Annotated in this window: 55 protein-coding genes (2 of these 55 running past the window's edge); 24 read left to right on the top strand and 31 right to left on the bottom strand. The window is 64.8% G+C overall.

What is annotated here, in order from left to right:
• From HTS88_RS00525 to HTS88_RS00495, 7 genes are all read left to right on the top strand, one after another.
• Positions 1–746 carry the end of a WYL domain-containing protein gene (locus HTS88_RS00525; RefSeq protein WP_174174450.1) on the top strand. The gene continues 1,234 nt to the left of window position 1, outside the view, so 746 of the gene's 1,980 nt are visible here — the last part of the coding sequence; its start codon lies off the left edge, out of view; it ends in the stop codon at positions 744–746.
• Positions 747–756: 10 nt separating this feature from the next.
• A complete protein-coding gene (locus HTS88_RS00520; protein ID WP_174174448.1) occupies positions 757–1,101 on the top strand; it encodes a hypothetical protein in 345 nt (114 codons plus the stop codon).
• Between the two features lie 32 nt (positions 1,102–1,133).
• A complete protein-coding gene (tatA, locus tag HTS88_RS00515) occupies positions 1,134–1,406 on the top strand; it encodes a Sec-independent protein translocase subunit TatA (protein WP_174174446.1) in 273 nt (90 codons plus the stop codon).
• 48 nt (positions 1,407–1,454) lie between these two features.
• Positions 1,455–2,249 carry a twin-arginine translocase subunit TatC gene (gene tatC / locus HTS88_RS00510; protein WP_174174444.1) on the top strand — a complete coding sequence of 265 codons (795 nt, stop codon included), beginning with the start codon at positions 1,455–1,457 and terminating at the stop codon, positions 2,247–2,249.
• 20 nt (positions 2,250–2,269) lie between these two features.
• Positions 2,270–5,203, top strand: coding sequence for a DEAD/DEAH box helicase (locus HTS88_RS00505; RefSeq protein WP_174174442.1), 2,934 nt, complete (start codon positions 2,270–2,272; stop codon positions 5,201–5,203).
• 53 nt (positions 5,204–5,256) lie between these two features.
• Positions 5,257–6,912, top strand: coding sequence for an amidohydrolase (locus HTS88_RS00500; protein ID WP_174174440.1), 1,656 nt, complete (start codon positions 5,257–5,259; stop codon positions 6,910–6,912).
• A gap of 94 nt (positions 6,913–7,006) precedes the next feature.
• Positions 7,007–7,750 (top strand): polyprenol monophosphomannose synthase, encoded by a 744-nt coding sequence (locus HTS88_RS00495; protein WP_174174438.1) that lies wholly within the window; start codon positions 7,007–7,009, stop codon positions 7,748–7,750.
• 111 nt (positions 7,751–7,861) lie between these two features.
• Here HTS88_RS00495 and HTS88_RS00490 read toward each other — a convergent pair whose 3' ends face one another.
• The 5 genes from HTS88_RS00490 to HTS88_RS00470 form a co-directional block, all read right to left on the bottom strand.
• Positions 7,862–8,209 carry an RNA polymerase-binding protein RbpA gene (locus tag HTS88_RS00490; RefSeq protein WP_013600997.1) on the bottom strand — a complete coding sequence of 116 codons (348 nt, stop codon included), beginning with the start codon at positions 8,207–8,209 and terminating at the stop codon, positions 7,862–7,864.
• Between the two features lie 251 nt (positions 8,210–8,460).
• A complete protein-coding gene (locus tag HTS88_RS00485; RefSeq protein WP_066275863.1) occupies positions 8,461–9,402 on the bottom strand; it encodes an SPFH domain-containing protein in 942 nt (313 codons plus the stop codon).
• Positions 9,403–9,435: 33 nt separating this feature from the next.
• Positions 9,436–9,900, bottom strand: a complete 465-nt coding sequence (locus tag HTS88_RS00480) for an NfeD family protein (protein ID WP_174174436.1) — start codon at positions 9,898–9,900, stop codon at positions 9,436–9,438.
• A gap of 124 nt (positions 9,901–10,024) precedes the next feature.
• Entirely contained in the window at positions 10,025–10,909 is an 885-nt protein-coding gene (locus HTS88_RS00475) for a putative RNA methyltransferase (protein WP_174174434.1), read from the bottom strand.
• Between the two features lie 114 nt (positions 10,910–11,023).
• Complete coding sequence (locus tag HTS88_RS00470; protein WP_174174432.1) at positions 11,024–11,698, bottom strand: peptide deformylase; 675 nt, start codon at positions 11,696–11,698, stop codon at positions 11,024–11,026.
• A 60-nt stretch (positions 11,699–11,758) separates the two neighbouring features.
• Between HTS88_RS00470 and HTS88_RS00465 the strand changes: the two genes are divergently transcribed.
• Positions 11,759–12,181 (top strand): nuclear transport factor 2 family protein, encoded by a 423-nt coding sequence (locus HTS88_RS00465; RefSeq protein WP_174174430.1) that lies wholly within the window; start codon positions 11,759–11,761, stop codon positions 12,179–12,181.
• Here HTS88_RS00465 and HTS88_RS00460 read toward each other — a convergent pair.
• The 4 genes from HTS88_RS00460 to HTS88_RS00445 form a co-directional block, all read right to left on the bottom strand.
• Complete coding sequence (locus tag HTS88_RS00460) at positions 12,178–13,353, bottom strand: FAD-dependent oxidoreductase (protein WP_174174428.1); 1,176 nt, start codon at positions 13,351–13,353, stop codon at positions 12,178–12,180. The genes HTS88_RS00465 and HTS88_RS00460 overlap by 4 nt on opposite strands.
• 1 nt (position 13,354) lies before the next feature.
• On the bottom strand, positions 13,355–14,005 hold the full coding sequence (locus tag HTS88_RS00455; protein WP_246255885.1) for a methyltransferase domain-containing protein: 651 nt from the start codon (positions 14,003–14,005) through the stop codon (positions 13,355–13,357).
• A 49-nt stretch (positions 14,006–14,054) separates the two neighbouring features.
• Positions 14,055–15,251 (bottom strand): type III polyketide synthase, encoded by a 1,197-nt coding sequence (locus HTS88_RS00450; RefSeq protein ID WP_174174424.1) that lies wholly within the window; start codon positions 15,249–15,251, stop codon positions 14,055–14,057.
• Positions 15,252–15,710: 459 nt separating this feature from the next.
• Positions 15,711–17,294 (bottom strand): alpha/beta hydrolase, encoded by a 1,584-nt coding sequence (locus HTS88_RS00445; RefSeq protein ID WP_174174421.1) that lies wholly within the window; start codon positions 17,292–17,294, stop codon positions 15,711–15,713.
• Between the two features lie 202 nt (positions 17,295–17,496).
• Here HTS88_RS00445 and HTS88_RS00440 point away from each other — a divergent pair, with 202 nt between their 5' ends.
• Positions 17,497–18,543 carry a M12 family metallopeptidase gene (locus HTS88_RS00440; RefSeq protein ID WP_251420103.1) on the top strand — a complete coding sequence of 349 codons (1,047 nt, stop codon included), beginning with the start codon at positions 17,497–17,499 and terminating at the stop codon, positions 18,541–18,543.
• A 383-nt stretch (positions 18,544–18,926) separates the two neighbouring features.
• Here the strand turns inward: HTS88_RS00440 and HTS88_RS00435 are convergent, their stop codons facing one another.
• Positions 18,927–19,718, bottom strand: coding sequence for an AfsR/SARP family transcriptional regulator (locus HTS88_RS00435; protein ID WP_174174419.1), 792 nt, complete (start codon positions 19,716–19,718; stop codon positions 18,927–18,929).
• A 446-nt stretch (positions 19,719–20,164) separates the two neighbouring features.
• On the opposite strand from HTS88_RS00435, the gene HTS88_RS00430 reads away from it, so the two are divergent.
• Complete coding sequence (locus tag HTS88_RS00430) at positions 20,165–21,520, top strand: alpha/beta fold hydrolase (protein ID WP_174174417.1); 1,356 nt, start codon at positions 20,165–20,167, stop codon at positions 21,518–21,520.
• Between the two features lie 39 nt (positions 21,521–21,559).
• Here HTS88_RS00430 and HTS88_RS00425 read toward each other — a convergent pair whose 3' ends face one another.
• Positions 21,560–21,709, bottom strand: a complete 150-nt coding sequence (locus HTS88_RS00425; RefSeq protein ID WP_174174415.1) for a hypothetical protein — start codon at positions 21,707–21,709, stop codon at positions 21,560–21,562.
• A 33-nt stretch (positions 21,710–21,742) separates the two neighbouring features.
• Positions 21,743–22,216: a VOC family protein gene (locus tag HTS88_RS00420; RefSeq protein WP_174174413.1), complete on the bottom strand. Its 474-nt coding sequence runs from the start codon at positions 22,214–22,216 to the stop codon at positions 21,743–21,745.
• Positions 22,217–22,289: 73 nt separating this feature from the next.
• Here HTS88_RS00420 and HTS88_RS00415 point away from each other — a divergent pair, with 73 nt between their 5' ends.
• Both HTS88_RS00415 and HTS88_RS00410 read left to right on the top strand, forming a co-directional pair.
• Complete coding sequence (locus tag HTS88_RS00415) at positions 22,290–22,691, top strand: DUF3054 domain-containing protein (RefSeq protein WP_174174411.1); 402 nt, start codon at positions 22,290–22,292, stop codon at positions 22,689–22,691.
• Positions 22,692–22,799: 108 nt separating this feature from the next.
• Entirely contained in the window at positions 22,800–23,081 is a 282-nt protein-coding gene (locus HTS88_RS00410) for an Lrp/AsnC family transcriptional regulator (protein WP_013601017.1), read from the top strand.
• Between the two features lie 11 nt (positions 23,082–23,092).
• On the opposite strand, the gene trpD is transcribed toward HTS88_RS00410, so the two are convergent.
• Entirely contained in the window at positions 23,093–24,148 is a 1,056-nt protein-coding gene (gene trpD, locus HTS88_RS00405; RefSeq protein WP_174174409.1) for an anthranilate phosphoribosyltransferase, read from the bottom strand.
• 149 nt (positions 24,149–24,297) lie between these two features.
• Here trpD and ctaE point away from each other — a divergent pair, with 149 nt between their 5' ends.
• The 4 genes from ctaE to qcrB all read left to right on the top strand — a co-directional run bounded on the left by ctaE (position 24,298) and on the right by qcrB (position 28,629).
• Positions 24,298–24,936 carry an aa3-type cytochrome oxidase subunit III gene (ctaE, locus tag HTS88_RS00400; RefSeq protein ID WP_216636661.1) on the top strand — a complete coding sequence of 213 codons (639 nt, stop codon included), beginning with the start codon at positions 24,298–24,300 and terminating at the stop codon, positions 24,934–24,936.
• 86 nt (positions 24,937–25,022) lie between these two features.
• Complete coding sequence (qcrC, locus tag HTS88_RS00395) at positions 25,023–25,811, top strand: cytochrome bc1 complex diheme cytochrome c subunit (protein WP_174174407.1); 789 nt, start codon at positions 25,023–25,025, stop codon at positions 25,809–25,811.
• Between the two features lie 96 nt (positions 25,812–25,907).
• Positions 25,908–26,981: a cytochrome bc1 complex Rieske iron-sulfur subunit gene (qcrA, locus tag HTS88_RS00390; RefSeq protein WP_174174405.1), complete on the top strand. Its 1,074-nt coding sequence runs from the start codon at positions 25,908–25,910 to the stop codon at positions 26,979–26,981.
• Positions 26,959–28,629, top strand: coding sequence for a cytochrome bc1 complex cytochrome b subunit (qcrB, locus tag HTS88_RS00385; RefSeq protein ID WP_174174403.1), 1,671 nt, complete (start codon positions 26,959–26,961; stop codon positions 28,627–28,629). The genes qcrA and qcrB overlap by 23 nt, the downstream gene beginning before the upstream one ends.
• 112 nt (positions 28,630–28,741) lie before the next feature.
• Here the strand turns inward: qcrB and HTS88_RS00380 are convergent, their stop codons facing one another.
• The gene (locus HTS88_RS00380) at positions 28,742–29,512 is read right to left on the bottom strand and encodes a GntR family transcriptional regulator (RefSeq protein ID WP_174174401.1); all 771 of its coding nucleotides are present in this window, start codon (positions 29,510–29,512) and stop codon (positions 28,742–28,744) included.
• 162 nt (positions 29,513–29,674) lie between these two features.
• On the opposite strand from HTS88_RS00380, the gene HTS88_RS00375 reads away from it, so the two are divergent.
• A complete protein-coding gene (locus HTS88_RS00375) occupies positions 29,675–29,968 on the top strand; it encodes an HPr family phosphocarrier protein (RefSeq protein WP_174174399.1) in 294 nt (97 codons plus the stop codon).
• An 83-nt stretch (positions 29,969–30,051) separates the two neighbouring features.
• On the opposite strand, the gene HTS88_RS00370 is transcribed toward HTS88_RS00375, so the two are convergent.
• From HTS88_RS00370 to HTS88_RS00350, 5 genes are all read right to left on the bottom strand, one after another.
• Positions 30,052–30,453, bottom strand: coding sequence for a cytochrome c oxidase subunit 4 (locus HTS88_RS00370; RefSeq protein ID WP_066275919.1), 402 nt, complete (start codon positions 30,451–30,453; stop codon positions 30,052–30,054).
• Positions 30,454–30,455: 2 nt separating this feature from the next.
• The gene (ctaD, locus tag HTS88_RS00365) at positions 30,456–32,177 is read right to left on the bottom strand and encodes an aa3-type cytochrome oxidase subunit I (RefSeq protein WP_174174397.1); all 1,722 of its coding nucleotides are present in this window, start codon (positions 32,175–32,177) and stop codon (positions 30,456–30,458) included.
• A gap of 10 nt (positions 32,178–32,187) precedes the next feature.
• On the bottom strand, positions 32,188–33,060 hold the full coding sequence (gene ctaC, locus HTS88_RS00360; protein WP_066275922.1) for an aa3-type cytochrome oxidase subunit II: 873 nt from the start codon (positions 33,058–33,060) through the stop codon (positions 32,188–32,190).
• Between the two features lie 186 nt (positions 33,061–33,246).
• Positions 33,247–33,636 (bottom strand): HesB/IscA family protein, encoded by a 390-nt coding sequence (locus tag HTS88_RS00355; protein ID WP_066275924.1) that lies wholly within the window; start codon positions 33,634–33,636, stop codon positions 33,247–33,249.
• Between the two features lie 205 nt (positions 33,637–33,841).
• Positions 33,842–35,284 carry a dipeptidase gene (locus HTS88_RS00350; RefSeq protein WP_174174395.1) on the bottom strand — a complete coding sequence of 481 codons (1,443 nt, stop codon included), beginning with the start codon at positions 35,282–35,284 and terminating at the stop codon, positions 33,842–33,844.
• 92 nt (positions 35,285–35,376) lie between these two features.
• Between HTS88_RS00350 and HTS88_RS00345 the strand changes: the two genes are divergently transcribed.
• Entirely contained in the window at positions 35,377–35,979 is a 603-nt protein-coding gene (locus tag HTS88_RS00345; protein ID WP_066275932.1) for a DUF3043 domain-containing protein, read from the top strand.
• A gap of 97 nt (positions 35,980–36,076) precedes the next feature.
• Here the strand turns inward: HTS88_RS00345 and HTS88_RS00340 are convergent, their stop codons facing one another.
• Positions 36,077–37,147: a quinone-dependent dihydroorotate dehydrogenase gene (locus HTS88_RS00340; RefSeq protein WP_174174393.1), complete on the bottom strand. Its 1,071-nt coding sequence runs from the start codon at positions 37,145–37,147 to the stop codon at positions 36,077–36,079.
• A gap of 74 nt (positions 37,148–37,221) precedes the next feature.
• On the opposite strand from HTS88_RS00340, the gene HTS88_RS00335 reads away from it, so the two are divergent.
• Positions 37,222–38,223, top strand: coding sequence for an alpha/beta hydrolase (locus HTS88_RS00335; protein WP_174174391.1), 1,002 nt, complete (start codon positions 37,222–37,224; stop codon positions 38,221–38,223).
• Positions 38,220–39,251: an alpha/beta hydrolase gene (locus tag HTS88_RS00330; protein WP_174174389.1), complete on the top strand. Its 1,032-nt coding sequence runs from the start codon at positions 38,220–38,222 to the stop codon at positions 39,249–39,251. The genes HTS88_RS00335 and HTS88_RS00330 overlap by 4 nt, the downstream gene beginning before the upstream one ends.
• A gap of 58 nt (positions 39,252–39,309) precedes the next feature.
• Here HTS88_RS00330 and HTS88_RS00325 read toward each other — a convergent pair whose 3' ends face one another.
• The 3 genes from HTS88_RS00325 to leuA form a co-directional block, all read right to left on the bottom strand.
• A complete protein-coding gene (locus HTS88_RS00325; protein ID WP_174174387.1) occupies positions 39,310–40,137 on the bottom strand; it encodes an isoprenyl transferase in 828 nt (275 codons plus the stop codon).
• A gap of 2 nt (positions 40,138–40,139) precedes the next feature.
• Positions 40,140–40,892 carry a DNA repair protein RecO gene (recO, locus tag HTS88_RS00320; RefSeq protein WP_174174385.1) on the bottom strand — a complete coding sequence of 251 codons (753 nt, stop codon included), beginning with the start codon at positions 40,890–40,892 and terminating at the stop codon, positions 40,140–40,142.
• Between the two features lie 88 nt (positions 40,893–40,980).
• Positions 40,981–42,720, bottom strand: coding sequence for a 2-isopropylmalate synthase (gene leuA / locus HTS88_RS00315; RefSeq protein ID WP_174174383.1), 1,740 nt, complete (start codon positions 42,718–42,720; stop codon positions 40,981–40,983).
• Between the two features lie 253 nt (positions 42,721–42,973).
• On the opposite strand from leuA, the gene HTS88_RS00310 reads away from it, so the two are divergent.
• Both HTS88_RS00310 and HTS88_RS00305 read left to right on the top strand, forming a co-directional pair.
• A complete protein-coding gene (locus HTS88_RS00310; protein ID WP_174174381.1) occupies positions 42,974–44,926 on the top strand; it encodes a M13-type metalloendopeptidase in 1,953 nt (650 codons plus the stop codon).
• A 412-nt stretch (positions 44,927–45,338) separates the two neighbouring features.
• The gene (locus tag HTS88_RS00305) at positions 45,339–46,784 is read left to right on the top strand and encodes a hypothetical protein (protein ID WP_246255864.1); all 1,446 of its coding nucleotides are present in this window, start codon (positions 45,339–45,341) and stop codon (positions 46,782–46,784) included.
• On the opposite strand, the gene HTS88_RS00300 is transcribed toward HTS88_RS00305, so the two are convergent.
• From HTS88_RS00300 to HTS88_RS00280, 5 genes are all read right to left on the bottom strand, one after another.
• Entirely contained in the window at positions 46,781–48,232 is a 1,452-nt protein-coding gene (locus HTS88_RS00300) for an LCP family protein (protein WP_174174770.1), read from the bottom strand. The genes HTS88_RS00305 and HTS88_RS00300 overlap by 4 nt on opposite strands.
• 216 nt (positions 48,233–48,448) lie before the next feature.
• Positions 48,449–49,408: a GTPase Era gene (gene era / locus HTS88_RS00295; RefSeq protein ID WP_174174377.1), complete on the bottom strand. Its 960-nt coding sequence runs from the start codon at positions 49,406–49,408 to the stop codon at positions 48,449–48,451.
• Positions 49,392–50,723 carry a hemolysin family protein gene (locus tag HTS88_RS00290; RefSeq protein ID WP_174174375.1) on the bottom strand — a complete coding sequence of 444 codons (1,332 nt, stop codon included), beginning with the start codon at positions 50,721–50,723 and terminating at the stop codon, positions 49,392–49,394. Before HTS88_RS00290 ends, era begins: the two co-directional genes overlap by 17 nt.
• The gene (gene ybeY / locus HTS88_RS00285) at positions 50,720–51,193 is read right to left on the bottom strand and encodes an rRNA maturation RNase YbeY (protein WP_174174373.1); all 474 of its coding nucleotides are present in this window, start codon (positions 51,191–51,193) and stop codon (positions 50,720–50,722) included. Before ybeY ends, HTS88_RS00290 begins: the two co-directional genes overlap by 4 nt.
• Entirely contained in the window at positions 51,190–52,278 is a 1,089-nt protein-coding gene (locus HTS88_RS00280; protein ID WP_066275962.1) for a PhoH family protein, read from the bottom strand. The genes ybeY and HTS88_RS00280 overlap by 4 nt, the downstream gene beginning before the upstream one ends.
• A 368-nt stretch (positions 52,279–52,646) precedes the next feature.
• Here HTS88_RS00280 and HTS88_RS00275 point away from each other — a divergent pair, with 368 nt between their 5' ends.
• The gene (locus tag HTS88_RS00275) at positions 52,647–53,594 is read left to right on the top strand and encodes a GerMN domain-containing protein (RefSeq protein WP_251420090.1); all 948 of its coding nucleotides are present in this window, start codon (positions 52,647–52,649) and stop codon (positions 53,592–53,594) included.
• A 28-nt stretch (positions 53,595–53,622) separates the two neighbouring features.
• Here HTS88_RS00275 and HTS88_RS00270 read toward each other — a convergent pair whose 3' ends face one another.
• The 3 genes from HTS88_RS00270 to hrcA all read right to left on the bottom strand — a co-directional run bounded on the left by HTS88_RS00270 (position 53,623) and on the right by hrcA (position 56,627).
• Positions 53,623–54,402 (bottom strand): 16S rRNA (uracil(1498)-N(3))-methyltransferase, encoded by a 780-nt coding sequence (locus tag HTS88_RS00270; protein ID WP_174174369.1) that lies wholly within the window; start codon positions 54,400–54,402, stop codon positions 53,623–53,625.
• 2 nt (positions 54,403–54,404) lie between these two features.
• Positions 54,405–55,532, bottom strand: a complete 1,128-nt coding sequence (gene dnaJ / locus HTS88_RS00265; protein ID WP_174174366.1) for a molecular chaperone DnaJ — start codon at positions 55,530–55,532, stop codon at positions 54,405–54,407.
• Positions 55,533–55,613: 81 nt separating this feature from the next.
• Complete coding sequence (hrcA, locus tag HTS88_RS00260) at positions 55,614–56,627, bottom strand: heat-inducible transcriptional repressor HrcA (protein ID WP_174174364.1); 1,014 nt, start codon at positions 56,625–56,627, stop codon at positions 55,614–55,616.
• Between the two features lie 175 nt (positions 56,628–56,802).
• Between hrcA and HTS88_RS00255 the strand changes: the two genes are divergently transcribed.
• Positions 56,803–57,132 carry the beginning of a DUF3097 domain-containing protein gene (locus HTS88_RS00255; RefSeq protein ID WP_174174362.1) on the top strand. It continues 519 nt past the right edge of the window, so the window shows 330 of its 849 coding nt (coding positions 1–330); it begins with the start codon at positions 56,803–56,805; the stop codon falls past the right edge of the window.

Raw genomic sequence — 57,132 nt, 5'->3', positions numbered from 1 at the left:
TTTACATCACCCAGGACCTGGACCTCACAAAACCGGTCCGCTTCACTGTGGAGGAAGCCTGTGCCCTCCTGGCGGGGCTGGAGACGCTGAACGGCCTGCCGGAAGTGGCGGAGGGCGGCGCGCTGGAATCGGTGACCCTGAAGCTGCTGGCGGCCGCGGGCGAAGAAGGCCTCCGCGCGGCATCCCTTGCCGGCCCGGAAGTGGCACCTGCCGACGCTGCCACCCACGCCACGGTCAGGCAGGCCATCGAATCCCGCTCCCAGCTCCGCCTCCGCTACCTTTCGCCCCAGCAGGACACCATCACCGAGCGGGATGTGGACCCACTCCGCCTGTATTCGCTGGACAACACCTGGTACTTCGAGGCCTACTGCCACCTGGTGCACGGACTTCGGAACTTCCGCCTGGACCGTGTCCAGGACGTGCACCCGAACGGTGCTCCCGTCTCTGCCGGCATCACGCCCGCCGAAGGAGTCCCTGCCAGGCTCTTCACCGCCAGCGACGACGACACCACCGTCACCGTCCAGCTCACGCGGCGGGGGAGGGGGCTGGCGGACGACTACTACGCTGAACGCACGGCAGAGTTGCCCGACGGCGGGATGGTGGCCGAGATCCGGTTCGGCACGACGGACTGGCTGCCGATGTTCGTGGCCCAGCATGGCGGTTCTGCCAGGATCCTGGCACCAGGTGAGCTCGCGGAGGCGTCCCGCAGGTGGTTGGCGGCATCCCTGGCCAGGTACGGCGGCTAGACTTCTCAGCATGCCTTGGTGGTCCTGGATCCTGATATGGGTGGCGCTCGTTGCGCTCTCACTGCTCTTCTATGTCCTGTTGGGCATTCGCCTGTTCCGCCAGTTCATGGCGACCGTCAAGGATTTGGGGGCCGCCGGCGAGAAGCTGGGACACCTGGGCCCCATGGATGTGCCGGACGATGCCGATCCGGCAACGCCGCCGCCGGGTGCGGCGGTTTTTGCCTCGCCCACGCTCATGCGACATGATTACGAGGCATCCAAGTCGTCCCGACGGGAAATGCGCCGCCTGCGACGAGTGCAGCGCAAGAAAGACCGGGGCCAGCCCCAGGCGCTCGGCGATCTCGACTTTACTTAGAAGTAAAATGAACTTAGACGAAAGGATTTCCCGTGGGAAGACTCTTTGATGGCCCCTGGCCCATCGTAATTATCATTGTTGTTGCTTTGCTTCTCTTTGCCGCACCGAAACTTCCGGCCATGGCACGCAGCCTTGGACAGTCCATGCGGATCATCAAGTCCGAGGTCAAGGAAATGAAGAACGACGGCAAGCCCGAGTCCACCGACCCTTCAGGCCCGGTGGAAGGAACCATCGTCAACCACCCCAAGGCGAAGCCAGGCGAGCCGACCGACGGCACTGACGTTCCGCCGTCGAACCGCGCCTGACCCCCAGTGGCACTGTCGCGGGCCCGTAAAGCCAACCCCGAGGGGCGGATGGCTCTTTGGGACCACCTCAAAGAGCTGAAAAACCGGCTGATCAAGTCGGCCATCGGCGTCGTCATTGGCGGCATCGGAGGATGGATACTTTACGATCCGCTGCTGAAAGCCCTGGCCGATCCGGTCAACCGCATCTCCCAGCAGACGGGCGGGCTTTCGGCCATCAACTTCGGGACCATCGCGTCCCCCTTCGACTTCAAACTCCAGATGTCGCTGCTGATTGGCGTGGTGATCTCCAGCCCGATCTGGATTTACCAGTTGTGGGCCTTCATCACGCCCGGACTCACGTCCAAGGAGCGCCGGTACACACTGGGGTACATGGCGGCTGCGGTCCCGCTGTTCCTTGCCGGCATCTGGGCAGGCTGGCTCGTGGTCCCGCAGGTGGTCAGGGCACTCACCCAGTTCACCCCGGACGGTTCGTCCAGCGTCATCGATGCGCGCACCTACATCGAGTTCGTCACCCGGATGGTCCTGGTGCTGGGCGTCGCCTTCCTGGTGCCGGTGGTGCTGGTGGGCATCAACATGGCCGGCATCATCTCGGGCCAGACCATCCTGAAGGCCTGGCGCATCACGGTGTTCCTGGTGTTCGTCCTTGCCGCGATTGCCGCCCCCGGGGCCGACGCCATTTCGATGTTCATGCTGGCGGGGCCGCTGCTGGTGCTGTTCTTTGCGGCAATCGGCATTTGCCTGATGAACGACAAGCGCCGGGCGCGCCGGGAGGCCAAGCGGGCAGCTGAAACAGACGCAACAGCAGACATCGCCACCCCGGGCAGTGAGCTGAAGAACCTCTAGGCGCCCGTTAGGCTTGGGGTATGTCCTCCAACACCGGGCCTTCTTCCTCTGGACCGTTCCCTCCCGGACGCACTGACTTCGAAGAGCTCTCCCCCGCAGAGCGGTACCAGGCCAGCGCCGAACGCAGGGCCGAAGCTGCGACGTACCTCGGAGCGTTCGTCCGCACACTCGACTTCGAGCTCGACGACTTCCAGCGGCAATCCTGCCGCTCCCTGCAGGAGGGCAGGGGAGTGCTGGTGGCGGCCCCCACGGGAGCCGGGAAAACGATCGTCGGGGAGTTCGCCATCTACCTCGCCCTGGAGCGTGGGCTCAAGGCGTTCTACACCACTCCGATCAAGGCCCTCAGCAACCAGAAGTTCACTGAGCTTGCCGAGAAGTACGGCGCCGGGAATGTAGGGCTGCTCACCGGCGACACAAGCATCAACGGTGACGCTCCCGTCGTCGTGATGACCACGGAAGTCCTCCGGAACATGCTGTACGCGGACTCGGCAACCCTTGACGACCTGGGCTATGTGGTGATGGATGAGGTCCACTACCTCGCCGACCGCTTCCGCGGCGCCGTCTGGGAGGAAGTCATCATCCACCTCCCCAGCGAGGTGCAGGTGGTCTCACTCAGCGCCACCGTCTCCAACGCCGAGGAGTTCGGCGCGTGGCTGGACACCGTGCGCGGCGACACCGACATCATCGTCTCCGAGCACCGGCCGGTACCCCTGTGGCAGCACGTTATGGTGGGGCGGCAGGTCATGGATCTGTTTGCCGGCGAAACCACCTTCGATGAAATCGCCCCGCCCGTGGACGGCGACGGGACGCAGCCGGTCCCGTCTGCTGACGGCACCAAGGGGCGCGGCTTCGACGTCAATCCCGACCTGCTGAAGGTGGCGCGCAGCGAAATCCAGCAGAACTTCCGCAGCCGCCAGGGAGGACCGGGCGGACGCGGCCAGCGCGGAAGGCGCGGCAACGACCGGCCCGGCCGGGGCGGGGACGAACGGGGTGTGCGCCCGGCCAGCCGGCCGCAGGTCATCGCAAGCCTTGACCGCATGGACCTGCTGCCTGCTATCACCTTCATCTTTTCCAGGGCGGGCTGTGACGCTGCGGTGGCGCAGTGCGTGGGATCCGGGCTGTGGCTCACCACAGAGAGGGAACAGGGCATCATCGCCCAGCGCGTTGATGAGGCCGGGCAGGACATTCCGCCCGATGACCTCGACGTCCTGGGCTTCTGGACCTGGCGTGACGGCCTGATCCGCGGCTTCGCAGCACACCACGCCGGCATGCTCCCCACCTTCAAGGAAGTGGTGGAGAAGCTCTTCGCTGATGGCTTGGTCAAGGCGGTTTTCGCCACGGAAACGCTGGCACTGGGCGTCAACATGCCTGCCCGTTCCGTGGTGCTCGAAAAGCTGGACAAGTTCAACGGCGAAGCCCACGTGGACATCACGGCCGGCGAGTACACTCAGCTGACCGGCCGTGCCGGCCGCCGCGGCATCGACGTGGAGGGCCACGCCGTGGTGCTGTGGCAGCCGGGAACGGATCCGACGGCGGTCGCCGGCCTTGCGTCGCGGCGCACCTACCCGCTGAACTCGAGTTTCCGGCCCACCTACAACATGAGCATCAACCTCCTGGCACAGTTTGGCCGGGCAAGGGCCCGCGAGATCCTTGAGTCCTCCTTTGCCCAGTTCCAGGCTGACCGGTCCGTGGTGGGATTGGCGCGGCAGGTGCGCAGCCGGGAGGAATCGCTTGCCGGGTACGCAAAGTCCATGACCTGCCATCTGGGTGACTTCACCGAGTACGCACGGCTGCGCAGGGAATTGTCCGACGCCGAAAACGCCGGCTCCCGCACCAAGTCCCGCGTCCGGAAATCGCTCAGTGACGACTCCCTTGCCCGGCTGTTGCCGGGTGACGTGGTGGACGTTCCCGGCGGCAGGGCACCGGGTCCGGCTATTGTGCTCAGTTCAGACCACACCAGCCGGGAGCCGCGGCCCGCCGTCCTGACGCTGGACAACCAGCTGCGCAGGATCGGGACCGACGATCTGGAGGGACCCATCGCTCCGGTGACGCGCATCCGCATTCCCAAATCCTTCAACGCCAAAGTGCCCAAGTCCCGCCGGGACCTGGCCTCCTCGGCCCGGAATGCACTGCGCGAAAACCGGCCGCCCGCGCCGGGCAATAACCGCAACAACGACTTTGGCCTCGCCACCGCACTGCCCAACCAGGAAAAGCGTATTGCGGACCTCCGCCGCGCGCTCCGTGCCCACCCATGCCATGGCTGCAGCGAACGCGAAGACCATGCCCGCTGGTCCGAGCGCTGGTGGAAGCTCCGCCGCGAGACAGACGGGCTGGTGCGGCAGATCCAGGGCAGGACCAACACCATAGCCAAGACCTTCGACCGCGTCTGTGATGTCCTTTCCACCTACGGGTACCTTGAACAGGCAGCGGACGGGCAGCTCTCCATCAGCCCTGACGGGCAGCGTCTCCGGCGGATTTATGGTGAGAAGGACCTGCTGATTTCCCAGTCGCTGCGGCTTGGCGCGTTTGACGACCTGGACGCCGTGGAGGTCGCGGCCCTCGCCAGCGTGCTGGTGTACCAGGCGAAACGCGAAGACCGCGGGCTGCGCCCACGGATGCCCAGCATTTCGCTGGAGACGTCGGTGGATATTGTCGTCCGTGAGTGGTCCGCACTTGAGGATGTTGAAGAGGACAAGAAGCTGCCGCTGACCGGCGAACCTGAACTGGGGCTTGTCTGGCCTGTGTACAAGTGGGCCAAGGGCCGGCACCTGCAGGACGTCCTCAGCGGCACGGACCTGGCCGCAGGTGACTTTGTCCGCTGGGTCAAGCAGGTTGTGGACCTGCTGGACCAGCTCGCCAAGATCCCCGGGCTGGATCCGCGCCTGGCCAGGCTCTGTGCCGAGGCCATATCCCTGATCCGCCGCGGTGTCGTGGCGTATTCCTCCGTCCTCTGACCAGCAACGCCGGCTGCCCGCCGGCGCGCCCAACGCCAGGAGCACTGCCCCGTATGTTCCAGCCTGAACCGCTGCCCGCCCAGCGCGCAAAAACAGTCCTTTACCGGAACGGCTCCGTCTACACCGCCGCCGACCCCTTTGCCACGGCAATGGTGGTGGACGGCGGCACCGTGGCCTGGGTGGGATCCGAGCAGGCAGCCACCTCCATCGCGGACAGCTCCATGGAAATCATCGATCTCCGCGGCGCCCTCGTTACCCCAGGGTTCGTGGACTCGCACATCCACCTGACGGAGACGGGTATTGCACTGGACTCCCTCCGGCTGGGCGGAATCCGGTCAGCCACGGAACTGCTCGACGCCGTGGCAGCTGCCCCCGGAGACGGCCCGGTCCTGGGCCACGGCTGGGACGAAACCGCCTGGCCCGACAGCAGCCTGCCCACCGCCGCGGAACTCGAGCGGGCATCAGCGGGACGGCCGGTGTACCTGTCCCGGGTGGACGTACACTCCGCCCTGATTTCCGGGTCACTCGCCGCTGCGGCCGGGGTCAGTCAGTTGGACGGGTTCGACGGCGGCGCCAGAGTCCGCCGGGCCGCGCACACGGCCGCCCGGCAGGCAACCCGTCGCCAGCCCGAAGAAGTGTTGAAGCGGCACCAGGCGCGGGCACTGTCCGAAGCGGCAGCCAACGGCTACGTGGCGGTGGCCGAAATGGGCGCACCGCATATCGGCGGTGCCGAGGACCTGCGGCTTGCAGGGGCCTGGAACAGCGGTGCGTCCGGAACCGCGGGGGTCCCCGAGGTCCTGCCCTACTGGGGGGAACTGGCGTCCTCGGAGGAGCATGCCCGCAGCCTCCTGGACCAGTTTGGTTTCGCGGTGCGGGGACTCGCCGGCGACCTGAACATCGACGGTTCCGTGGGCTCCCGGACGGCTGCCCTGCGGTCCGGGTACAGCGATGCTCCTGGCGAGCAGGGCCACCTTTATCTCAGCGTGGAAGAGGCCGCGGCGCATCTGGCGGCCTGCTCGCTTGCCGGAGTCCAGGGCGGTTTCCACGTGATTGGCGACGCCGGGCTGGACGCCGCGCTGGCCGCGCTGGAACTGGCCGCCAAGGAAGTCGGGGAGCAGCGGGTGCGCGCTGCCGGCCACCGCTTTGAACACGTGGAGATGGTTGACTCGGCCGCCGTCGGGGTGTTGTCCCGATATGCCGTAACGGTCAGTGCCCAGCCGTCGTTTGACGCCGCCTGGGGAGGCCCGGGAGGGCTCTATGAGACGAGGCTGGGGGAGCGCAGCCGGTCCATGAACCCGTTCGCCACCCTCTACGCAGCCGGGGTGCCCGTCTGCTTCGGCAGTGACAGCCCCGTGACGCCGCTGCGCCCCTGGTCCAGCGTGAGGGCGTGCCTGGAGCACCACAACGAGGATGAGCGGATCTCGGCCCGTGCCGCCTTCCTGGGCCACACGCGTGCGGGCTGGCGGGCGGCGAAGTACCCCGACCCGATGGCCGGCCAACTGGTCCCGGGGGCCCCCGCGAGTTTCGCTGTGTGGGAGGTTGAGGAACTGATGGTCCAGGTCGCCGACGGGCGGGTTCAGTCCTGGAGCACCGACCCGCGGGCGCGAACGCCGCTGCTGCCTGCCCTGGATACCGGCAGTGATCCGGTGTGCCTGCAGACTGTCCGCAACGGCGTCGAACTTTACGCAAGCCCGGCGCTGCGGTCCTGACCGGAGCGCTGCCGTCCTATAATTGATAGTTGCGCCCACCGCCGATCCGTTCGCAGCCGGGCGCACTGACCATTTCCCCCAGGAAAGGCCCCCTGTGCGAGTCCTCACCATCATTCCCACCTACAACGAACTGGAATCGCTGCCCAAGACCCTTGAGCGGCTTCGCGCGGCAGTTCCTGCGTCGGACGTCCTGGTGGTGGATGACAACAGCCCTGACGGCACCGGCCAGCTCGCGGACCGTTTCGCCGCTGAGGATTCCCAGGTTCATGTCCTGCACCGGAAGGGCAAGGAAGGGCTCGGAGCCGCGTACATTGCCGGCTTCAGGTGGGGCCTGGACGCCGGATATGACGTGCTGGTGGAGATGGACGCGGACGGTTCCCACCAGCCGGAGCAGCTTCCCCAGCTCCTGGAAGCCGTGGAGCAGGGCGCTGACCTTGCCATGGGTTCCCGCTGGGTTCCCGGCGGGAAGGTCGTGAACTGGCCGCTGTACCGCCAGGCCATTTCCCGGGTGGGCAGCACCTACGCCCGCCTCATGCTGGGGCTGAACATCAAAGATGTCACCGGCGGGTACCGCGCGTTCCGCAGGACAACGCTGGAGAAGCTCAACCTGGACCAGGTGGATTCCGTCGGCTACGGCTTCCAGGTGGACCTCGCCTTCCGGGTGGCCCGGATGGGACTCCGCATCGAAGAACGGCCCATCACTTTTGTTGAGCGGGAACTTGGAGCCTCCAAGATGAGCGGCAACATCGTGGTGGAGGCCATGATCAACGTCACCAAGTGGGGCCTGCAGGCACGCTGGAACACGCTGACCCGCAAGAAGGCATCCGGCCGCTCCTAGGGCTACAGCACCGCCGCCACGGCGGATGGCTCAACCAACGGAAAAGGGAGCCGCCCCGCACGAAAGTGCAGGGGCGGCTCCCTTTTCCGTCAGAGCAACAGTCCGGAACCTCTAGGCGGAGCGGCGCTCTCCGCGGCGTTCGCGCAGGATGGTCAGCCGGTCTTCGAGGATCTGCTCAAGCTCGGGCAGCGAGCGGCGTTCCAGGAGCATGTCCCAGTGGGTACGGACAGCTTTGTCGTTGCTGGTGTCGGGCCGTTCGCCATCAACCAGGAGCGCTTCCTTGCCGGTCTTGGAAACCCAGACAGGGGGAATTTCCGCTTCTGAGGAGAAGGTGACGAAGACCTGCTCGCCGTCCTCGCACCGGTACTCAACACGCTGGCGCGGAGCCGGCTCTACTCCGGACTCGGTTTCCATGCTCTGTGCACCAAGGCGCATGCCCCGCAGGCTGCGATCGCTCATGATTTCTCCCTCTGGTCGGTTCGCGGTGTACAACACCGCGCTAGCCGGTGGCGGCGAAGCGCCGCCGGACTACTGTGCTGCATCTCTAGATTCAACGCATCGCGAAGCTTTGTTGTTCCAGCGGATCTGCTCCGGCCGGACAAATACACAATTATACCGGCATCCCGGTGGAACAGCCAAAAGGAGGGACCCGCCCTGAAGCGGATCCCTCCCTCAAGGCCGGCCAGGATGCTGAATCCGGGTGCCGGGTTCTACGGTTCGGACGGCTTGGCCCCGACTTCGTCAAACAGGCCGCCTGCGGATTCAGGGGTAGTCCCGCCCAGTGCGTTGCCGATTCCCTTGAGTGCCTCGCCGACCTCGCTGGGAATGATCCACAGCTTGTTCGAGGAGCCCTCCGCCAGCTTGGGCAGTGTCTGCAGGTACTGGTAGGCCAGCAGTTTCTGGTCCGGATTGCCCTTGTGGATGGCGTCGAACACCTTCTGGATGGCCTGCGCTTCGCCGTCAGCACGGAGGATTGCCGCTTTGGCGTCACCTTCAGCCGCAAGGATCGAGGCCTGGCGCTGGCCCTCAGCGGTCAGGATGGCTGACTGCTTGGTTCCCTCGGCAGTAAGGATGGCCGCGCGCCGGTCGCGCTCGGCGCGCATCTGCTTCTCCATCGAATCCTGGATGGAGTGGGGCGGATCGATGGCCTTCAGCTCCACACGGGAAACCCGGATTCCCCACCGACCGGTGGCCTCGTCCAGGACGCCGCGGAGCTGGCCGTTGATCTGGTCGCGGGAGGTGAGTGCCTCCTCCAGGTTCAGGCCGCCAACGACGTTGCGCAGGGTAGTGGTGGTCAGTTGCTCAACGGCCTGGATGTAGTTGGCAATCTCGTACGTGGCCGCGCGCGGATCAGTTACCTGGAAGTAGACCACGGTGTCGATGGAGACCACCAGGTTGTCCTCGGTGATGACGGGCTGCGGCGGGAATGACACCACTTGCTCACGAAGATCGAGCAGAGGCAGGAGCCGGTCAACGAAAGGTATCAGGATGGTCAGTCCCGGATTAAGCGTCCTCTGATATTTGCCCAGCCGCTCAACTACTCCCGCGCGGGCCTGCGGAATGATCCGGACCGCACGGACCAGAACGATAATCACAAACACGATCAGGACCACCAGCACTATGGCGAGTGCGGCTCCTCCTGCGTTATCCATACATCTCCTTTTTCCCCAATTGATCAGGCTGTATCAGGACTTGCCGTCGGCTTCCGATGCCGCCGAGACGACGGCAGTGGCGCCGTCTATCGCGGCTACGACTACTTTTTGTCCGGCGGGAAGGACCCCCGCCGCGGAGCGCGCACTCCAGATGTCCCCGCCGATTTTCACCAGGCCGCCGTCGGACGAGACGGGCTCCATCACTACTGCCTGCTCGCCGATCAGCCGGTCTACATTGGTCCGCTGCTCGGACGGCCCCTTCTTCAGGTGGGACAGGGCCACAGGCCGGACAAACGCAATCATGAGCAGGGAAACGACGCAGAAAACCACAATCTGCAGCCAGGGGTCCGCGCCGGCGAAATCCGCCACCATGGCGGCGAGGGTACCTCCACCAAGCATGATGAAAAAAAGGTCAAGCGTGATCATCTCGATCACTGCAAAAGCGAGGAAAGCCGAGAGCCACAGTGCCCACCAGTTTTCGCCCAACCATTCAAACATCGTGCTCCCCCTTCGCTACGGGAGGCCCCATCCAGGGCCGGCCAGTAACTGTCCTTCCATCGTAGTGCTGGCGTCCGCCTTATGGGGGGCGCTGCACTTGTGTGGGGGGATAGTGGCCAAGTCGTTACGCTGGCGGGGGCTCTGCGGGTCGGAAGACAGTGAGCCGGAACCTTGCCTCGGTGTGAATGGTCCCGGGCTCGTTCTCGAGCCGGCCTGCGATGGCACTGAGGTCGAGGTGGTGCCCTGCGGGTCCCATGAAGGCAAGGTCGGCTGCTTCCTTTCGTGTCAGCGATAAGGGAAATTCGATGTCGAGGGTTTCCGCGGCGGTGAAATGGGGGGCCATCGCCGCAGCCAGCCGGCTGTCCTTGCCTTCTTCAATACCGAGCATGCCCGTGATGCGGGCAATGGAGCCGAGGTGCCCGGAGCGTGGCGTGACCACCACCAGCCGGCCCGTTGGCCGCAGGACACGGGCGAACTCCGGGGCATTGCGCGGCGCGAATATGACCGTGATGGCGTCGACCGAATTGCCGGCCACCGGCAGCGGCTGCCACACGTCCCAGACCAGGTTCAATGCCTCGCTGTTGAGCCGGGCAGCGCGCCGGAGGGCGAACTTGGAGATGTCCATGCCCACGGCGGCTACGCTCCGGCCCGCTGCTGCCGCGTGGTCCAGCAGGACCCGCAGGTAATGTCCGGTTCCGGTTCCGGAGTCCAGGACGACGGCGGGTTTGCAGGTCAGGGAAGGTACGACGGCGGCCGCTACGGCTTCTGCGAGGGGCCGGTAGTGCCCGCCCGCCAGGAAGTTGAACCGGGCCTCCACCATCCCGGCGGTATCAGCCTCGAAGGCGGTGCCTTTGCCCACGAGCAGGTTGTAATAGCCCTGCCGGGCCGCATCGAAGCTGTGCCCGGAGCTGCAGCGAAGGCGGCTCTGTCCTGGGGCATCCGGCCCCACCCGCTCCAACGGCTGGGAACAAACAGGGCACAGCAGCGGGAGGTCCGCGGGGGAAGGCATAGCCACTATCTTAGGGCTGTCTACAGGGCTGCCCGGCGGGCAGAGGCAAGGGTGCTGCGCATGGCTGCCTTCGCCGTACCTGTGACAGCCATACCTGTGACAGCCATACCTTGATCAGGGGAGAATGACGGGTCCGTCGCCGAACCCAAGCCCCTCACGCGCCTTGCCGATTCCGGGCTCAGCCCAATGGGCGGCGTACTCGGCGTTGCTGCTGAGCGAGCGCAGCTGGGCGCGGTCAATGTAGAGAACGCCGTTCAGGTGGTCTGTCTCGTGCTGCACGATGCGGGCCTGCCAGCCTGAGAACTCCCTCTGTGCCGGTGAGCCATCCGGCACCTGGAAGTCCAGCAGGACTCTTTCCGGGCGTGAAACCACTGCCTGCAGTCCGTTCAGGGAGAGGCAACCCTCATAAAAGGACGCCAGCTCCGTGCCCAGCGGGGAGTACCGGGGGTTCAGGAGCGCCATGAACTCCAGGGGACTCCGCTTCCGCACCGCTGCCGCCTCGGGGTCGACGTCGTACTGGTCCTCAATGACGGCTATCTGGAGTGGTATGCCGAGCTGCGGCGCTGCCAGCCCCACGCCCGGAGCCTCATGCATCACCTGCCGCATGAGTTCGATGAGCCGGTCCAGCTGGCCGGGAGACAGCTGCCCGTCAAAAGCGGCGGCGCGCCGGCGCAGGGCGGGATGCCCGGCCTGCACGATGGGCGGCAGCGTCCCCGCCGACAGGATCTGCTCCACAGTCTCCCTGATCTGTTCGTCGCTGAGGGTGGTCTCCGGCGGATTCTGGCTCATGGGGAAAAGCCTACTGGCGGTGTGCGGTCCTGCCCGCCGGCCTGGGCTAGTGTCTTTTCCATGGCTGAACACCCCTCCCTGAATACCCCCGCGCTCGACTGCGTCCTGGGATTCATCCGCGTCCTCGAAGCAGGCGGAGGATCCGCTGAGCTCCGGCCCTTCCTGGCGGAATCCTTCGTGCTGGTCGAAGCGCCGCACCTCCTGGCTCCGGAAGGTTCCACCCGGACGCTGGCCTCTGTCCTTGCCGGTGCCGACCAGAGTTCGGAGGTGGTGTCAGACCAGGAGTTCAGCATCAGGCGCACCACCTGTGAAGGCGGGAGGGTGGCGGTGGAGGCGGACTGGTCGGCGACAGTGCTGCTGGATCTGCCGTACTGGGACAGGGGAGAGACCATCCGAGCCAGGACGTCATCGGTCTTCGAGGTCAGGGACGGCAGGATTGTGAGCCAGGACAGCTACGACTGCTACTTCCGCGGTAGTTCCTAACGGGGGTGCCCTTCCGGCGCTCGTGGCTGCTGCATGGTGAAGCGCCTGGCCGTCCACCGGTTAAGTGCCGGAACCGATGCGGCGGTGCCAATGGCCAGGTTCCGCAGCTGCAGGAAGGGCGACGGCAGGGGACGGCCCAGCATCATGTTGATTTCGGACTGGCGCCTGGCGATGACGGCGGCCCGCCACTGCCGGGCCTCGAACTCCTTCAGTGCCTCTTCCACCGGCTCTCCTGCCAGGCCCTGGCGGATCAGGGGCGATAGGGCCCGGGCAGCCATCCAGCCAAGATTCATGCCCTGGCCGCCGATCGGGCTGATTTCGTGCGCAGCGTCCCCGATCAGCAGCGCCCGTCCCGCCACGGTGCGGCGGGCCAGGGCGGACCGCACGCTGAACGCGCTCAGCATGGTGTTGGTCTCCACGTCCGGCAGGATTCCCGTCCGCTGCAGCACCAGGCGGGCCAATCGGCGGGCGTCTGCCGCCTCCGCCGGCTTGCCGAGGCGCACCACCCACCGCCGCAGACCGGCCGGCAGCGGGAATGACTCAACGATTCCCCCGGATTCAAGGTACAGGACTGCCATCTGCCCGTGGTGTCCGGAGTCCGCAAAGTCGCCCATCAGGTAGTGGTCCGGATAGGCCTTGGTGCGGACGGGCACGCCAAGCACCTGGCGCATCCGCGATTTCGCGCCGTCGGCGGCGACCACATAGGACGCCGTGAGGTACCGCGGTCCCGTCCCTCCAGCGGAAGGTTCGACGACGACGGCGGCCCTTGCGCCGTCGTCGTGCAGTCCCGTAACCCTGACGCCCCTGACAATGGCCCCGCTGTCGAGGGCAAGGACGCGATCCTCCAAAAGCTGTTCTGTCCGGTGCTGGGGAAGGGCCAGTACGAACGGGAAGGCTGCGGATACGCCGTCGAAGGACATGCTCCCCACTGTTCGTCCGCCGCTGACCGCAAGGCCTGTACGGATCGGTACCCCCTCCTGCACCATGGCGGCGGCCAGCTGTACCTGGTCCAGAGCGTCGAGGGCGGGCGGGTGGATTCCGATGGCGCGGGTATGGATGTTCCGTTCCGTCCTCTGTTCGATGATGCGGACCGAGACTCCCTCCTGGAGGAGCGCAGCGGCCAGGTAAAGGCCCACCGGTCCGCCGCCAACGATCACCACGTCCGTAGCCATGTCAGTTCCCCTGGTATTCGAGGACCTGGTGGAAGGCGCTGCCGGTCCGGACCGCCCAGCCCGGGGGAGCGAGGGCCCTTAGTTCCGCGCGCGTATAGCTCCGGCGGATGGAGGTCAGCCCGTCCGCGCGGATGAAGGAGTGGCGGAAAGGAAGTGCTGCAGCACTGAACAGGGCGTAGGCGGCGGGGCTGCGGCGGAGATCGTTGTGGAGCGCTGCTTTCCGGGCAAGCGTTTCCGAGTGTGCCAGCAGCTCCTGGAGCTGGCCGGCATCAAGGTGGTGGAGGACATGGTTCGAGATCACAAAGTCGTACTGCCTGCCCTCCTGTACGAGGTCGGCACTGTGGGCCAGACGGAAACTGACGCCCGGAACGGCAGTCCTGCGGAGGGCGAAGGCGGCGGCACGGGGATCCGGATCAATGCCTGTGATGTGGAGTGCGAGCCGGTCGCGTGCGGCCCAGCGCGCCAGCATGCTGGCGAGGTCGCCGCCTCCCGACCCGATGTCCAGGAGCGTTCCCGGGCGGGAGGTGGCTGCAAGGAAGGGGCGCAGTTCACGAACGTACAGGCGCCGCCATCCGGACAGCACGCGGTTCACCAGGGCAAACTGCCTGTAGGTATTGTCCAGGGCCTCGGGGTCGCAGTCGGGCAGGTCCATGATCTCCGTGGCCCCGGCGTCGCGCTGCCGCAGCAGGAAGTCCACCTGGTCAGGCCACCGGAGCTTCCGCCGCCAGCCGCTCCTGCCCGTTGTGTTCTTCCGGTGCAGGGCGCGGGGCCTGCCGCAGTTTGGTGAACAGCGCTGTCTCCACCGTGAGCCCCGGACCGAACGCCATGGAGCAGATCCGTTCGTCTCCCGGCTCGGGCGCCTGTTCCAGGATGCGTTTGATGACAAACAGGACCGTGGCGCTGCTCATGTTCCCGTAGTTCCTGAGGATTTCACGGGCCGGGACCAGCTGTTCCTCCGTCAGGCCGAGCCGGGACTCGACCTTGTCCAGGATGCTCCGGCCGCCCGGGTGGATGGCCCAATGGCGGATGGCGGAGTAGGGGAGTGCCGCGAGTTGCGGCTCCCGGGCCAGGAGCGGCTGGAGCGCACCAACGATGTGGTCATCAATGATGTGCGGAACGTAATTGCCCAGGACCATCTCGAATCCGTTGTCGCCGATGTTCCATGCCATGGAGTCTTCACCGACGGGCGTGAGGACGGTTTCGAAATGATCCAGTTGCAGCAGGGCTTTGTCCTCCATGCCCGGCCTGGCTGTCACGACGGCGGCCGCGGCGCCGTCGGCGAACAGCGCCGATCCCATGATGGTGTCCGGATCGTTGGAGGTGCGCACGTGCAGCGAGCACAGCTCCGCGCAGACAACCAGGACCACCGCGTTGGGGTCGGCCTCGCAGAACGACTTGGCGGCGCGGAGGGCTGGAAAGGCCGCATAACACCCCATGAAGCCGAGGTGGTATCGCTGGACGGCAGGGTCCAGGCCGAGTTCCCGCACGATCTTGTAGTCGGGCCCGGGGTTGAAGAAACCCGTGCAGGAGACTGTCACCAGATGAGTTATGTCAAGTAAATCGAGTTCCGGGCAGGCCTCGACGGCGGCGCGGGCAGCGGCGACGAACAGTTTGGTGGCCTCCCGGCCGAAGATCTCGTTGCGCACTTTGGTGCTGGGATTCAGCAGCAGGCCGGTGGCGGCGTCGTAGAACTGCGGGTCCTCGGCCTGGAAATCGTTGGTCATTTCCTCAACGGCCGTAAACCGGGTGTCGATGGCCGCCGCATCGAAGCATGTGCCCACGAGTCGCGAACCGAGCCGGGTCAGTCCGGGCTGCGCCGCAAAAACGTCCCGGGCCTCGGACTGGATCAGCATCGTTTTCGGAACTGCAGTTTCAAGTGAACGCACGTAGACCGTCATTGGTTCATTCTTAGCGAGCTGCGGGATAAAGGCAACGGTGGTCGAGGCGCTGACCTGCGGACTTGTTGAGTGTTTCTCTGAGACGCCGGCGTGGCGGATCCGGCCGCTTCCGGGGCCACTAAGATAACGCCGATAATCCACATTATGTAAAGTAACACTTTGGCAGAGGTACGGGGCGGTCCGCCCCCGACCAGTTGACCTCCCCTGTTCCTGTGCCTTCCGGCCATCGACGGAACTCTCACATAACGTGACTTGGCCGAACGCATTCCAAAGGCGACCGCGCGCCGTCGTAATGTCTCCGGACTAATGAATGCCCACTGATCTTGCCGCAGGCAGTGTGTTCGCCCGAGCGCCCGTTCCGGACACAGCGGGTACAGCCAGGAGCGACACGCCTCCGAAAAAGTCTGCGGGGGACACGCCGCTCCCCCGCAGCCGCGTCTGCCGCGGGCTGGGATGGCCTCAGAGGACCAGCGTCCGCGGAGTCACGGTGAGGTTGATTCCAGCCTTGGCACCCAGAAGGTCCTTCGCAAAGTCCGGAACGCCGATATGCCCCCGCCAGCGGCCGGGAGTATCGTCCATGTCCCGCAACTGGTCCTTGTCCTCGGGATTCCAGTCGCGGACTGCTGTGGGAATGGCGCTGTTCCAGGCCGCCCATGCTTTGGGCAGCGGCCGGTCTTTGCCCGGAGGTTCGATGTCGACCACCAGGGTGTCCTGCCAGTCCTCGGTTTGCTCCAAATGGTCATCAAAGAAAAAGTGTCCTTCCTTTTCCCTGATGGACATCAACCGCAGCCTGAGCGCGTGGCGGAGCCGGGGCACTTCCCTCCCGCCGACCCGCGGCCGCGGTGCTTTCGAGGAAAGAAAAGTGGTCAGCAGCGGCAACGGCGAGTCGATCGGGTCCCCTTCCTTCCAATGCTCGATCTGGACGGGACAGAAGTGCGCGGCACTCTGTTCGTGGACCATTACCGGCAGCCCCCGAATGGCCAGGCCAACATCAAGCTGGAACTCGACCTCAGGCGGGGCCTCCTTGCCGACAGTGAACCCTGCCAGCTCAACTTCGATCTTGAGGTCGCCGAAGAGGAAGCGCTGGAGGTTCTGGTATCCCTCTTCCGAATTGACGATGCCGTAACGGCCGCTGTGGCTTCGGTGCACCACCGCCAGCGGCGCACCCTGGACCGCGGCATTGTCTATCTGGACCAGGCCGTCGCTTCGGGCTCCTACCGCTTTGGACGAAAGGCCCAAGGCGACGTCGTAGTCGCCGGGATTGGAGCCAACAAGGCAAAACAGTTCATCCAGCGGAAAACCGTCATCCGGCATCTGCGTTCCTACAAAAGCCTCCCGCGTCAGTCTCCGCCTGAGTGCGGGCGGGGTGAGGTACTCATACATCCTGTCCGGTCCAAAAATGTCTGCCCCTTGAACACCAAGGACGTCACGGATTTTCTCAAGCAGGCCAAAGCCGACGGCGAAGCGGATTCCGCCATGCGGTGTGGCATAGGTGAACACCCGTGCCACGTACCTTGCCCCGGCGGCCGGGTCGACCTTGCCCTCTGTGGCGGCAAGGGTTTCCGGTATAACGCGCTGCAACAGTGAGCGGCAGATCAGCCCTCCCATCGAATGGGCCACCAGGAAAACCTTGGGGGCACCGGTCTTCTCAAGGACGAGCTTGATGAGCTCAAAAAGATCCCGGGCGGCGTCTTCGAAGGAGAAGCTCTCCCCCTCCTCGCCGAAGGTGTCTGCGGAGTCATCGTAAAACCGGTGGATCCATACCGATGCCGGGTTCACCGAGCCGGAGTCCACGCTGTTCAAGAAGGCCCACTGGTCGCCGTGGACGGGGACTTCGTATTTGTGGTCGGTGACAAGCCGCAGCATCGGGGACTCGAACTGGTGGAACTTTGCCCGTCCGTTGCCGTCGGCACGGACATGGACCGAGCCCTGGCTGAACCCGTAAAACGGATCATCCACTGCATTGTTAATGGCAGAGCCTGTCCCGGCGAAACCGCGGACATAAATCACCGGAAGCCTGCCATCATCGCCGGGGAATCCCATGCCTCGTCCTTCCTGCACCAACGAATCCGGATCTTTCTGCCAAGAGAAGCTCCTGTTGTGGGCAGTGGACCACTGAAGGCGTTACCGCCGCGTTACCGCGCGGCCCGTTTTCTTCCACCAGCTGCAGGCAGCCCGCGATAACGCGGCCGTAACGGCACCGCAGTGTACTGGTCTGAAGTGACCAGCTTTCGAGGAGCCAGCCGTGGATGACCGAGTAGCCGTGAATGACCAGCCAGCTGGCCGCCACTGTGACGAAAAGCCCCAAACCCGTCCGGTTCTCCGTCCGGATCTGTCGACCCGCAGAGAGCGCCTCATCCGCCTGCTAAGGCTCAAATGGGTCAACGGCACCGTGCTGCACTACTGGTTCCTGGCCGCGCCTGCGCCACAAAAGGAAGCAGTCCGCACAGCCTTCAAGGAGTGGAAGGACCTGGGCATCGGCCTGGAGTTTTCCGAAGTGGCAGACCGCAGCGAAGCGGAAGTCCGGATCGCCTTTGACCAGGGCGACGGCTCATGGTCGTACGTCGGGCGGGACGTCCTGGGCATCAGCGCCAACGAGCCCACCATGAATTTTGGCTGGGATCTCACAGATGAATACGGCCGCACCACGGCACTTCACGAGATCGGCCACACCCTGGGCCTGCCGCACGAACACCAGAACCCCTTTTCCGGCATCGTCTGGGACGAAGCCAAGGTGTACGAATACTTCGGCGGCGCGCCCAACCACTGGCCGCCGGAGCAGACACTGCACAATGTGCTCCGCAAGATTGACACCAGCGAGGTCGACGGGTCGTCCTGGGACCCTGATTCGGTCATGGAGTATTGGTTCCCCGCCGGGTTGATCAAGGAACCTGCGCGATTCCAATCGGGGCTTAATCCGCCGGGCGGCCTGTCCAACGCGGATAAGGAATGGGTGCGGAAGTTCTTTCCCGCCCTGCACCCCACGCTGCCTGTTCTCCACCCGTTCCAATCGGTGCCGCTTTCCCTGGTTCCCGGCGGCCAGGCTGACTTTGCGCTGGAGCCCCAGGCCTCGCGCAAGTACGAGATAGGCACCTTCGGTGCAGCCGATACCGTGCTGGTCCTGTTCGAGGAAGTGCAGGGCGGGTTGCGCTTCGTCGCCGGGGACGATGACAGCGGAGAAGACCGGAACTCACGGGTATCCGCGAAGCTGTTCCAGGGCAGGCGGTACGTGGTGCGTGTCCGTCTGTACTGGGCCGGAGAGTCCGGACAGACCGCTGTCATGCACTGGTGACCGCCCCGGCCATTCTTGCGCCAAAATTTCGGAAACGCGGGCCAACTCCTGATTTTCCTCCAGCAAGATCAGAACACCTGAACAGACGTCCCGCCAGGGAAAACAAGTTTCGGGCGGCAATAGGATGGGCCCGGGCGTATGCCCTGGCCCTCCCAGGCATTGAACTCAACCCGGGGAGGCGTGACCGCGCGATGCAAGAGCACAGCTGGTCCGAGCCCGCTGGTGAGTCCGGTGCCGATCCGGAGCTCCCCTCGACAGGTTTGTTGATTATCCGCACCTGGCATGAACCGGGCCATCCCCAGGGCTTCAGGGCAAGAATTACCTACGGGCAGACAGCCGGCCGCGGCCAGCACACTGTTTCTACTGCCGACCCAGCGGAAGTTCTAAAAGTTGTTAAGCACTGGCTCGCCGCCCAGCCAGGGGTCACCGGCCGGAACTAGGCGCTCCTTCGCCACGCGCTCCCGGCGTTCAAGGACGGGGGCAAGGAGTTCCCTGACCGGCTCCGCGGGCAGCAGCCCCATGTCCTCCTGCAGTTGCTGCCGATACCGCTCATAGGCCCGCAACGCGGCCCCCGGATTGCCTCGCTGCAGTTCTGCCCGAATCAGGAGTCCGACGGCGTTCTCATAGAGCGGTTCGATGCCCACCGCCGCCTCTGCGGCTGCCCCTGCCGTTCCGTAGTCCCCCAATGTGAGCGACCTCGCGGCGATATCCGTGAAAATTTGCAGCCTGTCCTGCTGCAGGCGGCTTTGTTCAAACACCACCCAGTCTTCATACCAGCCGGGAAGCAGTGGTGCATCACGCAGCTCCCCAAGCAGGGAGGCGGCGCCTGCAACGGTGCCGGGCTGGCCCAGCGTTCGCGCATGTTCCCGGATCCGGTTCACATCGACCTCGACCCGGTCGCTCAGGGACAGCAACCTGCCCTCGTTGACGATCAGTCCCGGCACCTGCCGGGACGTCAGATGGACGCTGACCCGCAGGCTTTCCAGGGCTTTGGAATCCGGGTACTCGGGCCACAGCAGCCCTACGAGATAGCTCCGGAGACGTGGGCCCTTAATGGCCAGGGCCGCGATGAGCCTTTGCTGCCGTGTCGCGACGTGGACAACGACGCCGTCCTGGCGTAGGCGCCAGGACCCGAGCAGGTCCAGTTTCAATTCTCCATAGCCGTCGTCGTCCATGGGAACCTGATTTCGGTTCAGCTAAATGTGGTGGATCAGTAGAACTGAGGATCCTCATTTCGTTTGCCCTTGTCAATGCGTTCTGTCCCCTTTTTCCAAGGGGAGAGACCGCTATCGGTATGGCTTTACGAACAGCCAGCGCCGTGCGGCCCACCTCGGGACTTTTGGCTCTGCCTGCTGTGGCCACAAAGCCGCATGCTGGATGTCCGTGCAAGAGCATGGCATGACCCTGAAGCAGCGTGGCCAGGAGGCTGCAAGCAGTGCCCAGTACCGGATCGCCGACGCAACGGCCACCTCGGAAAGGCTCCTCCGGGCCTCCCGGCAAGATTATGTCCGGCAGGTATACCGGGCCGGCCATCGCTGTGACCCTGGCTGGAGGATGGGGGCTCCTCTCCGGGTGGTTGATGCCTCGGGGCCCGTTGACAACAGCGGAAGCACTGGCAACCATGGCTGTCAGCCTGTTCGTGGGCGTTTCTGCGGGAGCACTGATGCGGTCGCGCTGGGCGACGCTCTTTTCACCTGCCGTCTCCGTCGCCGTGTTTGAAGCAACCCGCATGGGTGTTGATGGACCAACCGTGGACAGTGTCCAGACCAGCCCTTACGGCCTTCTTGCCTTCATCGTAGGACGCGGTTTCCACGCCCTTCTCGGCCTCACGCCCATGATTCTCGGCGCGGCCCTTGGCGCCGCACTTATGCGGTCCGGTCAGCACTCCCCCGGCCGCCACGCAGCACTTTGGCGCGGAATTCGGAGAACTGCTGCCGTAGCCGTCGGCCTGGCGCTCCTAGCGTTGGCTGCCGTGATTGCCCGGCCGGCATCGACCGCCCCTTTGGTGGGCCCTGACGGCCAACCGCTGGCCGGAAGCATTGCAGAGCTTAGCTCTGTGCGGGCCGGGGACAAGGACCTGGGCCTGATGCTGCGCGGCGCCAGTACGCGTAATCCGGTCCTGCTGTTCCTGGCCGGCGGCCCTGGTGGATCCGAATTCGGCGCCATGCGCAACCATCTCCCTGCCTTGGAAGAAATCTTTGTTGTGGCCACGCTTGACCAGCGCGGCACCGGCACGTCCTACCCGGACCTTGACCCAACCTCCACCCTTAGCCTGGAGGGATACATCGAGGACACGCTTACGGTGACCAATTACCTGCGGGATCGGTTTGGCCAGGAACGCATATATCTCATGGGCCAGTCCGGCGGAACCATCCACGGCGTCATTGCCGTACAGCGGGCCCCGGAACTGTACCGCGCGTTCATTGGGGTGGGTCAAATGGTCAGTCCCCTCGAGACCGACCGGATTTTCTATGAGGACACCCTTGACTGGGCGAAAAAGACCAACAGCCAGGAACTGGCCCGTCAGTTGGAGGACATCGGTCCCCCGCCCTACGGGAGGATGCTCGACTACGAAACCGCACTGTCCCATGAATATGCTGTCTACCCCTACGACCACACCGGCAATTCGGAAGGTGAGGGCGGGTTCTCCGAGAACTTCCTCGTCCCCGAATACACCTTTACCGACCAGGTACATCTGCTCGGCGCGTTCATGGACACCTTCGCGGTCCTCTACCCGCAACTCCAGGACACCGACTTCCGGAAAACAGCTGTCTCGCTGGATATCCCTGTCTTTTTCGTCCAGGGCGCGCATGAGGCGCGCGGCCGGGTTGAGCCATTCCGCGAATGGGTATCGGTTCTCGCTGCGCCCGGCGTAGAGGTGGTGGAATTTGGGAAATCGGGGCACCGGCCGCTGTTCGAGGAGCCCGGCAAGTTCGTCGCTTACATGCGGGACACTGTTCTTGCCGGCACCGCATAACGAGTTTCTGCCCGGGCAGGCGGAACGCAGCCGGGCGGGTCAGCGCTTGGATCCTATTCCGGCCCCTACCAGCGCTCCGACGCCAAGACCTAGCGCAAAACCGAGAAACGGGCTGTCGAAGACAGCCAGCCCAAGGGTGATGCCCACGGCGGCGCCAAGCAGGGAGCAGATCCAGAGCGGCTTGTTCACAGGGCTCCCCTTGTCATCGCCGCACCGGCGGCGTCAGCCGTCATAGGCCCTCTGGAGCTCCGCGATGTCCAGCTTCCCCATACCCAGCATGGCCTGCATCGCCCGCTGCGAGCCGTGCGGGTCGGGGCCGGCGATCAAGGACGGCAGGATCGACGGAACAATTTGCCATGACACTCCAAAGCGGTCCTTCAACCAGCCGCACTGGCTTTCGGAGCCGCCGTCGGTAAGTGCTTCCCAGTACCGGTCCACCGCGGACTGGTCCTCGCAGTCCACCACGAAGGAGACAGCTTCCGTGAAGCTGGAGCCCCGCGCACCGTTCAGCGCAGTGAATCCGCGGCCTTCTAGTTCAAAGTCGACGGCGATAGCCTCACCTGCCACACCCGATCCGCCCTCCCCGAAGCGCGAAACGTTCAGGATTTTCGAATCGTCGAAGACCGAAGTGTAGAACTGTGCCGCTTCTTCCGCCTGGTTCTCGAACCAGAGGCAGGTACCGATTTTCCGTGGCATACGTGGCTCCCTTCCGGCTCGAGCCTAGTGCCGCATTCCACACCGCACAACGGCTGGCATTAGGCTCGAATCCATGAGTCCCCGCGCTGTTAAAGCTCCAAAGCCGCCCACCATGCCCCTGCTGCTCGGTGCCGCAGCAGCCGACGTCGTCCTGATCCTGGTGTTCGCAGCTGTGGGACGCGACGCACACCAGCGCGGCGACATTCTGGCCGGCGTCCTGCAGACGGCCTGGCCGTTCCTCGCGGGCGCGGCCCTGGGGTGGCTGGTGGCAAGGGCATGGCGGGACCCGTTGTCGGTGCGCCGGGCCGGGCTTGCCGTGTGGCTCGGCAGCGTGGCGGGCGGGATGACCCTGAGGGCCGTGACGGGGCAAACCGTAGTGCTCCCGTTCGTCATCGTTGCTTTGCTCAGCCTTGGAGTCTTGCTGGTTGGCTATCGTCTGCTGCTTGCAGGCGCGAGGCGACGCCGCCGTACGTAAGCGGCCGGACGCGGTGTGCTCCAGCAGCACCCCGGTGCTGATGTAATAGGCTGGCAGCAGAAGCCGGCCGGGCACTGCCACGGCGCAACAGATCCGAAAGGGTTCAACGTGATCACCGCATTCGTCCTGATCAAGACCGACGCTGCCCGCATCCCCGAGACGGCCGAGGAGATCTCGGCGATCGAGGGCATCAGCGAGGTATATTCCGTCACCGGCGAATGGGACCTCATTGCCGTCGCCCGCGTGCACCGGCACGAGGACCTGGCCGATGTCATTGCAGACCGGCTCTCGAAAGTGCCGGCAGTCGTCCACACCACGACGCATATTGCTTTTCGCGCCTACTCCCAGCATGACCTGGACGCGGCGTTTTCCCTGGGCTTCGAGCAGTAGGCAAGCCGCCCTCAGCGGGCGGTAAGGGAAACCCATTTCTCCAGGACAGCTGCGGCGGCGCCGGAATCAATCGATTCGGCTGCACGGACAAAGGCCGTCCTCATCCGGTCCAGGAAGGGCCCGTCGGCGTTTTCGTCGAAGGCCACCAGTCCAGCGGCAGCGTTAAGCAAAACGGCATCACGGGCGGGGCCTTCCTTGCCCGCAAGGACGTCCCGGACAACCGCCGCGTTCACTTCCGCGTTGCCGCCGCGAAGTTGCTCCACCGTTGCCAGGCTGATGCCAAGGTCCTGCGGCGAAAATGTCATTTCGCTCACAGCCCCGTTCCGAATCTCCCAGACGGTGGACGGCCCGGTGGTGGTGAGCTCATCGAGGCCGTCATTGCCCCGGAAAACCAGTCCCCTGCTCCCCCGCTGCGCCAGGACGCCCGCCACCAGCGGCGCCATCCTGGCGTTGGCGACGCCGACAGCTGAGGCCTGCACCTTGGCCGGGTTCGTGAGGGGGCCCAGGAAGTTGAACGCCGTGGGAACAGCCAGTTCCCGCCTGGGGACCGCGGTGTGGCGGAACGACGGATGGAACACCTGCGCAAAGCAGAAGGTGATCCCCGCCTCCTCGGCGTTGCGGGCAACCTCATCAATGGTCAGGTCCAACCGGACACCCAAGGCCTCCAGCACGTCGGCAGAACCGGACGACGACGACGCCGCACGGTTGCCGTGCTTGACGACCTTGGCGCCGGCGCCGGCAGCGACCAGGGCCGCCATCGTGGAGATGTTCACCGTGTTCAACTGGTCTCCGCCGGTGCCGACGATGTCGAGTTTTTCGCCCGAAATGCTGATGGGGTTTGCGTGGGCAAGCATGGCATCCACCAGGCCGGAGAGCTCCTCCACCGTCTCACCCTTGGCGCTGAGGGCGACAAGGAATCCCGCGATCTGCGCCGGCGTGGCCTCCCCGGACATGATGGTGTCCATCGCCCACGACGTATTGTCGGCAGTGAGATCTGTCCGGCTGATCAGTGCCGAGATCAGGCGGGGCCAAGAGTTGCCGGTCGGTGCGGAAGCCTGTGAAGTCACCTCCTGATGCTATCGAGCGTTGGCGCGGACTGACCAATATGAACCCCTGCGGGAACTTTTCCGCGCGAATTCGCGTCTTTGTAGAAAAAGTCCCCCGAAAAGGGCGGTTTGCGTTGGGCAGCACGGACTTTTACAGACATAATGTCTATGTGACATCTGCGACCCATGCCCCCAGTACCCCGGCGCACCCCACGCTGAACCGCCCCAACATGGTTTCCGTTGGAACCGTTGTGTGGCTGTCGAGTGAGTTGATGTTCTTTGCCGGTCTCTTCGCCATGTACTTCACACTGCGCTCCACAAGCGCACAGATGTGGGCGGACGAGACAGCCAAGCTCAACTTCCCCTTCGCGCTTGCCAACACGATTGTCCTCGTGGCCAGTTCGTTTACCTGCCAGATGGGCGTCTTCGCCGCCGAGCGCCTGCAGCCGCGAAGGACCGGGGGTGTGTTCCAGTTCGCCCGCTGGGGAATGAACGAATGGTTCACCCTGACCTTCCTCATGGGTGCCTTCTTCGTCGCCGGGCAGGCCACCGAGTACGCGATGCTGGTCTCTGAGCACGTATCGCTCTCCTCCAACGCCTACGGCTCCGCCTTCTACATGACCACCGGCTTCCACGGCCTGCACGTCATTGGCGGGCTCGTTGCCTTCCTGCTCATCATGGGCCGGTCTTTTGCCGCGAAGAAGTTCGGGCATTTCGAAGCGACTTCGGCGATTGTCACTTCTTACTACTGGCACTTCGTGGATGTCGTGTGGATCGGCCTCTTCCTGGTCATCTACGTACTCAAGTAGCCAGCTTTGATTCTTTTTCTACAAGAGGCAGAATTTCAGGTAGCGGCTCCCGGAGCCGGCGCAGGATCGAATAAAGGAACCACCACGTGAAGGCACTCTCACAAAAGCGGCGTCACCCACTTGCAGCAATAGCGCTGCTCCTGATGGGGCTCCTCATCACGGGTGGGCTCTACGCCGTGGCTACCACCGTCAACGAGGCCAAGGCTTCCACCACCTCCTACAGCGCCGACGACGTTGAGGAGGGCGGCAAGCTCTTCGCCGCCAACTGCGCCACGTGCCACGGCATGGGTGCCAGCGGCACCGACGCGGGTCCGTCGCTTGTTGGTGTGGGAGCAGCCGCTGTTGACTTCCAGGTGGGCACCGGCCGCATGCCGATGCAGATGAACGGTCCCCAGGCGATGAAGAAACCTGTTCAGTTCAACGATGAGCAGACCAACCAGCTGTCAGCGTATGTCGCTTCCCTGGGCGCAGGCCCGGCGATTCCTGAAGAAAGCCTGCTTGACGAAGGCGGCGACGCCGCAGCCGGTGGCGAGCTCTTCCGCGTGAACTGCGCCATGTGCCACAACGCTGCCGCTGCCGGTGGCGCCCTGACCCGAGGTAAGTTCGCACCCGCCCTCGCAGATGTATCGGGTAAGCACATCTACGAGGCCATGGTGACGGGTCCCCAGAACATGCCCGTGTTCAGCGACTCCAACATCACTCCTGAAGACAAGCGCGACATCATCACCTTCCTGAAGCAGATCGAGACCACCGGTTCCCCGGGCGGTGCCGACCTTGGCTCCTTGGGGCCTGTGGCTGAAGGCCTGTTTGTCTGGGTCGCCGGCCTTGGCGTCATCATCGCTTTCACGATCTGGTTGACCTCCCGGACATCCTGACACCTGCGCCACCGCACACTTCTGCTGATCCGTCAGCAGCTTGATATTAGAAACTAACCCGGTATCCGCCGGGACGAGAGAAGGATGAGGCGAATTATGGGCAACCATAGTGACGGCAGTCCGAACCACTCGGGCACCGTAGCTACGGCTGGTCAGAATGAGGTGGAGAAGTTCCAGGATCCTGGAATTCCTCCGCACCGTTTGCGCCTGGCTGACACGGACCCGAAGGCCGCAAAGCGGGCAGAACGGCAGGTCGCCTTACTATTTGGCATCTCTGTTGTTGGAACCCTGATCTTCCTGGTGGCGTACTTCGCCATCGACCTGGGAGCCGAAGAGTCAAGCATTGCAACCATCCGGCTCCAGAACATGCTGCTGGGCCTGGGAACCGCGTTCGCGATGCTCGGCATCGGCACCGGCATCGTTCACTGGGCCAAGGCCCTGATGCCGGACCACGAAGTTTCCGAGGAACGCCACGCGATCCGTTACGAGGAGGACCGCCAGGCGGCTGTCCGCATCGTCGACGACATCGTTGAGGAGACGGGCATCAAGCGCCGTCCCCTTATCCGGAACACGCTCCTGGGTGCGGTTGCCCTTGCACCGCTGCCGGCAGTTGCCATCTTCGGCGACCTCGGTCCGCGTCCCGACGACAAGCTTGCCCACACCTTGTGGGCACCCCAGGAGGGCAAGCTCAAGCGGCTGGCCCGTGACCCCGACGGAACGCCCATCAAGGCATCCGACGTCACCATCGGTTCGGCGTTCCACGTCATCCCCGAAGGCCTCAATGACCTCCACGAGGGCAAGCTCAACGAAAAGGCCAAGGCCGTCGTGCTGCTCATGCGTCTCGACCCGGCATCCCTGAACCCGTCCGAGGGCCGCGAGGACTGGGGCTACAACGGGATCGTTGCATACTCCAAGATCTGCACCCATGTCGGTTGCCCTGTTGCTCTGTATGAGCAGCAGACGCACCACCTGCTATGCCCGTGCCACCAGTCGACCTTCGACCTCACGCAAGAGTGCAAGGTAATCTTTGGCCCGGCCAGCCGGCCTCTCCCCCAGCTGCCCATCGCAGTTGATGACGAGGGCTACTTGGTCGCCACCAGCGACTTCAAAGAACCTGTAGGACCAAGTTACTGGGAGCGTGATATGCATGAGCGCAGCATCAACAGCTGAGCCCGCTTTCGTCGCCAAAACCAAGACAGGCCGGTTTACCGACTTTGTCGACCAGCGTGTTGGCGGTTCCGGAATCCTCCGCGAATTCGGCCGAAAGGTCTTCCCGGACCACTGGTCCTTCATGTTCGGCGAAGTGGCGCTGTACTCCTTCGTCATCCTCCTGCTGTCCGGTACGTTCCTGACGTTCTTCTTTGATCCGTCGATGGCGGAGACCCACTACGACGGTTCCTACGTCCCGTTGAAGGGCGTGGAGATGTCCGTGGCGTACAGCTCATCGCTGGATATCTCCTTTGATATCCGTGGCGGACTGTTCATGCGCCAGGTGCACCACTGGGCTGCCCTGCTGTTCGTAGCCTCCATCGCCGTGCACATGCTGAGGGTCTTCTTTACCGGAGCTTTCCGCAAGCCCCGCGAAATGAACTGGGTTGTGGGCAGCGTACTGCTCATCCTCGCCATGGCGGCCGGCTTCACCGGATACTCCCTTCCTGATGACCTGCTCTCCGGCAACGGCCTGCGCATCATCGACGGCGTCATCAAGTCCATCCCGGTCATCGGTACCTACATCTCGTTCTTCCTCTTCGGCGGCGAGTTCCCGGGTACCGCTGTCATCGGCCGCCTTTACATGCTGCACATCCTGCTGGTTCCGGCACTGATCCTGCTGATGATTGTCCTCCACCTCTTCATGGTGGTGGTCCACAAGCACACCCAGTACCCCGGCCCCGGCCGCAACGACAACAACGTCGTCGGTTACCCGCTCGGACCTGTATATGCTGCCAAGGCCGGTGGATTCTTCTTCATTGTGTTCGGCGTCCTGGCGCTCATGGCAGGTTTCTTCACGATCAACCCGATCTGGAACTACGGCCCTTACGACCCCTCCCCCGTGTCCGCGGGTACCCAGCCTGACTGGTACATCGGATTCGTTGACGGCGCCCTGCGCCTGATGCCCGGGACCCTTGGGGACTGGCAGGTGGAGCAGACCTGGCTTGGCTTCGTCTTCTCGTTCAACGTCCTGCTGCCCGCCCTGGTACCGGCCGGAATCCTGTTCACCGTGATGTTCATGTACCCGTGGATTGAACGGTGGATCACCAAGGATGACCGTGAGCACCATGTGCTGGACCGCCCCCGCAACGCTCCCACACGGACCGCCATCGGTATGGCCGGCTTCGTCTGGTACTGCGTCATGTGGGCCGCGGCCGGCTCCGACCTCATCGCCACCCACTTCCACGTCTCGCTGAACGACGTCACGTACTGGCTGCGCGCACTGTTCTTCATCGGCCCGATCATTGCCTTTATCGTGACCAAGCGCGTCGCCCTGGCCCTTCAGCGGAAGGACCGCGAAATCGCACTCCACGGACGGGAAACAGGACGCATCGTCCGGCTCCCGCACGGCGAGTTCATCGAGGTGCACGCACCGCTGGACGAGTACAAGCGCTACAAGCTGGTTGGCTTCGAGTCCCCTGAGGTCCTCCCCGCCGTACCCAACGAACACGGCGTGGTGACCCGCAAGGAAAAGCGCCGCGCGTTCCTCTCCAAGTGGTTCTTCGAGGACCGCGTCGCCCCGGCCACCCCAGCTGAGCTGGAAGCCGCCCATGGCCATGGCCACGAGGCAGTCGAGGCACCAGAAGCAGCAAAGAGCCTGTCCCACTAGGTTCTGCAATAGACAATGAAGGCCCGGTCCACGAGGACCGGGCCTTCATTGTTTAAGATCGTGCCGGAAGCGCAAAACTGTGTTCGGGCATCCCCTCAACCGTCGGAGGCGCCTAGTGGTTTCGAGCCCGGCGCGCACCGGGCCGCTGCAGCGGAACCCACAGCTTGTATCTGTCAGCGCGGTAGTACGACACGGAGTAGTCCACCATCGCCCGGGCAACAAAGGCATGGCGCTGGATCTTCAGCAGGGGTGAGCCCACCTCCACGTTCAGCAGGCGGGCTGTGGAGGGCGACGCAGCCGTAGCCTCGATCATGTCCTCGCCCCACTCCATCACCAGGCCGAACTGTTCACTCAGGACGTTGTAGAGCGACGTGGGCGGCTCCCCGTCCAGCAGTCCCGGCACGCGGTGCGCGGGAATGAAGTTCTCATCGACACTCATCGGCTCACCGTCGGCCAGGAGCAGGCGGCGAAACCGCACCAGCGGCGTCCCCTCGTCCAACTGCAGTTCCCGTGCCAGGAACGCACTCGCAGCGATTTGCTCAAAGCTCAGCACCTTTGCGGCCGGCACCATTCCGCGCCGCTGCATCTCCTCGCTGTACGACGTCAGTTTGACCTGGAGATCCAGTTTCGGCCTGCGGACGAACGTCCCCAGTCCCACCACCCGCTCGATCACCTCTTCACCCACCAGGGCGTCGATGGCCTGCCTGACCGTCATCCGTGCCAGGCCGAAGCGCTCGGCAAGATCGCGCTCCGAGGGCAGGGCCGATCCGGGCGGGCAGGACTGCGCAATATAGGAACGCAGGATTTCACGGAGCTGCACGTAGATCGCTGTGCCACTGGTCCGGTCGATGTCACCGGTGATGGCTGCCGCGCTAGGAGCCATGGCGGGTCTCCCCTGGATTCGAATTCACCCTCCAATTTTAGGGCAGGTCTAGACCAGTGCGGTCTCTACGCCCGCCGCTTCGTGGAGCGGGACTCCGGGCAGCTATATTTGTCAGGAAAATGTCACCGGCGGCGGTGGACCGCCACAAAAGAGGAGTTTCCCTTGCCAGTACACAAGGCCGTGGTCAAAGCCTCGGTGGGGCTGCACGCCCGTCCCGCCGCTGTCTTCGTACGGGCTGTCACAGAAACAGGCCTGCCGGTCACTATTTCCAGGGACGGTGCCCGGCACGTGGATGCACGCTCGCTTCTGCAGGTGATGACGGCCGACTTCGAGCACGGCTGCGAAGTGGAATTGGGTGTCAGCGAAGCCGTGCTTGACGGGTCGCAGAGCCGCCGGGACGCCGAGGAGGCACTCCGCGTGCTCGGCAAGCTCCTGGAGTCGCAGGGGGCCGCCTGAGGCGCGCTGGACACACTGCAAACAACGACGTCGGGCCCCACCTTTCGGTGGGGCCCGACATCGTTGTTTATGCTGCGGTACTGCTAGTGGGCGTGGTCTCCACGGCTGTACTCGTAGACCCAGCCAATCAGCGCTACAACGGCCATGCCGGCCGCGATGTAGACAATCCAGAAGCCCACGGCAAGTCCCAGGAAGCCCGTAGCGCATGCAAGGCCCAGGAAGAGCGGCCACCAGCTCCAGGGGCTGAAGTGCCCCTGCTCGCCGGCACCTTCGTGGATCTCGGCGTCGCTGCGGTCCTCGGGACGGAGGCCTACGCGCTTGCCGGTGAACCCGAGGTATCCACCGATCATGCCGGCAAGGCCGCCCACGAGAAGGATGCCGAGGATGCCAACCCACTCGCCCCAGTTGGTGAGGAAACCGTACACCAGGGAGATCGGAACGAAGAAGAAGACGCCGGCACCAAAAATCCAGGATTCAATTTTCATTGTCAGTTGTCCCTCTGGTCGGCGTTTCCGAGCGTCTTGGCTGCGGGAGCGGGTGACTCAACGGTGTGGACCTGGCGAAGTTCAGGGTGGTGCAGGTCCAGTGCCGGCCGCTCCGAGCGGATCCGGGGCAGCGACGTGAAGTTGTGCCGCGGCGGCGGGCAGGACGTGGCCCATTCCAGCGAAGCGCCGAAGCCCCACGGATCATCCACCTGCACCTTCTCGGCGCTGCGCCAGGTGATGTACACGTTCCAGAAGAACGGGATCAGCGATGCACCCAGCACAAACGAGGCAACCGTGGAGAACTGGTTCATCCAGGTGAAGTTGTCTTCCACCAGGTAGTCGGCGTAGCGGCGGGGCATGCCTTCAACACCCAGCCAGTGCTGGATCAGGAAGGTTCCGTGGAAGCCCAGGAACAGGAGCCAGAAGTGGATCTTGCCAAGGCGTTCGTTGAGCATCTTGCCGGTGAATTTGGGCCACCAGAAGTAGAACCCGGCGAACATCGCGAACACCACGGTGCCGAACACCACGTAGTGGAAGTGCGCCACCACGAAGTAGGAATCGGAGACGTGGAAGTCCAGCGGCGGGGAGGCCAGGATGATGCCGGTCAGGCCGCCGAAGAGGAACGTGACCAGGAAGCCGATGCTCCACAGCATGGGCGTCTCGAAGGTCAGCGAACCGCGCCACATGGTGCCGATCCAGTTGAAGAACTTCACGCCGGTGGGCACTGCGATCAGCATCGTCATGAACGCGAAGAACGGCAGCAGCACCGAGCCGGTCACGTACATATGGTGGGCCCAGACGGTGACGGACAGCGCGGCAATGGCTATGGTCGCGTAGACCAGGCCCTTGTAGCCGAAGATCGGCTTGCGGCTGAACACCGGGAAGATCTCGGACACGATGCCGAAGAACGGCAGGGCGATGATGTACACCTCGGGGTGGCCGAAGAACCAGAACAGGTGCTGCCAGAGGACTGCGCCGCCGTTCTCCGGGTCGAAGATGTGGGCACCGAAGCGCCGGTCGGCGCCGAGGGCGAACAGAGCAGCTGCCAGCGGCGGGAAAGCCATCAGGACCAGGATGGCCGTGACGAGGATGTTCCAGGTGAAGATCGGCATCCGCCACATGGTCATGCCCGGGGCACGCATGCAGATAACGGTGGTGATGAAGTTGACCGCACCCAGGATGGTTCCAAAGCCGGACAACGCCAGGCCGAACACCCACAGGTCACCGCCGATGCCGGGGCTGAAGGTGGTGTTGGACAGCGGCGCATAGGCGAACCATCCGAAGGACGCTGCACCCTGCGGGGTGATGAAGCCGGACACCGCAATGGTGGAGCCGAAGAGGAAGAACCAGAAGGCCAGCGCATTCAGTCGCGGGAAGGCCACGTCCGGAGCGCCGATCTGCAATGGCATGATGACATTCGCGAAGCCGGCAAACAGCGGCGTTGCGAACATCAGCAGCATCACGGTGCCGTGCATCGTGAACAGCTGGTTGTACTGCTCCTTGGTCTGCAGGATCTGCATACCGGGCTCGAACAGCTCAGCGCGGATGAGCAGGGCCATCACGCCGCCGAGGCAGAAGAACACGAAGGACGCGATCAGGTACATGTACCCGATGGTCTTGTGGTCGGTGGAGGTGATCCAGTTGACGACGATGCGCCCCTTGGACTTCGGAACCACGGGAGCTGGAAGGACTCCGGTGGGTGCGGATTGAGTGTACGTAGCCACGTCGCTCCCCTTACTTAATTTCGTTCACGTTCGGGTTGCGGTCGTACTCGACGCCGAGGAGACCCGTGTTGCCTGCTTCGCGCAGTTCGTCCATGTGGGCCTGGAATTCGGATTCCGACACCACCTTGACGCGGAACAGCATTTCGGAGTGGTACTCGCCGCAAAGTTCGGCACACTTGCCGTCGTAGGTGCCCTCTTTAGTGGGGGTGAACCTGATGTAGTTGGTCTTGCCCGGGATCATGTCGCGCTTCTGCAGGAAGGCGGGAACCCAGAAGGAGTGGATGACGTCGCGTGCATTGAGCTCGAGGTCAACCGACTTGTTCACCGGCAGGTACAGCGTGGGGAGCTGTTCCTTGTCGATGGTGTTGCCGGTGAGGTTGGTCTGCACGCCTGCTTCGTAGACGTCCTCTTCGATGACGTCGCCGGCCTTGTAGTTGAAGTCCCAGGCCCACTGCTTGCCGCGGACGTCAACAACGACGTCGGCGGGCTCTGAGCGGTTGTCGATCGCCTGCTGGTCGCGGTCGGTGAAGTAGAAGAACACCACAACCATGAACAGCGGGATGGTCAGGTAAAAGACTTCCAGGGGGAGGTTGAAGCTGGTCTGCCGCGGGAACCCGACGGTGCCTTTGCGGCGGCGGTACGCGACCAGGCACCAGACGATCAGGCCCCAGGTAATGATGCCCACAACCAGGGCGGCAATCCATGAGTTGACCCAGAGGTCCATGATGCGGTCGGTGTTGCTGGTGGTGCCACGTTCCGTGGGCAGCCACCCTTTCTCTACCTCTGGCGAACATCCGGTCAAAACCAACGCGCCGGCGATTGCCAAGCTTGAGATCGTTGTGATCGTTTTGCGTCGGCTGCCGGTTCGGTTCTGCGAACTCACAGACGGCCCTTCCTACTTGTTGCTGCTGTCCGGGAAGACTCGGCCGCCCCGGGCACACTAAAAGTTTTACTACTCGGTGTAGAGCTTACCGCTCCGCCGGGCGTTTCGCCCACATGTCGGCGCCGTGCCCCCGTACCGATATTTTCGGCAGGTGGCCCGGCGCCGGCATCGGGCGAAATAACCGGCTTAGTGGAACGAATCCCCACAGGCGCAGGAGCCGCCGGCGTTGGGGTTGTCGATGGTGAACCCCTGCTTGGAGATGGTGTCCTCGAAGTCGATGGACGCACCACTGAGGTAGGGAACGCTCATTTTGTCCACAACAACCTCGACGCCGTCGTAGTCCCGGACGGCGTCTCCGTCCAGGAGCCGCTCATCGAAGTACAGCTGGTAGATCAGCCCGGAGCAGCCGCCGGGCTGCACAGCAACCCGGAGGCGCAGGTCCGTACGGCCTTCCTGCTCGAGAAGGCTGCGTACCTTGCCTGCGGCGACGTCGGTCAGTTTGACCTCGTGGACGGGCAGTTCATCGCTGGCCGTGCTGGTGGTTCCGGTGCTGTTCTCATTTGTTGCGGTGCTCATTGGCCTACCTTCTTAGGACGGTCTGGCGGCGCCGCGCTGGCGGTGCCTGCCCCTACGGTTTCGGTATGGGCTATAGCTACATGCTACGCGGGGCGGACGTGTAGCTCTAACTCCTGACGTAACCATGGTTGGGCCCCTCTTGTTCCCGGGGAAAGCCCCTGATCCGGCCCCGGAGAGGTACCGGCAGCCGCCCCGCGGGAAGACCCTACAGCCCGTGTTCGTTGATCCGGGCGAGGAGCAGCGCCTCCGCCAGGATGGCTTTGCGGAAGTCGCCAAGGTGCAGCGACTCATTGGCGCTGTGAGCCCGGGAGTCCGGATCCTCAACCCCGGTCACGAGGATCTGCACGTCCGGGTACAGCTCCGTCAGGTCGGCGATGAAGGGAATGGAACCGCCTATGCCGGTTTCCACCGCGGGTACGCCCCAGGCCTCTCCCAGTGCCCACATCGCCAGCGAGGCCGCCGGCGAGGAGGTGTCGGTCAGGAACGGGTTTCCGCTCTCCCCCGGCGTGAAGGTGACCCGCGCTCCGAACGGAGCATTCGACTCCACATGCCAGCGCACGGCCTCCATCGCCTCCTCCGGATTCTGCCCCGGCGCCAGTCTTAGGCTGAACTTCGCCCGCGCGCGCGGCAACAGGGTGTTCGAGGCAGCGTCCACGGAAGGTGCGTCGAACCCGATGATGGAGAGGGCAGGCTTGGTCCAGAGCCGTGAGGCGATGCTCCCTGACCCGGCAAGCCGTACGCCGTCGAGCACTGATGCGTCAGCCCGGTAATCCTCCTCCGGAAGTTCCACGGCCGCCGTGTCCCTTGCCACCAGTCCCCCGATGGCGACATTTCCTTCGTCATCGTGCAACGTGGCAATGAGGCGGGACAGCAGGGTGGGTGCATCCAGCACGGGCCCGCCGTACATGCCCGAGTGCACGGCGTGCTCGAGGACCTGGACTTCGATGGTCCCGTCCACCAGGCCCCGCAGGCTGGTGGTCAAGGCCGGAATGCCGACTTTCCAGTTGCTCGAATCGGCGACCACGATGACATCGGCACGGAGCAGCTCACGGTTTTCCTCCAGGAATCTCCGGAAAGTGGGTGATCCTGCTTCTTCCTCGCCCTCAAAGAAGAACGTCACGCCGAGACCGAGCGAGCTGCCAAGTACCTCCGAAACTGCCGCATAGGCGGCGATGTGGGCCATGATCCCGGCTTTGTCGTCCGCTGCGCCCCGCCCGTACAGGCGCCCGTCCTTCTCGACGGCGGTGAATGGTTCGGTCTCCCACAGCCCGGTATCCCCCGTGGGCTGGACGTCGTGGTGCGCGTAAAGGAGGATCGTCGGCTTGCCGTCCCTGGCAGGCCTGCGGGCGACGACGGCGGGACCTCCCGGGGTGCCGTCCGGCTTGTCGCAGGCAAGGATCCGCACATTGTCCAGGCCGGCGCCGTGCAGCAGTTCCGCTACTGCTTCGGCACTGCGCTCCAGGGGCCCGCGGTCAAAACTTGGCCATGCAATGCCGGGGATGGCGACCAGCGCCTTAAGCCTTTCAAGGGTAGTGCCGAAGGACCTGTCGATGGCGGCACGGAGATCCTCCGTCGAGCTGTTTCCGGCAAAGCCCTGGGGTGGGTGGGCACTGGGATTCTGCGGCATAGCCGCGGGCGATGAAGTCATGCCAAAAACATTACCCGCGTCACATCCTCCGTTGTGGGGGCGCGGTGGGCCTTACAGCAAATCCTGGGCCTGCCGCAAGGTATTCTGTTCAGGTGTTCGGACGTAAAAAGGAAGCGCCCTCGGCGCAGCAAACAGTAGACCAACAAGCTGCAGAGGCGGCGGCGCGGGCCAACGGATTGAGCGGCAAGGGGGCCCCGACCCCCACCCGCAAGGCACAGGAAGCTGCCCGCAAGCGCCCGCTAGTCCCTGAGGACCGCAAGGCATCGAAGGCTGCCGAGCGCCAGGCCATCCAGGACCAGCGCCTCAAGATGCGCCAGGCGCTGGACACCGGCGACGAGAAATTCCTGCCGCTGCGTGACAAGGGCCCGCAGAAACGCTTTGCCCGTGACTACGTCGACGCGCGCTTCAGCCTCGGTGAATACCTCATGTTCGGTGCCCTGGTTTTCGTCCTGGTGTCGTTGGTGGTCCCGGCATCCAGCGACATGATGATTTACGTCCTGGGCGGGTTCTGGGTGATGTTCCTGGCCGTCTTTGTGGACGTGTTCATCCTGTCCCGCCAGCTCCGCAAGCGGCTGACGGCCAAGTTCGGCGAGGTGGAGCGCGGCACCGTCTGGTACGGCTCCATGCGGTCCCTGCAGTTCCGCAAACTCCGTCTTCCCAAGCCCCAGGTCAAGCGCGGGCAGTATCCCGCCTGACCGGTAACGGTCTTCATAAGCGCGAAACCCCGGCGGTCGATCCGCCGGGGTTTCGCGTTTAAAGGATGAGGGCGCGCAGGGCGCCGCGGTCCATGGGTCAGGACCGGGGCTTCCTCGCCAGTTCGCGGTTGATGCGTGCGGCCCAGAACGGCCCCTCATAGAGGAAAGCCGTGTAGCCCTGGACCAGCGTTGCCCCGGCGTCGAGCCTGTCCTGGACATCCTCCGCTGTTTCCACGCCGCCCACCGCCACCAGGGTGAGGGCGTCGCCCGTGACATCCTTCAGCCTGCGCAACACCTCGAGGGAACGCTTCTTCAGCGGGGCGCCGGAGAGCCCGCCCGCACCGCACTTCTCCACCTGGTCCGCCGGCGAGGCCAAACCGTCCCGGGCGATGGTGGTGTTGGTGGCGATGATGCCGTCCAGCTTGAGATCCAGCGCCAGGCGGGCGACGTCGTCGATATCCTCGTCGCTGAGGTCAGGCGCGATCTTCACGAGCAGGGGGACGTGGCGTCCGGCAGCCCGGTCAGCTTCTTCGCCCACGGCGGCCAGCAGCGGACGGAGCGACTGCACATCCTGGAGCAGGCGCAGCCCGGGTGTATTGGGCGAGCTCACGTTGACCACCAAGTAATCGGCGGCGGGTGCAAGGCTGCGGGCACTCACAAGATAGTCATCCACGGCGTCCGCCAGTTCCACCGCCTTGGTCTTGCCGATGTTGACACCGATGACGGGGCGCACGTCCGGGTGCCGGCGCTGCAGCGCAGCGCGGGCGGCCCTGAGCCGCGGGGCCACGGCCGTTGCGCCGTCGTTGTTGAAGCCCATCCGGTTGATGACGGCGCGGTCCTGGACCAGGCGGAAGAGCCGCGGCTTCTCGTTGCCGGGCTGGGCCTGGCCGGTGATGGTCCCTACCTCAACATGGCCGAACCCGAGCTCGGTCAGCGCCTCGATGCCGTGCCCTTCCTTGTCGAACCCGGCAGCAAGCCCGAACGGTGACGGAAAAGTCACGCCGAAAGCCGTGGTCTGCAGGGACGGTGCGGGGGCAGTGAGCTTTTCCAGGACCTTTCCCGCGCCGGAGCGGTGCGCCAGCCTGATGGCCTTGAACCCGATTTTGTGGGCGCGCTCGGCGTCCATCCATGAAAAGGCAAGCCTGAAGAATGTGGGGTAAACGCGCATGACTCTAGTTTTCCGCCTTGGAGGGCCCAGACCAAAATGGGCAGGTCAAACCGGCAGCGGATTAGCATAATCCCATGGAGTGGCAGCAGGACATCCTGGGCGAGGACTTTGAGTCACACGCCTTTCAGGCCATGGGACCGGACAGTGTGGAGCGCACGGCCACACTGGTCCGCTTTCGCCCTGCCGTGGCAGCGTTGACCTCCTCCCCCGGACGCCGCAGGGTGGTCCTTTTCCTGCATGGCTGGAGTGATTATTTCTTCAACGTAGACCTCGCCCGCTTCTGGTCATCGGCCGGGTACCACTTCTACGCACTGGACATGCACAACCACGGACGGAGCCTGCGGCCGGAGTCGCCGGGCGGCTATGTGTCGGACCTCGGGGATTATGACGCCGAAATCGACATGGCGTGCCGGCTGATCGCCCAGGACGGGGCAGACCTGTCCCTTACCCTTATGGGGCATTCGACGGGTGGGCTGGTGGCCGTGCTCTGGGCAAGCCGGCATCCAGGCCGGGTGGCACGGCTGGTCCTCAACAGCCCCTGGCTGGAGATGCACGGCAGTTCACTGGTGCGGCGTGCCACGGCGGGCATGGTGGGACCTGTGGCCCGGTTCCGGCCCGAAGCCGTGCTCAGGCTGCCGGAGCGGGGCTTTTACTGGCGGACCATCAGCAGTTCGGCCGACGGAGAGTGGACGCTGGATGACCGCTACCGTCCCCCCATGGCTTTTCCCGTGCGGGCGGGATGGCTCAGTGCCGTCCTGGCCGGGCATTCACGGGTGGCGCGGGGACTCAACATCGAGGTCCCCATCCTCGTCCTGCTCTCCAGCGGCAGCGCCAACGGACTCTTCTGGTCTGAGGAGATGCGGCGGACGGATGCCGTCCTCGACGTCAACATTATTGCTGCCCGTGCCCTGACCCTGGGCCGGACCGTCACCGTGGAGCGGATCGACGGCGCCCTGCACGACGTGTTCCTCTCCCCCGCCGCCGTGCGCGCCGACGCGTACGCCCGGCTTGCGCGCTGGCTCCGGGCTTACGGGGACGGGGAGCCGGACCCATCCCTCAGCGGAGGCAGCGGATGACCGGCGCACAGGTGGGCAGGGATACGGACGCGGCCCTCTGGACTGCCGACATCCTGGGGCCGCGTTTCGAGCAGCGTGTCCTTCCCCTCGCCCCGGACGATGAGGGCGACGTCTGTGCAACGCTTGTCCGCTGCGTCGCCAGGGAGCCGGCGGCATTTCCGACGACGGCGGAGCAGCCTGCGGTTAACGCGGTGTTGTACGTCCACGGCTGGGCGGACTACTTCTTCCAGGAGGAGCTGGCAAAATACCTGACCGACGCCGGGTTCCCCTTCTACGCCGTGGACCTGCGCAAATTCGGCCGCAGCCTCCGGCCCTGGCAGACGCCGGGTTTCACTGATGACCTGGCGGTCTATGACGAGGACCTCGCCGCGGCCCTCGGGGCGATCAGGGAAGACCTCAAGGACCGCCTGGGCCCGGGGGTTGCACCCACTGTCCACGTCCTGGCGCATTCACTGGGCGGGCTGATTACCGCACTGTGGGCTGACCGCAACCCGACGGCGCTGGGCACCCTGATCCTGAACGCGCCGTGGCTGGAACTGCAGGGCAGCAGTATCATTCGCACAATTGCGATGCACCTGGTGGACCCGCTGTCCAGGGCCGACCCCCGGCGTCCCCTATGGCTCCCGGAGATGCCCGGCTACTGGCAGAGCGTCAGCAGCGAGGCCTACGGCGAGTGGCACCTCGACCCCCTGTGGCGGCCCAGGGCATCATTCCCCATCAGGGCCGGCTGGGCCAAGGCGGTGCTTGCCGGCCATGCCGCGGTGGAGCGCCGGCTGGACATCCGGGCCCCTGCGCTGGTCCTGCTCTCGCACCGGACCCGCATCCAGATCGAGTGGTCGGCGGAGATGATGGAGGCCGACGCCGTAATCGACGTCGAGGAAACAGCCCACCGCGCGCTGCGCCTGGGACGGCGGGTGGCGGTCTTCCGCTATCCGGGCGCCATCCACGACGTCTTCCTTTCCCGCCGCGGCGTACGGGAGGAGGCCTGCCGGGACCTGGCGGCGTGGCTCAGGGCCTACTCCGCCTGAATGCCGCCCCCTGCTTGGCCCGCGGGTCTTTGGGTACGCTGCCTGCGCGGCCTCGAACCTAAGAACCCGCAGGTGCGGCCGCGTCCACGGCCCCGCCGTAGCGGCGGTCCCGCTGGGCGTACTCCTCCACTGCCGCCCAGAGCGTGCGCCGGTCGACGTCGGGCCACAGGGTGTCCATAAAAACGAACTCGGCGTAGGCGGACTGCCACAGGAGGAAGTTGGAGAGCCGCTGCTCCCCCGAGCTGCGGAGGAACAGGTCCACGTCCGGCAGGTCCGGCTCGTCAAGGTACTTCTGGATGGTCCGTTCCGTGATGGCACCGGGTTTGAGCCTGCCGGCGGCCACCTCGGCCGCGATGGCGGAGACGGCATCCGTGATCTCCGCCCGGCCGCCGTAATTAACACACATGGTCAACGTGCAGGTGCTGTTGCCCGCCGTGAACTCCTCCGCCTCTTCAAGCTCGCGGATGACCGAACCCCACAGGCGGGGCCGCCGGCCCGACCACCGGACCCGGACGCCCCACTCGTCGAGCTGGTTCCGCTGCCGGCGCAGCACATCCTTGTTAAATCCCATCAGGAAGCGGACTTCCTCCGGGGACCGGCGCCAGTTCTCGGTGGAGAAGGCATACACGCTGACGTACTCGATGCCCAGCTCGATGGCACCTGCCATCACGTCCAGCAGTGCAGGCTCCCCTGCCTTGTGCCCTTCAATCCTGGGCAGGCCCCGCTGGTTGGCCCAGCGGCCGTTGCCATCCATCACGATCGCCACATGGCGGGGAATGAACTCAGCCGGGATGGAGGGCGCAACGGCCCCCGAAGGGTGCGGGTACGGTGCGACCACCGGGTGGGTGCGCTTCCTTGAGGCGGTGTTCTTTTTGCCGAGGGCCACTGTCAGCTACGCTCCACATGTTTAAGGGACTTCAGCACCCGTTCGAGGTGCCATTGCAGGTATGCGGCCACCAGGCCCGCGGCCTCTTTCCGGTGCGCGGGAAGGGAGCCGTCCGCCGTAGTCCAGTTACCGGTCAGCAGCGCCGCCAGCAGCACCACAGTCTCCGGCGCCGGGGCCGGGGAACCAGGCGGCCTGCATCCGCTGCAGACCATTCCTCCCAGGGGAGCCGAAAATGCAGTGTGGGGGCCCGGCAGGCCGCACCGGGCGCAGTCCGTGAAGCTGGGTGCCCAGCCGCCGGTGGCCAGTGCCCGCAAAAGATAGGAGTCGAGGATCAGTCCGGCGGCATGTTCATCCCTGCTGAGGGACGCCAGCGCACCCACCAGAAGGTTGTACTGTGCTGTCCCGGCCTCGCCGTCCACGTCGGTCAGCTTCTCGGCTGTCTCGGTCATGGCCGCCGCCACCGTGTAACGGCCGTAGTCTGCGGCAATGTTGCCGCCGTAAGCGCCCTTGGCCACGGCCTGGGTCACGATGTCCAGGGTTTTGCCCGACACAAGCTGGAGGTCCGCCACCATAAACGGCTCAAGCCGCGCGCCGAAGCGGCTGCTGGTGCGGCGGACCCCTTTGGCGACCGCCCGGACCTGGCCATGGTGCTTGGTCAGCAGGGTGATGATCCGGTCCGCCTCACCCAGCTTGTGGGTGCGCAGCACCACGGCGTCGTCCCGGTACGCGCGGGAGGCGAAAGAGTGTTGGGCCACGCCTTCTATCTTCCCATTCTTTGCCGGCACAGCCGTGCCGCATGCTGCCGTGCCGCCGGAAGCGTCCGGCGGCACGGCAGTGCGGTGCTTAGGCCTGGGCGTCCCGGATGGCGCGGTTCACGGCGGAGATGACTGCCTTCAGGGAGGACATGCTGGTGTTGGCGTCGATGCCGACGCCCCAGAGCACCCGCTCCCCCACGGCGCATTCGACGTAGGCGGCGGCCATGGCGCTGCCGCCCTCGGACAGGGCGTGCTCGCTGTAATCGAGCACACGGACGTCCACGCCGTCTTCCCGCAGGATGCCCAGCAGCGCTGCGATGGGACCATTGCCCGTGCCGGTACGGCTGACCTGCACACCGTCAATGGTGAGGGAGGCGTGCAGCGTCATGCCGCCGTCGTCGTCCGTTTCCGTCTTGACGGCACCCAGGGCGTAGCGGCCCCACTGGCCGTCAGTCCTGCCGGAGGGCAGGTACTCGTCCTGGAAGACCTGCCACAGCTGGGCGCCGCTGACTTCGCCGCCCACCGTGTCCGTACGCTTCTGGATAACGCCGGAGAATTCGATCTGGGCGCGGCGCGGCAGGTCCAGGCTGTGCTCATTCTTGAGCAGGTAGGCGACGCCGCCCTTGCCGGACTGGGAATTGACCCTGATGACGGCCTCGTAGCTGCGTCCCAGGTCCTTGGGGTCGACGGGCAGGTACGGGACCTGCCAGGTGAAGTCGGCAACATCCTTGCCCGCGGCAGCGGCGTCCCGCTCGAGGGCCTCGAAGCCCTTCTTGATGGCGTCCTGGTGGGAGCCGGAGAACGCCGTGAACACGAGGTCGCCGCCGTAGGGTGAACGCTCCGGGACGGGCAGCTGGTTGCAGTACTCCACGGTCCGGCGGACGTCGTCGATATTCGAGAAGTCGATCATGGGGTCGATGCCCTGGACGAACATGTTCAGGCCCAGGGTGACCAGGTCCACGTTGCCGGTCCGCTCGCCGTTGCCGAACAGGCAGCCTTCGATCCGGTCCGCCCCGGCCATGTAGCCCAGCTCGGCGGCGGCGACGCCGGTACCACGGTCGTTGTGGGGGTGCAGGGAGAGGATGATTCCCTCGCGCGGGTGCAGGTGGCGGCTCATCCACTCGATGGAATCGGCATAGACGTTGGGCGTTGCCATTTCCACCGTGGCGGGCAGGTTGATGATGACCTGGCGGTCCGCGGACGCTTCGAAGACATCGGCGACGGCGTTGCATACCCGTACCGCGTACTCCAGCTCGGTCCCGGTGAAGGACTCCGGGGAGTACTCGTAGGTCACGTGCGTGTCCGCGAGGGTTTCCTCGTACTTCTTGCACAGCCGGGCGCCCTGGAGCGCAATGTCCAGGATTCCGTCCTCATCCTGGTTGAAGACCACGCGGCGCTGCAGCACGGAGGTGGAGTTGTAGAGGTGGACGATGGCCTGCCTGGCACCCACCAGCGACTCGTACGTGCGCTCGATCAGGTGCTCACGTGCCTGGGTCAGGACCTGGATGGTGACGTCCTCAGGAATGTGGTTGCCCTCGATCAGCTGGCGGACGAAGTCGAAGTCCGTCTGCGAAGCGGAGGGGAAGCCGACCTCGATCTCCTTGTAGCCCATCCGGACCAGCAGGTCGAACATCTTCATCTTGCGGGCCGGGCTCATCGGGTCGATCAGTGCCTGGTTGCCGTCGCGCAGGTCCACCGCGCACCAGCGGGGGGCCTTGGTAATAACCTTGTCCGGCCAGGTGCGGTCCGGCAGTTCAACCTTGATCTGGTCCTGGAACGGCGTGTAGCGGTGGGCGGGCATTCCTGAGGGCTTCTGTGCGTTTCGCATTACTATCGGGGCCTTTTCTGTGGTTCAACGTTGAAAGGGTGGCCGGGCAACACAAACTCCGCAGCGAGGGTGGGCCTTGCGCTAGATCGCGTCTGAGGCCTCGCCGCGGCAGCTAAGAAGAAGGAGCTCTGCACGCACCTTTTGAGGGTAACACGGGTGCGTAAGATGAAAGGGCACTACCGTCAGTAAAGTCCACCATGCAGACGCTGCGCGCTGTTCTTCCTGCCGCCGCTCTCCATCAGAAGGAGTTTCAGTGCCCATTTCGGGGATCGACCCGTCCACCATTGATCACACGGTCCGGCCGCAGGATGACCTTTACCAGCACGTCAACGGCGCATGGCTGAAGGCCACGGAAATTCCCGATGACCGGCCGCTCGAGGGCACCTTCACCGCCCTCCGGGACGGTTCCGAGATCGCAGTCCGCAACATTATTGAAGAAGCCGCGGCCAAGGGCGGTGCCGCCAGCGGGATTGAACGGAAAATCGGGGACCTTTACAGCAGCTTCATGGACGAGGCCACTGTTGAAGCGAAGGGCCTTGAACCGATCCGCCGGCGGCTTGAAGAGGTGTTCGCCACCACTTCCGTGGCGGACCTCGTGTCGCTGGCGGGCCGCCTGTTCCGGGCCGATGTCAGTGGGCTCTTCTACATCTACCCAGCACCGGATGCTGGCAACCCGGACCGGATTCTGCTGTATACCGGGCAGGGCGGCCTCGGATTGCCCGACGAGTCCTACTACCGGGAAGACAAGTTCGCGCCGATGGTCACCGCGTACGCCGCGCACGTGGAGACGATGCTCGGCCTGGCGGGCGTTGCCGATGCGGCGTCAGCCGCCGGGCGTGTGGTTGCCCTGGAGAGCAGGCTCGCGTCCCACCACTGGGACAACGTCACCCTTCGGGATCCTCAAAAGACGTACAACCTGAAAACGGCGGAGGAGGCATCAGCGCTGTTCCCGCTGCTGGCCACCTGGTTTGAAGCCGCCGGCATCGATGCCGGCAAGCGGCAGGAGATCGTGATGAGCACTCCTCCGTTCTTCGACGGCGCCGCTGCCCTCCTCGAGTCCGAGCCGCTGGCCCACTGGCAGGAATGGCTGGCGATGCGGGTGGTGGGTGCAGCCGCACCGTACCTTTCATCCGCTTTCGTGGACGCCAACTTCGCCTTCTACGGGACCACCCTCAGCGGCACCCCCCGGAACAAGGACCGCTGGAAGCGCGGGGTGGCCGTCGTCGAAGCGGCTTTGGGAGAAGCTGTGGGGCAGATCTACGTGGCCCGGCACTTCCCCGAGACCCACAAAGCCAGGATGCAGGCGCTCGTCGCCAACCTGACAGAGGCGTACCGCCAGAGCATCACGGCCGTCGGCTGGATGGGCGACGCCACGAAGGCCGAGGCGCTCCGGAAGCTGGAGGGCTTCCGGGCGAAGATCGGCTACCCGGACCAGTGGATTGACTACTCCGCGGTCGAGATCGACCCCACCGACCTCCTGGGCAACGTTGAACGGGCGCACAACGCCGACGTCGACCGGCACCTCGACGAGGTGGGCAAGCCGGTGGACCGCAACAAGTGGCTGATGACCCCGCAGACGGTCAACGCCTACTACCACCCCATGATGAACGAGATCGTGTTCCCGGCAGCGATCCTGCAGCCCCCGTTCTTCACGGCCGACGCCGATGATGCCGTTAACTACGGCGGCATCGGCGCCGTCATCGGGCATGAGATCGGCCACGGATTTGATGACCAGGGGTCCCAGTTCGACGGCGGCGGGGCGCTGCGGAACTGGTGGACTGAAGAGGACCGGCAGGCGTTCGAAAAGCTCACCGCAAAACTGGTTGCCCAGTACGATGCACTTTCGCCCTACGCAGCCCCCGGACATACCGTCAACGGGCGCCTCACCCTGGGTGAGAACATTGGTGACCTGGCGGGCCTGGCGATTGCCTACAAGGCATACCGCATCAGCCTGGACGGGAAGGAACCGGACGTCCTGGACGGCCTGACCGGGGAGCAGCGCTTCTTCGCCTCCTGGGCGGCGGGCTGGCGCCAGGTCATCCGCCCCGAGGAAGCCATCCGCCGGCTGGCAACGGACCCGCACTCCCCCAACGAGTTCCGCACCAACGCCATCGCGAAAAACCTGGATGCTTTCCACGACGCCTTTGAGGTCTCGGAACAGGACGGCATGTGGATGCCACCGGAGGAGCGCGTCAGTATCTGGTAGCCGAACGCCAAAAGGCCGGCACGTCGAACTGCTCCCGGGAGCAGGGCTGAAACCCGGGTCCGACTCCTGGGGCGCAGTTTCACCTCCCGCTCCGCCGGAAACGGAGCTGTAACGGCTGAGCCGCGGGAATGAGCGCGCTTGGAGATCCGCGCGGACAGCCTTCTGCAGCGACGCGTGATCCGCCGGATAGCGGTGAAGGTGGCCGAGTGGGATAATTTGGTCATCCTTCGAAAAGGGGGCCATCATGGCCGGCCTTGGTGCTCTTCGCCCAGGCCGCCGCTCCCGGGCATCCACACCCCGGCTCCTGGCGGCTCTACTTGTGCTGGCGCTCGGCGTGCTGTTCGCCCCACCCGCACGAGCAGTCGACTACGGACACGACTTTTCGTGGCCACAGTGCCCAGGCGGTCTTCCGATGCCGCCGGAAGACACGGAGTTCGTGATCGTTGGGCTAACGCGTGGACTCGCGTTCACCGAGAACCCCTGCCTGGACGGGCAGTTCCAGTGGGTGCTCGACCAAGGCGTCCGGGCTCAGGCCTACGCAATGGCTACGTTCCCCACGGCCGCGCAGTACGACACCTACGGCGACGACGGCCCTTGGCCTGTAGACACCAGGCCGGACCGGCTGCGCAACGTCGGGTACGCCGAGGGTCGCGCGGCTCTTGCATCTCTCAACGAGGTGGGATGGCGGCCGGAGAGAATATGGGTCGACGTCGAGCCCCGCCCGCAACAGCCCTGGCCCAGCTCGACAGCAACACAACGGCAGGAGAACCGGTACGTCATCTCCGGGCTCCTGGCCGCACTGTCGCATGCCGGGTACCCACACGGGATCTACTCCTATGTGAGCGCTTGGGAGGCTATCACCGGATCGTGGCAGCTTCCTGACGTGCCCGTCTGGTCACCGGCAGGACATCTCGATTTCGCCAGTGAAGCGTCCGACCTCTGCGTGAACAACAGCTTCTCCGGCGGCACCGTCCACATCTCACAATGGACCGACGGCACCTACGACTATGACATGACGTGCATCGGGGTCTATCAGGCCCACGTCGCGACGATCGGCTGGCAGCCGAGCGTCCTGGACGGTGCCTCCGCAGGAACTACCGGACGGTCACTGCCAATGGAGGCGTTGCGGCTGTCGGTGGCAGGAGACCGCCTCTCGGGCGACATTCTGTGGAGGGGGCATGTCCAGAACATCGGCTGGCAGCCGTGGACAACGTCGGCGGCCCCGATTGGAACCACGGGGCTCGGTCTGCGCCTTGAAGCGTTCGAGCTGCGGTTGACGGGGGATCTGGCCTCGCAGTACAGCATCAGGTATCGCGCCCACGTACAGAACATCGGCTGGCAGCCGTACGGGGTCGACGGAGCTACGGTTGGCACCGTCGGACAGGGGCGGCAGGTGGAGGCCGTTTCGATCGAGCTGGTTCCGAAGCTCGCACCGGCATTCACTGCCGTGTATGCCGCCCACGTTCAGAACCTCGGCTGGACGGCGGACGTTTCGGATGGGACCGTCGCCGGGACTACGGGCAGGTCCCTTCGGGTTGAGGCGTTGCACCTCACCGTGTCCAGCACCGCTTATTCCGGGGACATCGAGTGGCGGGGGCATGTGCAGTCGATCGGCTGGCAGCCGTGGACATCCTCGGCCACTCCGATTGGCACGGTTGGGCAGGGGCTACGCCTGGAAGCGTTTGAACTCAGGTTGACCGGTGAGATGGCGAACCATTACAGGATCCACTACCGCGCCCATGTGCAGGATGTGGGCTGGCAGTCATGGGTCGCTGACGGCAGAACGGCGGGCACATCAGGCCTGGGCAAGCGGATCGAGGCCGTCCAGATCCTCCTGGCGCCCAGGACCGGTGGCTAACCCTGGACGATCAGTGCCGGGTTGGCCTGCTGGCAGGACGCATCCTTCGCCGTCTGGTTGACGATATCGTCCGGGAGCGCGGCTGGAGCCCCGTAGGTGATCCCGGTGGTGAAGTCGGTGCCCAGGTAGACCTGGACACCCGCGATGTTGGGGGCGGGCACCACCTGTGCGGCAGGGATCCCCAGCACGGCGGCGACATCCGCAGCCACGTCCGCGAAGTCCGTGCCGTAGTACACCACCGACTGCTCCACCGCTGTGGCCTCGAACTGGCCGGCCTGGGTGAAGCCGCCCGAGATCAGGGCCTGCACGATTTCCTGTGCGCGGCCGGGAACCCCGGTGCCGTTGGCCACGGTGACGGGCTGTACGGCCTTGTCGTAAGGCGGCAGCGGAGGAGCCGTCTCGGTGGGGGCTGCCGTGGGGGGTGCGGAGGTTTCCGAAGGGGACGGGGAAGGCGCCGTCGGATCAGTCAGATCGACGTCCTGCCGGAGGGCGGCGAACAGCTGGGAACCGGCGGGCTCGGCGATCTGCAGCCTGTTGGGATCGGCCAGCGCCGGCGTGGTGGGCACGGCCACGAAGGCGACCTTGCTGATGTCGATATCCTTGAGCCGGTTGCCGATGGTGAGCAGGCTGGGCACAGAGGCCAAACCTTCATCCACGGTCAGGTTCTGGGTGACGACGTCGGCGATCTTAAGCATCCTGCCGGGATCCGACAACGTCCCGTCGTCCTTGATCTTGCGGGTCAGGGAGGACAGGAAGCCCTGCTGGGCCTTGATCCGGCCCAAATCGCCGCCGTCGGCAAAGGCGTGGCGCGTCCGCAGGAACGCGAGGGCCATTTCCCCCTGGACCGCTGATGTGCCCGCGGGCAGCCGAAGGCGCGAATCGGGATCGTAGACGGCGTCGCTGATGCAGACTTCGACGCCGCCGACGGCGTTGGACAGTTCCTTCACGGCGGTAAAGTCGGCCATCATAAAGTGGTCCACCTCCAGGCCGGTGAGCTGGTTGACGGTGTCCACTGCGCAGCCTATGCCGGCTTCGGCCATGGCCTCGTTGATCATCACGCCGCTGCGGGCGGGATAAACCTGGTTGGTTTCCTCATCCTTGCATTCGGGAATGTCCACCAGCAGGTCCCGGGGGAAACTGATCACGCTGACGCGCTTGTTGTCCTCGGAGATGTCCATCATCATCATGACGTCCGACTTGCCGTAGCCACGGGAATCGTCCGCGGTGCCGTACTCGGCGTTTTCACCGTCGCGCGTGTCCGAACCGAGAATCAGGATCTGCATCCGTCCGGTCGCGTCGCTCACCTGTTCGTTGTTGCCGCCGCCGGCGTTCAGCGGGGCCTTGGAGATGTTGTTCTGGAGCCGAAGGAACCAGAAACCGGCGAATGCAATGCCGCCAATCATGGCAACGGAAACGACGGCGGTAACAACCTTCAGCCACACCGGCATGCCGCGCAGGTGCCCCAGGTGGCGGGCGGCGCCAAGGGTGCCGCCTTCCGCGTGCCGGGACACGGGTCCCCCGGATGACACTTCAGCTCCGTCGTCGCGCTTCTCGCGGCCTAGCCCCACGTGGTGAACCTTCCTCTAAATTCGAAATCCGGCCCATTTTAGTGGTCCAGGCTGGGAAATTGCCGGGCGGTCCAGCGGCCGCGCCTTGTAAAGGGCTCAGAAGCCCAGCTTCACCAGCTGTTTCGGGTCCCGCTGCCAGTCCTTCGCCACCTTCACGTGGAGGTCCAGGTAGATGCGTGTACCCAGGAGCGCCTCGATGCCCTTGCGCGCATTGGTGCCCACCTCACGCAGACGGCTGCCGCCCTTGCCGATGATGATTGCTTTTTGGGAAGGACGCTCCACATAAAGGTTCACCCGCACGTCAAGCAGCGGGCTGTCGTCCGGCCGGTCCTCCCGGGGAACGATTTCTTCCACCACCACGGCGAGGGAGTGCGGCAGCTCATCCCGAACGCCTTCGAGGGCCGCTTCCCGGATAAGTTCCGCCACCATCACGGCTTCCGGCTCGTCGGTGAGTTCACCGTCCGGGTACAGCGGAGGAGACGGCGGCATGTGGCTGATGAGGACGTCAGCGACGGTGTCCACCTGGAAGCCGTCAGTGGCGGAGACGGGAACGATGTCCTTCCACCCTTCCTCCCCCAGCACTTCCCGGCCGAGGGCGGCCACGGCCAGGAGCTGTTCCGTCAGGGCCTGGCGGTCCACAGTGTCGGCCTTGGTGACGATGGCGATCACGGGCTTGCGGCCCACGGCGGCCAGCTGCGCGGCGATGAACTTGTCGCCGGGGCCGATCTTTTCGTTGGCGGGGAGGCAGAACCCGATCGCATCCACCTCCGCCAGTGTGTCGGCAACGAGGTCGTTCAGGCGCTTGCCCAGGAGTGTGCGGGGGCGGTGCAGCCCCGGTGTGTCAACCAGGATCAGCTGCGCGTCCTGCCGGTGGACGATGCCGCGGATGGTGTGCCGGGTGGTCTGGGGCTTAGCGGACGTGATGGCCACCTTCTTGCCCACCAGCGCGTTAGTCAGGGTGGACTTGCCCGCGTTGGGCCGGCCTACCAGGACCGAGAACCCTGCGCGGAAACCACCGAAATCGTCGTGGCTTTCGCCCTTATTTTTCTTGCTCACGTGAAACTCCCTGCTGGGTTGCTTCCGCCTCTTGGAAGAGGTCCTCAAGGTCAGTGTCTTCTTTTGCCACCCGCGCCGCAATGATATGGCTGACGCGGTTGCGGCGGCCTTCCAGCCGGTCGGCCCGCAGGGACACGCCCTGCACTTCCACCGTGCTTCCCACGATGGGTACGCGGCCCAGCGCTTTTGCGAGCAGGCCGCCAACGGTGTCCACTTCATCATCATCGAGTTCGATGTCGAACAGCTCGCCCAGGTCATCGATGCCCATGCGGGCGCTGACCCGGTAGGATCCGTCGTCGAGCTCCACGGCCTCGGCACTTTCGGTGTCGTACTCGTCCACGATTTCACCCACGATTTCCTCGATGAGGTCCTCCAGGGTGACAAGTCCGGCAGTTCCGCCGTACTCGTCGATCACGATGGCAACATGCGTGGACTCCTTCTGGAGCTCCCGGAGCAGGTCGCTGACGGGCTTCGATTCCGGCACATACCGTACTTCCCGGGCGAGCGACTCCACCAGCGGCGGTTCCTCGTGCGGTGCCAGTTCGTGAATGACGGCCGCAACGTCCTTCAGGTAGATGATGCCGAGAATCTGGTCCGTGCTGTCGCCGATGACCGGGATCCTGGAGTAGCCGGAGCGGAGGAAGAGGGACATCGCCTGCCGCAGGCTGGACCCCGCTTCGATGGTGAGGATGTCCGTGCGCGGCACCATCACGGCGCGGACAAGCGTGTCACCGAAATCGAAAACGGACTGGATCATTTCCGCCTCGGTGTCCTCGATCATGTCGGACTCGCTGGCACGTTCAACAAGTTCACGGAATTCCTGCTCGCTGAAGAACGCCTCGTCCCCGCCGGGGGCTCCGGGGGCAGCGGTACTGCCAAGCGTCACCAGCCAGCCTGGAATTGGCCCCAGGACCCAGGTCAGGAAGCGGATCATCGGAGCGGTGGAGCGCACCACGGCAGCGGAATGCAGCCTGCCAAGCTGGCGCGGGGAGACACCGACGATCACAAAGCCCAGCAAGGCCATGATGCCGGTGGCGGCAAGGCCGGCAAGCCACACGTTGTCCAGCAGGCTGTAGAGCAGCACGGCGACGGCAACGGCAGAGGCCATCTCGAACCAGATACGCCAGAACCGCAGCGCCCGGATGTGCGCCACCGGATGGGAGAGGATCTGCCGCAGGGCGGTCCCGCGGCTCTTCAGCAGGGCGTCTTCCGCGTCATGCCGCGGAATGAAGTTGAAGGCCGCTTCGGCCGCAGTCAAGACGGCCGCAACAGCCAGGAAAGCCAAGGCCATTGCGACGAGGAGCAGAGGCGTCACTGGGTGGTCTCGGCGGGCGCTTCTTTGCCGGTGAAGCCGGACAGGAGCTCACGCTGGAGCCCGAACATCTCGGCCTTCTCCTCGGGTTCTGCATGGTCGTATCCCAGCAGGTGGAGGATCCCGTGCGTGGTGAGCAGGAGCATCTCGTCCTGCAGTGAGTGGCCGGCGTTCTTGGCCTGCACCCGGGCAACCTGCGGGCAGATGGCAATATCGCCAAGCATGCCCTGGGGGGTGGGACGGTCCGGCGTCCCGGGAGTCAACTCGTCCATGGGTACGGACAGGACATCGGTGGAGCCGGGCTCATCCATCAGTTCGATGTGAAGCTTCTCCATCGCGGGCTCGTCCACCAGCAGGACGGACAGTTCAGCCTGCGGATGGATATACAGCTGTTCAAAGATGTACCGGGACAATGCCACGATTTCCGCTTCGTCCACCTGGACGCCGGATTCATTGTTGACCTCGATGCTCACGCGTGTTCCCCCCGTTTAGCGGCGCCGGCCGAATGTTTTACCCGGCTGCGCTGGGTTTCATCCCAGATGCTGTAGGCGTTGACGATGTCACCCACCAGCCTGTGCCTGACGACGTCTGCGGCGTCAAGGACCGAGAAGCTGACGCCCTCGATGCCCTGGAGGATCTCCTCCACGATGCGGAGTCCGGAGCGGGTGCCGAAGGGCAGGTCAACCTGGGTGACGTCCCCGGTGACCACCATCTTGGATCCGAAGCCAAGCCGGGTAAGGAACATCTTCATCTGCTCCGGCGTGGTGTTCTGGGCCTCGTCAAGGATGATGAAGGCGTCATTGAGCGTCCGGCCGCGCATGTAGGCGAGGGGCGCCACTTCAATGGTGCCTGCTGCCATCAGCCGGGGAATGGACTCGGGGTCCATCATGTCGTGCAGTGCATCGTAGAGCGGGCGCAGGTACGGATCGATCTTGTCGCTCAGGGTCCCGGGGAGGAAACCCAACCGCTCTCCCGCCTCAACGGCGGGGCGGGTCAGGATGATGCGGCTGACCTCTTTTTGCTGCAGTGCCTGGACGGCCTTTGCCATCGCGAGGTAGGTCTTGCCTGTACCTGCCGGACCTATGCCGAAAATCACCGTATTGGTGTCGATGGAGTCAACGTAGGTCTTCTGGTTCAGCGTCTTCGGGCGGATGGTTTTTCCGCGGCTGGACAGGATGTCGTGGGTCAGTACGTCAACGGGGTTTTGCAGGGACTGGGTACGGAGCAGTGCAACAAGCTGCTGCAGCACCGCCGGGCTGATCACCGTGCCGCGGGCCACGAGCCCCCGGACCTCGTGGAGGAGGCGCATGATGCGGGGAACGTCGCTGGCAGGCCCTGTAATCGAGAGCTCATTGCCCCGGACATGGAAGTTGACGGCCGGAAACTGTTCCTCGATATACCGCAGTGCCTCGTCATGGCTGCCCAGGGACTGGACCATCTGGTCGGAGTTGTCGAAAAGGACTACCTCGGTCCGGCTGCCGGGGAGGGAATGGGGAAATTCCCCCGCAGCGCCTTCTCCCGTGTTGAGCCGGCGCTTGCCATTCGCTGATTCAGTCATAGTGGTGGCCCGCAGGCCCGTGATCCCCTCAAAGTACCGGACAATTCCCGCTGCTGGCGGCCGGCGACAGGGCCCTTCGACGATGGACCGGTTGCGCCTCGACCAGCGACCCTTCCATCTTACGCCAGGACCCCATCAACCTCTGAAAAGGGGAACGGCAAGACCCTTCGGGAAGCCTGGACGGCGCCGCCCGTTCCGCCATTAGGTATCAACTTCATATCGGCCTCATATCGTTCCCGTTGCAGTTCCTCCCCGAGGCCCGTATCCGGCCTTTCAGCTTCGGGCCCTGTGCCATGCTGGAAATCCAGCCGCTGCTGGATTGCCGCTTGGGGAGCGGCCAGCCATTCATGGAAGGACAGGCAACAAACGTGCCGGAATCTGCTGCGCCCCGCAGGGCAGGACGACGTGGCGGCATTGTGCGCCCTGCCGTCCTGGCAGTGGTTCTCTTGGCGGCTCCGCTCCTGACGGGCTGCCTGGCCGAGCCGGACCCCTCCCCCACTACCCTTCTGGGCTCTGGCCCTGCCGCCACCGGCACCGCGCCTTCCACGAGCGCGCCGCTCGAAACCACGCAGTCGTCCAACAAGGCCCCGGTCTACTGGATTGGCCGGAGCAACAGCAGCATCTTCCTTTACCGGGAATTCAGGGAAGTGCCTGAGCAGGAGAATCCGGTAACGAGGGCCCTGCGGGCCATGATGTCGGACAAGCCCCTTGACCCGGATTTCTTCACCCCCTGGCAGAATCCCGGCAAGCTGGCCACGTCCATCTCCGGCAAGGACGTCATCACGGTGGATGTGTCTGAGGACGCCTTCAACAGCAACCTCGACGCCGATATGGCCGGCCGCGCTGTCCAGCAACTTGTGTATACGGCCAGCGCTGCTGCGGCCAGTTCAGGGCTTATCGATTCCGGGCAGCAGATCCGCGTGCGGATCCTGGTGGACGGGCACACGGACTACGTTGCTTTCGGCCATATCCAGCTGGGTGACCTTATGACGAGGGCCGCCGGCATGGTGGCCCCAGTCTGGATCATTGATCCGCAGGAGAACTCAGAAGTGGCGGCCGGGAGCGTCAAGATCACCGGCCGCAGCACCCTGTCCGGAGGCAAGCTCCGCTGGCAGATCCTCCGGACGGAAGATGACGGAAGCAAGGTCCCGTTCCTGACTGGGGAGACGACGGCGGCCGCCGAGCCAGGGCAGGCAGGACTGTTTACGCTGGCCCTCACACTTCCGGCCGGGGACTACGAATTGAAGGTGGCACAGGCCGGTACCGGGGATCAGCCGGACCAGAATGAGGATTCGCGGGCTTTCAAGGTCCGGTAGCCTACCCGGCCGGGGCACGCCGGGCTGGTCAGGGTGAGGGAGCGGTCCACCGGCCAAGGATGTCGCTGGCAAGCACGACGGCGGCCGGTCCGGCCGTTGACGAGCGTAGGACATGGTGCCCCAGCAGGGCGGTGACGGCGCCTTTCCCGCAGAGCCTGGTCACTTCCCTGGGGCTGATGCCGCCTTCCGGCCCGACGATCAGCAGCACTTCACGGGGTTCCGTTCCGTCCGCGACCAAAGAGGCTTCCAGAACCGCGCGCAGGGGGCGCACGGCGTCCTCATGGAGGATGACTGCCAGCCCCGCGGCCTCCACGAGGCCGGCCAGCGCGGCGGTGTCGACGGCGGGACGCACCTCGGGGACCCACGCGCGGCGCGCCTGCTTTGCTGCCGCCGCCACCACCGACTGCCACTTCGCGTGGGCTTTGGCCGCCCGGTCGCCCTTCCACCGCACAATGGACCGTTCGGACTGCCAGGGTATAACGGCGTCGATCCCGAGTTCAGTGCCCGTTTCGATGGCGAGTTCATCCCTGTCGCCCTTGGCCAGGGCCTGCACCAGCACCAGCCTCGTGGACGGCCGCTCCTCAACAGCCACTGAGGCGCACTCCACCTCCAGTCGTGCGGGCGTGGCCGCAAGCACCCGTCCGCTCATCCGCGTTCCGGCTCCGTCAACGATGTCGACTGGCTCACCCGGGGTGAGCCGCTTGACCGTGACGGCGTGCCGCGCCTCGGTCCCCTCGAGGACGAAGACCTGCCCCGCCACCATGTGGTCCAGGGACCCGGGCGGGGTGAAAAAGACAGGGTTGCTCACCGCTACAGGTTACCGAGCCGGTCCCGGAGCTTGGCGAACATGCCGCCGCTGGCCGCAAGCTTGCCCTCTGTGATCTGTTCACCGCGCATCTTGGCCAGCTGCCGCAGGAGCTCTTCCTGTGCGGCATCAAGCTTGGCGGGCGTCTCAACCTGGAGATGCACTTTGAGGTCACCGCGGCCGTAACCGCGCAAGTGGGTGACGCCAAGTCCACGAAGAGTGATGATCTCACCGGACTGGGTCCCGGGCTTGACGTCGATTTCCTGTGGCCCGTCGAACGTTTCCAGGCTCACTTCGGTGCCCAGGGCGGCCGCCGTCATCGGAATGTGCAGGGTGGCGTGGAGATCGTCGTTGTCGCGTACGTAGGTGGCGTCGTTGTTCACGCGGATCTCAACGTAAAGGTCACCGGACGGTCCGCCGGCCGGGCCTGCCTCGCCCTGGCCGGAAAGCTGGATCCGCGTTCCGGTGGCAACGCCGGCGGGAACCTTGATGGTCAGCGAACGGCGGCTCCGGATGCGTCCCTGGCCGCTGCACTCGTTGCACGGGTCCTTGATGACGGTGCCGAAACCCTCGCAGGTTCCGCACGGGGCTGCCGTCATGACCTGTCCCAGGATGGAACGGACGGCGCGCTGGACCTGGCCGCTGCCGCCGCAAATGTCGCAGCGTTCAGGATGGCTGCCGGGCTGGCAACAGGAACCCTCACAGGTTGGGCACGTGACGGCGGTGTCCACATCGAGCTTCTTGTTCACACCGAAGACAGCGTCGCGGAGTTCGATCCGGACGCTGATGAGGGCGTCCTGCCCGCGCCGCACCCGGGAGGCCGGGCCGGTGGAACCGCCGGCACCAAAGAAGGTGTCGAAAATGTCCTGGAAAGCGAACCCCTGGCCGGCGTATCCGCCACCGCCGAAGCCGTTGTCCGTCCCGTTTTCGTTGCCAGTGGTGTCGTAGACCCGGCGTTTCTGGGGATCCGACAGGACTTCGTAGGCGTGGGTTACTGCCTTGAAGCGGTCCGACGCATCCTCACCCGGGTTGACGTCCGGGTGCAGGGTGCGTGCCAGCTTGCGGTAGGCCTTCTTGATCTCTTCTCCCGTGGCCTCCGGTGAGACTCCAAGGACGTCGTAGTGGCTGCTCAAAGTTCGTATCTCTTCCTTGTTGTACTGCCTGCAGTTGGACTGCTGGAAATGCTGTGGGTGTCCAGTGGTCCCGGCCGGGCCTCAGGGGCCCAGGATCCGGGAAAGGTAGCGGGCGACGGCCCTGACCGCGGCCATGGTGGTGGGATAGTCCATGCGTGTTGGTCCCAGAATGCCGATCTTTGCTGCGCTGTCCGGGCCGTAGCCGGTGGCCACCACCGATGCCTCGGCCAGTCCGTCGTAGGGATTCTCGCGGCCGATGCTGACAGCCACTCCGCGGTGGTCCTGCGCCATCTCGCTCAGCAGGCGGAGCATGACCACCTGCTCCTCCAGGGCTTCCAGCACCGGGCCGATGCTCAGTGGGAAGTCCACGTTGGACCGCGCCAAATTCGCTGTGCCGGCCATGACCATGCGTTCCTCGCGGCTGCTCTGCGCCAGGGCTTCCAGGCCGATAGCGAGGGCCTGCGCCGCCTGCCTTTGCCCCGGGGCAGCCGTGGCCACCACGGCAGGCAGGGACTGGGAGAGCTGGCTCAGCGGCGTTCCGGCAAGCGATCCGAGGAAGCGTGCCCGCAGGCCCGCCAAGGCGTCATCCCCCAGGTCCTGGCCGACGTCGATAACGCGCTGCTCCACCTTGCCGCTGTTGGCGATCAACACCACCAGCACCTTTCGCGGGGCGAGGAGGACAAATTCGATATGCCGGACCAGGGCCCTGCTCAAGTGAGGGTACTGGACCACGGCAACCTGGTTGGTCAGCTGGGACAGGAGCCGGACAGTGCGGTCCAGGACATCGTCCAGGTCGTCCGATCCTTCCAGCAGGGACTGGATGGCGCGGCGCTCCGCCGGGGAGAGCGGCTTGACGGCAGAGATCTGGTCCACGAAGAGCCGGTATCCCTTATCTGTCGGAATCCGCCCGGCGCTGGTGTGCGGGGCCGTGATCAGGCCCTCTTCCTCCAGTGCTGCCATGTCATTCCTGATGGTTGCGCTGGACACACCGAGATGATGGCGCTCCACCAGGGCTTTGGATCCCACGGGTTCGCGGGAATGGACGTAGTCCTCCACGATGGCACGGAGTACTTCAAGTTTGCGTGGCTCGCTCACACTCCACCTCCATCCAGGGTTGGGGCGGCAGCGCCGCCCGCGCTGTGCCGCCCATCGTTTAGCACTCGACATGCCCAAGTGCTAACAGTCTATTATGCCTCTGCCCGTTGCTAGCATTGGTACCGCTCCGGGCGAAATTCCGGACCTGTGATCGAGCGCTAGGCGGAGTGAATCAATGCATTACCAGAACTGGGGACCCCAGGACATGTCCGCTCCGTCCAGGGCTGCCCTGCCTGAAGTGCCTGTTGAGCGCGGAATGGTGCTGGAGGACGTCCAGTCCGGCTGGGTGGGCGCCGTGACCCGCGTGGAGAAGTCCGGCGGCATGCATGTGGTGGCACTCGAGGACAGGCGCGGCAAGTCCAGGTCTTTCCGCCTGGGGTTCGGCTTCCTCCTCGAAGGGCAGGCTATCAAGCTCCTCCCGCCGGCGCCCCGCCAGGCTCCCGCCGCTGCAGCCGGCCGGACAGCCTCGGGTTCGGTCCGGGTGGCCAGCCAGCGGGCGCAGGTC

The sequence above is a fragment of the Pseudarthrobacter oxydans genome (genome assembly GCF_013314975.1).
GTDB lineage: Bacteria > Actinomycetota > Actinomycetes > Actinomycetales > Micrococcaceae > Arthrobacter > Arthrobacter oxydans.
This window is presented reverse-complemented; position numbering and strand designations above follow the sequence as displayed.

Coding starts and splice junctions, on each gene's coding strand:
- HTS88_RS00520 (WP_174174448.1), top strand. CDS start 757: ATGCCTTGGTGGTCCTGGATCCTGATATGGGTGGCGCTCGTTGCGCTC.
- tatC (WP_174174444.1), top strand. CDS start 1,455: ATGGCTCTTTGGGACCACCTCAAAGAGCTGAAAAACCGGCTGATCAAG.
- HTS88_RS00505 (WP_174174442.1), top strand. CDS start 2,270: ATGTCCTCCAACACCGGGCCTTCTTCCTCTGGACCGTTCCCTCCCGGA.
- HTS88_RS00500 (WP_174174440.1), top strand. CDS start 5,257: ATGTTCCAGCCTGAACCGCTGCCCGCCCAGCGCGCAAAAACAGTCCTT.
- HTS88_RS00490 (WP_013600997.1), bottom strand. CDS start 8,209: ATGAGCGATCGCAGCCTGCGGGGCATGCGCCTTGGTGCACAGAGCATG.
- HTS88_RS00485 (WP_066275863.1), bottom strand. CDS start 9,402: ATGGATAACGCAGGAGGAGCCGCACTCGCCATAGTGCTGGTGGTCCTG.
- HTS88_RS00480 (WP_174174436.1), bottom strand. CDS start 9,900: ATGTTTGAATGGTTGGGCGAAAACTGGTGGGCACTGTGGCTCTCGGCT.
- HTS88_RS00475 (WP_174174434.1), bottom strand. CDS start 10,909: ATGCCTTCCCCCGCGGACCTCCCGCTGCTGTGCCCTGTTTGTTCCCAG.
- HTS88_RS00470 (WP_174174432.1), bottom strand. CDS start 11,698: ATGAGCCAGAATCCGCCGGAGACCACCCTCAGCGACGAACAGATCAGG.
- HTS88_RS00465 (WP_174174430.1), top strand. CDS start 11,759: ATGGCTGAACACCCCTCCCTGAATACCCCCGCGCTCGACTGCGTCCTG.
- HTS88_RS00460 (WP_174174428.1), bottom strand. CDS start 13,353: ATGGCTACGGACGTGGTGATCGTTGGCGGCGGACCGGTGGGCCTTTAC.
- HTS88_RS00455 (WP_246255885.1), bottom strand. CDS start 14,005: ATGGACCTGCCCGACTGCGACCCCGAGGCCCTGGACAATACCTACAGG.
- HTS88_RS00450 (WP_174174424.1), bottom strand. CDS start 15,251: ATGACGGTCTACGTGCGTTCACTTGAAACTGCAGTTCCGAAAACGATG.
- HTS88_RS00445 (WP_174174421.1), bottom strand. CDS start 17,294: ATGGGATTCCCCGGCGATGATGGCAGGCTTCCGGTGATTTATGTCCGC.
- HTS88_RS00435 (WP_174174419.1), bottom strand. CDS start 19,718: ATGGACGACGACGGCTATGGAGAATTGAAACTGGACCTGCTCGGGTCC.
- HTS88_RS00430 (WP_174174417.1), top strand. CDS start 20,165: ATGGCTGTCAGCCTGTTCGTGGGCGTTTCTGCGGGAGCACTGATGCGG.
- HTS88_RS00420 (WP_174174413.1), bottom strand. CDS start 22,216: ATGCCACGGAAAATCGGTACCTGCCTCTGGTTCGAGAACCAGGCGGAA.
- HTS88_RS00415 (WP_174174411.1), top strand. CDS start 22,290: ATGAGTCCCCGCGCTGTTAAAGCTCCAAAGCCGCCCACCATGCCCCTG.
- qcrA (WP_174174405.1), top strand. CDS start 25,908: ATGGGCAACCATAGTGACGGCAGTCCGAACCACTCGGGCACCGTAGCT.
- qcrB (WP_174174403.1), top strand. CDS start 26,959: ATGAGCGCAGCATCAACAGCTGAGCCCGCTTTCGTCGCCAAAACCAAG.
- HTS88_RS00380 (WP_174174401.1), bottom strand. CDS start 29,512: ATGGCTCCTAGCGCGGCAGCCATCACCGGTGACATCGACCGGACCAGT.
- HTS88_RS00370 (WP_066275919.1), bottom strand. CDS start 30,453: ATGAAAATTGAATCCTGGATTTTTGGTGCCGGCGTCTTCTTCTTCGTT.
- HTS88_RS00355 (WP_066275924.1), bottom strand. CDS start 33,636: ATGAGCACCGCAACAAATGAGAACAGCACCGGAACCACCAGCACGGCC.
- HTS88_RS00350 (WP_174174395.1), bottom strand. CDS start 35,284: ATGACTTCATCGCCCGCGGCTATGCCGCAGAATCCCAGTGCCCACCCA.
- HTS88_RS00340 (WP_174174393.1), bottom strand. CDS start 37,147: ATGCGCGTTTACCCCACATTCTTCAGGCTTGCCTTTTCATGGATGGAC.
- HTS88_RS00335 (WP_174174391.1), top strand. CDS start 37,222: ATGGAGTGGCAGCAGGACATCCTGGGCGAGGACTTTGAGTCACACGCC.
- HTS88_RS00330 (WP_174174389.1), top strand. CDS start 38,220: ATGACCGGCGCACAGGTGGGCAGGGATACGGACGCGGCCCTCTGGACT.
- leuA (WP_174174383.1), bottom strand. CDS start 42,720: ATGCGAAACGCACAGAAGCCCTCAGGAATGCCCGCCCACCGCTACACG.
- HTS88_RS00305 (WP_246255864.1), top strand. CDS start 45,339: ATGCCGCCGGAAGACACGGAGTTCGTGATCGTTGGGCTAACGCGTGGA.
- HTS88_RS00300 (WP_174174770.1), bottom strand. CDS start 48,232: ATGCCGGTGTGGCTGAAGGTTGTTACCGCCGTCGTTTCCGTTGCCATG.
- HTS88_RS00280 (WP_066275962.1), bottom strand. CDS start 52,278: ATGACTGAATCAGCGAATGGCAAGCGCCGGCTCAACACGGGAGAAGGC.